This is a genomic window from Peribacillus glennii (genome assembly GCF_003429105.1).
Taxonomy (GTDB): domain Bacteria; phylum Bacillota; class Bacilli; order Bacillales; family DSM-1321; genus Peribacillus; species Peribacillus glennii.
This window is the reverse complement of the sequence record NZ_QVTD01000017.1, coordinates 57,672-109,791: the sequence shown is the minus strand read 5'-3', so window position 1 is coordinate 109,791 and position 52,120 is coordinate 57,672. Positions and strand designations below refer to the sequence as shown.

The following is a 52,120-nucleotide window of genomic DNA, read 5'->3' as shown; positions in this document are numbered from 1 at the left end:
GTTAAACTGCTGGGGGTCAAGCCCCAGTCACGGTGAAGCGTTAAACCGCTGGGGGCCTTCCCCCATTACTTTACAGTGTTAAATCACAGTGGAAGCTGCGATAGGCCAAATGTCATAGTTTTTTTAAAAAATGTATCATTATATGTAAAAAAAAGAGAAATCAGGCAGGAATTTTGGATGATAATTCAGAATATATAGAATTTAAGAAAAGAATGGGTGAGTGTTCATTCATTTTTTTCTTTTACATTACCAATTTCACGAATAGGGGGGAATTTATGAAAGGTCTTGGTTTTCAACCTGGCGGCCTTGGGGACAACAGGAAGGGGTTTCTTATTGCCATCATAGCTGTTTTATTAGTGCCTCTTGTGTATGCATTGGTATTCATTAAGTCCACGTTGGGTCCGACTGACCATCTGGAAAATCTGCCAGTAGCTGTGCTCAACAAGGATACCGGTGCGATGTCTGGCGATAAGCCAATTAATGTCGGAGAAGATTTAGTGGCCGATCTTAAGAAAGGCAATGCCTTGGGATGGGACTTTGTTGATTCTAAAGAGGCAGAAAGAGGATTGAAGAATCTCGATTATTATATGGTAATCGAAATTCCTGAAGATTTCTCGAAAAAAGTAACAACCGTCATGGATGAAAATCCCGAAAAGCCGGAATTGAAATTCATTCAAAATGAGGGCTTGCACTACATGGCGGCCACTGTAACAAGCAGCGCCGTTGAGAAAATTAAGAATCAGTTAGCCGACAAGATTACCGAAACCTATACAAAAACATTATTTGACAGCATGGGAGAGGTTAATACCGGGTTTAAGGACGGTGCTGATGGTGCGTCACAAATAAATGAAGGCGCTGCCAAACTTCATGATGGTACAGGGAAAATCGTATCGTCATTGAAAGAAAAGGCTCCTGATATTAATAGGCTTGCTGAGGGAGCGAAAGAATTGAAAGCGGGTACTAATACGATGCACACTTCCCTGGCCAGCAAACAAGGTGATATTGGCAAGTTGGCTGATGGTGCAAACCAGCTACACGCTGGGACAGGTACTCTTTTACAAAACCTGCAGCAAAAACAAGGTGACATTACCAAACTTGCGAATGGCACACAGCAGTTAACCGATGGATCAGGGTTGCTTCTGAAATCACTTCAGGGTGGTTCGGGGGATATCAGTAAACTGGCAGATGGAGCAAAGCAGCTTGATGACGGTACCAAGAAGGTCGATGAGGGTGCGAACCAGTTATCTGTCGGTACTGCCGGCCTCGAAGCTGGAGCTTCTCAAATCCTCGCTGGGCTGAAAACTGCTGAAGCAGGCAGCAATAGCTTAAACGACGGGATTGAAAAACAACTTGCACCTGGAGCTAAAGCGGTTGCTGATGGTACCGAAGCTGTCGACACTGGGGCCCAAGGCTTGAAAACAGGTACCCAGCAGGTAGCTGATGGTATTGAACAGCTTAGCAAGCATCCTGTCTTAGGACCAATTCTAATGGCAGACCCGAATTTCCAGAAGCTTCGGGATGGAAGTAAGCAGGTTGCAGCCGGAGCAGGACAATTAGCGGCCAGTACCCCTCGATTAAAGGAAGGCGCCAAGAGTGTTTCCAATGGAATCTCCGGGCAGGTCGCACCTGGTGTAAAACAGCTCGCTGGAGGACTTGACCAGCTGCTTGCAGGCCAGACAAATCTAGTAGCCGGGGCCAAAAAGTTGAATAGCGGAGCTAGCACACTAGCCGCCGGAACGAGTGCACTCGCTGAGGGAACAAGTGCGCTCGCTGATGGAAATGCCAAAGTCAAATCTAGTTTTGGCTCGATAACAGATGCTGTTACTACAATTAACGGAGGGCTTCAATCTGTTAATAATGGTAATCAATCGGTTGATGAAGGCTGGAAAACAATGACTGCAGGCGTCACAAAACTTGAGGACGGTGCAGGCCAGGTTGCAGCCGGTAACCAAACGGTTAAATCCGGGTGGGGTGAGCTTACTACAGGCTCAGGCAAAATCAATGATGGCATGACTCAGGTCAGCGACGGTACACAAACTGTCAATACAGGATGGGGTACGCTGACTAATGGAGTAACACAAGTAGACGATGGCATAGCCAAAGTTGAAGACGGAAGTGAGAAACTGGCAACCGGCCTTGCAGGCGGTGCTGAAAAGACCGGTGCAATCAACACAGGCGAGAAGAATGTTTCTCAGTTCGCAGCCCCTGTTGAATTAGCCGGTGAAACAATCAACAAGTTCCCGAAATACCGTTATGCGAACGCTCCATATATCCTGTCACTAGCCTTATTTGTGGGCGTGTTGTTGATTTCGCTGTTATTTGACTTGAAAAAGCCTGCCGTGACAGCGGTTTCACCATTTAAATGGTATCTTGGAAAATTCGGCAACATGGCTGGTTTAGCAATAGCCCAAGCTCTGATTATATCAGTGTTTTCAACATTCTATATTAAATCAGGGGCCGCAAACGGGTTCAATTTAATATGGTACTCTGTGTTTGTAAGTTTGACATTCCTAACCATTGTTTTCTTCCTGGTATTATTGGCAGGAAATATCGGACGTTTTGCAGCATTTGCATTGCTGGTACTGCAGTTACCAACAACAGGCGCTTCACTTCCAGTACACTTGCTGTCAGACGGCTTACAAACAATAAGCAAATTTATGCCGATGACCTATTCAATCGGCGGCTACAAATCAATCATCAGCTTAAATCATTACGGCGCATTCTGGGCAAATATCAGCGCACTATTCGTGTTCCTTGCTATATTTGCAGCGTTAGCATTAGTTACCGTTTTCTTCCGCTCAAGCAGGCGGATCAGCCAGGATGAGGCTGCGGCTTAAGTAATAGAATTGGGAAACGGCAACAGTTCAAAGCTGCTGCCGTTTCTGTTTTTAGCAAAAAAGTGCACTTCCATAGGCAAGCTACAATCTCAACCAATTCATGCGGGTACTGCCCGTAACAAGTTGCGGTGTCCGACTTGACCAAAAAAGCCAATCGGACAGTGTCCAACTGGCTTTAAATCTTCTTTTAGTAATCCGACCTATCAGATTCCGTTTCTTCTTCAACCGGTATTTCCTCTTCTGTTATCTCGCCATCCTGATATTCATCTGGCTAGTCAAAAGCTTAGAAAAAGGTATCAATAAAGTGTATTAGCATTTATATAGATTCTTTTCTGACTGCACAAAAACCGCTGGATATCCAGCGGTCAGTAATGATAGAATCATAACCTTACCTACTTCTACTTTGTCAAAATACCATTAATTTTCTTCATAAATTCTTCAGTGACGGTTTCAAGTTTTTCCCGGGCTTCATCCATAGTGTCTCCCTGGACGCCGAAGTAAAACTTGATTTTCGGCTCCGTTCCTGATGGACGAAGGCACACCCATGTGCCGTCATCGAGGAAGTATTTCAACACATTGGATTTCGGCAATTCAATCGTTTCCTCTTCCTTCGATACGACAGAATACTTCGTGCTGTTCTGATAATCCTCTTGCACAATTACTCTCCGCGATGCAAGCTCTTCAGGCGGATTATCCCTGAAATCATTCAGGATTCCCTGGATCTGCCTGCTGCCTTCAATTCCTTTAAGCGTAAGCGAGCGCAAGCCTTCTAAGTAAAATCCGTACCTTTCAAAAACAGACAGGAGGCCTTCATATAAAGTTTTGCCTTGCTTTTTATAATGCGCGCACACTTCCACTGCCAGAAGGGCAGCCTGGATTGCGTCTTTATCTCTCGCAAATCCTTTGATCAAGTAGCCATAGCTTTCCTCATATCCAAAAACGAATGAATGGCTGCCAGTCCGGTCATATTCATTCATTTGTTCGGCGATGAATTTAAATCCTGTCAAAACATCAATCGTTTCCAAGCCAAACTGGCTGGCAATGGTACGTCCGATCTCTGACGTTACTATTGTTTTCAGGACTGCCCCGTTCGCCGGAATTGTTCCCTTTTCCTTTTTTTGTGTTAAAAGGTAGTCCAATAATAATGCTCCTGTTTGGTTCCCTGTCAATACCACATATTCCCCTGTGTTGTTTTTCACTGCGATGCCGAGGCGGTCAGCATCAGGGTCGGTAGCAATCAGAATGTCTGCTGAAACTTCGTTTCCCAGCTGGATTGCCAGTTCAAAGGCCGCATGCTCCTCCGGATTGGGAGATTTTACGGTTGAAAAATCCGGATCAGGCAGCTCTTGCTCTGTTACAATATGTACATTGTGATACCCAAGTTCCTTCAGGGCTCTGCGGACTGATTTATTGGACGTACCATGAAGTGGTGTGAAGACAATTTGCACATCGACTTCCTGGGAGAGCCCCGGGTTCTCAGATATGGTGAGCAAGTTTCGATTATATTCACCATCGATTTCTGGCCCTATCACTTCGATTAATCCCATTTGCTTTAATTCTTCCTCTTCTTTCACTTCCAGAAGCAGTTCATTTTCAATGGCATTCACATATTCGATTACTTTGTCAGCTGCTTGTGGTGGCAGCTGCCCGCCGTCAGGGCCATATACCTTGTACCCATTATATTCAGGCGGATTGTGGCTTGCGGTGATAACAATTCCTGAAAAGGCGTGAAGGTACCGTACCGCAAAAGATAGTTCAGGAGTCGGCCGCAGTTCATCAAACAGGTATACTTTGATGCCATTGGATGCGAGTGTTTTTGCCGCTTCCATTGCAAACTCGGGGGATTTATGGCGGGAATCATAAGCAATCACTACGCCGCGCTGTTTCGCCTCTTGTCCAGATGCCTCGATATAGCCTGCAAGCCCAGCCGTTGCTTTTCGGACCGTGTATATATTCATGCGGTTGGTGCCGACGCCGATTTCCCCGCGCATGCCGCCCGTTCCGAACTCTAAATTTTTATAGAAAGCATCCTCGAGCCTGCTTTCCTCTCCACTCATTTCTTCGAGAAGCAAACGCAGTTCCCCGTCTAAATTTTGATGATAATTCCATGTTGAATATGTATCTTTCCAGCTCAACTATTTCGCCCCTTTCTCTTAATAAACTAAAATAGAATTTATTTTTCAAAAAAACTGATAAACCAGATTTGGGTTAACCTCTTTATATAACTTCTTCCCCCGGCGCACTATTCCTGCTGCCATTTTTTCCATTTTGGTAATTTCCTGATTTCCTACATACGCCTTATTTAAGAAAAAGATAACGCCAGCTGCGGCATGTTCTTACAAATATTTACTCCCCTCCCTAACGCTTAAATTTGACAGCGTATGAGCGTCGATGAATGCTCTGACCGAATCGGGATTTGTTTTTGAATACTCCCGCAAGGCCCAGCCTATTGCTTTTTGGATGAAGAATTCGTTACTCCCGGCATTGCGTACTATATATTCGTATAAAAGCGCTTCGTTTGTCTTTTCTTTGTATTTAAGCTGAAACAGTATGGCTGTCCTGCGAAGCCAGAGGTTGTCTCCGGCGCTCCAGCCATCGATTTTTTCGGCGATTACTCCGGGATGGTACTCGGCAATGTGCCCGACCGGCTTTTGTGCCAGCATATCGACTGTGTCCCACCAGGATTTCGTCGTAATCAGCCTCTCCATTAGGGAGAAATCTTTCTTTGTCAGCTTCTTAAGTGATCTTCCTATGTAATCCATCGCCGCATATTGGTACTCCCTTTCAGGCTCATTCCAAAGAGAGATGATGAATTCCGTTTGGAAACCGTCCTTTAAAATCCCGCTTTCCCGGTAATATGCCTTCATTATTTCATTTCTTTGCGGCGTCTTGATTCCGAGAAAAGGAAATAAATCCCTCATGTATTTTTGCATCGGGCCAGCCTGTTCCATATTGCGATGGCTTTCGAATTTTCCCTTTAAAGTATCGAGTGTCACCTGAGTTCCTCTCCTTTGTTTCAGTTCTTATCCTACTTTCACTTTAAACGCCTGAAAGGTATAGAAGCAACCGGTTGTTTTTCTATAAAAAAGGGACTGGAGCCTCCTTAAATTTTGTTTATTTGAAAGCAATGCTTACCAGACGATGATGGACCCGTCACATTTCTTTCTTATTGGATGGAGGAAAAATTACAGTTTTAAAGTAAGTATTATAATTTAGTGGTAAAATAGTTTCATAAAATGGATAAATTTTCTTATTTATATAAAACTTTTCAACTAGTTATACGCCCATATTACAAGCATCAGCTTTTTCAGATGAAGGAATCGGAAGGGGTTTTTAGACATATAGTATTGAGAGCTAAAGGAATCTGTTTGTCTACATTTCTATTTAAAAAATATTATATAGATATCAAAGGGGAAATTAATTATGTTGGCCAAAGTTTCAAACGTCAAAAGAATTTCTTTTCTGTTCATTGCTTTTTTTGTTTTTAGTTTGTTAGGCATGGACCATACCCTTGCATATGCTGCCTCCAAACCGGTTGTGCCTCACAAAACGACTAAGGTGGTTTACCTCACATTTGATGACGGCCCATCGGTTTATACCCATCAATTACTGGATATTTTGGCAAAGAACAAGGTGAAGGCGACCTTTTTTATGATAGACGGAAACATGAAGAATTATGCCGGCCAAGTCAAGCGGCTGGTGAAAGACGGGAACTATCCGGGGCTGCATAGCGTAAGCCATGATTCACGGAAATTATATAAAACCAATTCTACCAATTTTGCTAATGAGATGGTGACGACCCAGGCGACACTTAAAAGAATTACCGGTTTCTCCAGCCATATAATCCGCGCGCCATATGGAAGCACATACATGAACAAGGCCATGAGGGATTACACGGTTAAGAAAGGCTTTAAGATGTGGGATTGGACCATCGATTCCCGGGATTGGGCTCTCGCCAATAATCCGCAGCAAATTCTCGTCAATGTAAAAAAGAAATCAGGCAAACCGCAAGAAGTGATTCTCTTGCACGAAAGAAGACAAACAGTGCAGATGCTGCCAGCAATTATTGACCTGTACAAAAAAGAAGACTACGAATTCAGGGTATACGATCCAAAACACCACATCGTCGTAAACTTCGCGAAGGACAAAAGACTATAACGGAGCCTGTCCTCTGTCACATTAACGATGGAAAGGAGTGGGGGGGCTCTCCCCCACCGCTTTAACGCTGGAAATTATCGGGGGGCTATCTCCCGCCGCTTTAATGCTAGAAATTATCCGGGGGGCTATCTCCCGCCGCTTTAACGCACTAAAACATCAGGGAACTGATTCAATACATAATTTCTATACAGTTTAGGGCTGTCAAAGCATGAGAAAATCTTCTCGGTTGAAACTAAAGAATTTATCGGTCCGGATTCATAAACCACGTAACTGCTCCATGGATAATCCGCTGGATGCTTGACCAATTCGGCTTGAACAGGATTTAAATGGATATACCTGCTAACCTCAAGAAAGTACTCCCGCGAGTCAATCATTACTGATCCGTACCGGCCTTGAAATACATGTCCCTCTAATTCATGGCGCTTGTTGAAATAAATCGCATAACGGAAGTTTAACATGTTCATAATTTCCTTTGGCTGGGTTTCAATGGTTTCAATTTGGAGATGGGTATGGTTGGTCATTAAACAATATGCGTGGAGGATATAAGGATGGGCTGAGCGGGTTTTTTCCAGTAATTCGAGGTATTTCGTTCTGTCTTCATCATCAAGGAAAATAGACGAACGGCGGTTTCCCCGGTTGGTAATATGATACATAGCACCGGGGAACCACACCCTGGGCTTTCTTGCCAAATAACAACACCCGTTTCAAGTCATTTTTTCTACCTCAAACTACCATTCTACACTGTTTCTAGTTCTCCTTCTCGAAAAGACAAAAAACGCCAAATATTTTGCAGGTTCAGCCCCCACCCAGTTAACACTTTAAAGCAGCGGGGGACTGACCCCGAAAAAAAGGATTTTTTATGTCGCATCTTGAATTAATTAATATAGAAAGCGGGAATATGTGTGATACTTCAAGGACTTCACCTTCTTGTGTTCATGGTTTTCAAGGCATAGGTTAAGAGGATGACCGGCATTGTTAAGGAAGTAAAAATTGATGATAAGATTCCAAAATCAACATAGTAGCTGCGTTCGATTGGGCGTGTATGACTTCCCCTCACTGCGGCAGTAATCTGTGTAAAGCGGATGAAGGTTCCGAAGAGCTTTTTTACCCATGGATGAACGAGAGATCAAGCACCTTGGACTTGAGAAAGAACAGACCTGCGGCAAACCATTCTTAGAAGTAATGACCTCCGCCAAGGTCCAGCCTGATGATTTGGACTATTTATATGATGGTTATTCGTGGCTGAGTTATGGAGTATGCAAGAGAGTCTTAACAATTCAAACAACTATAAAAACCACATAAAAGCCATAGTATTTAGCGCTTTACACAGCGGGGAACTGACCCCCTTTTGGAGGTGGACATTTGGATATAACCAAGCATTTTTTGTTTAATTTGGCTTTATTATTTATTTTGTTGTTTGTTTGCTTGGTGTGGTCTGAGAGGTCCAGGACAAAGCCGATTTCCAAGCCGAGTGCTATTTTTTACTTCGTATCCTCTTTGTGGGTTTGTTTTGCTTTTTCCTATGAACTGAGTGATGAACTGCGGCTGGATTTACGGAATATTCCTGTTGTTATCGGCGGTCTTTATATGGGTATCGGACCGATGCTTGCCATTGTGACTGTCCTTATCCGTGCAATGTTTGGTGTAGATCTCGGTTTTCTGACAAATTTATTGTTGTATGGATTTTTATTTATATTTTTGTGGCGGATTCATCCCTGGTTTTGGAAACAAACACCGAAGAACCGGATCCTGTATGCGGTCATTTTAACCACACTTATCAGCATTGCAACGCTGATATGTATGTCTATTGTGAGGCCATCTTATTTAAGATGGGATATTGGGGTCGCCTATATGGTAATTCCACCTCTGGGTGTAGGCTTGATCTCTTATTCTATTGAATTTTTGATGAAAAACCTTCTTATCCGCCAACACCTTGTAAAGGCCAAGAAGCTGGAAGCAGTCGAACAAATGGGAGCCGCCATTTCGCATGAAATCCGGAATCCTCTTACTGCTGCGCTGGGCTTTGTTCAATTGCTTCAAGAAAGTGATCTTGATGAAAAAAAACGAGACCTTTATCTGTCGCTTGTTAAAGGTGAACTGGAGTCAGCAGAGCGGGTCATTCAAGACTATTTAACCTTCTCGAAACCTTCCTTTCATACTCTGGAAGAATTAAATGTTTCTGAAGAGCTTGCCCACGTTTTAACTATTTTACAGCCATTGACCAATCAGAATTCTGTGCTTGTTGAAACGAACTTTTCCTTAAACGGGCTTATTAAGGCAGACCGGCAAAAATTTCATCAATGCTTTTTGAATCTTATTAAAAATGCAATTGAATCCATGCCAGATGGCGGTGTCTTGTATATTGAAACGCAATCGACTTCTTCACAGGTAACCATTCAAATTAAAGATTCTGGAGTAGGAATGACCAGAGCGCAAATCGAGCGGCTGGGAGAACCATACTACTCTACAAAAGAGGTAAAAGGCACCGGCCTTGGCATGATGGTGGTCTACAGCATCGTCAGGGCGATGAAAGGAACAATCCGTGTAGATAGCGAACCAGAAAAAGGCACGGTGTTTCAAATTTCTTTCCCTGCCTATTAGCGTGAACCTTCATATAAAGTGGGGTCAGTCCGTCACTGCTTTAATGCACTACCATAATGGGAGACTGACCCCCCGTTGCTTTAACGCACTACCGTGATGGGAGACTGACCCCCGTTGCTTTCATGCACTCCCGTATTGGGAGATGGTTTACTTTACAAAGTCAGTAGTTCCAAAGACTCATTTTCCGGATTATAATTTATGCAGAATGCCATATTTAGAAAGTGTGGGGATAGGTTATGAAAGTAAATGGCAGGATGCATTATCTGGATTACTTGAGGGTGTTTTTGACAGTGCTAGTTATTTTGCATCATACAGCGATTGCATATGGGGCAGGTGGTTCATGGATATATGAGGATGTCGACAAATCAGAATTGACGATTTCGATGATCATCCTAACAATCTTTACCGCAGTCAATCAATCTTTTTTTATGGGGTTGTTCTTTTTCCTGTCCGGGTACTTCATACCTGGCGCATATACGAGGAAAGGTCCGCGGCAGTTTTTTAAAGACCGCTTTATAAGATTAGGTATACCATTGCTGGTTTACATATTTGTTCTGGGTCCGGCTATTACATATTTTGCTCATTTCAGTGATTCCATGTCGCTATTAACCTATTACCAAAGAGAGGTTCTTACTTTTAATACCATTCACATTGGGCCATTATGGTTTGTCGAGGCACTTCTGATTTTTAATATTCTTTATGGACTATGCCGTTCATGTTTTCTGAAAAAATCCGCAGGCCGTAAACTGCCTTTTCCAAATACGAAAAAGTTGATTTTACTAGCTGTCCTATTGGGCATCACTGCCTTTGCCGTCAGATTATTCTATCCGGTGGGCACGGGTCCCCTGGGTCTTCAATTTGGATATTTTCCATCTTATATATTCTTATTCGCTGCAGGAATCATGGCTTTTCACTATAACTGGCTGGATGATATTTCCTTGATTCCGGTAAAAAAATGGCTGCTGGCCGCTGCGTTTACAATCCCCGTGCTCCCGATTGGATTGGTTTTAACAGGTGCCCTGGAAGGAAATATGGCCTTTGAAGGCGGGCTCACACTACAGGCTTTTATTTATGCGATGTGGGAACCGTTTGTTGCGTTTGGCTTGATTATTACATTATTAAACTGGTTTCATGATAAGTACAATAAACCCGATACCTTTGGAATCAGCATGTCCCAGGCGGCCTATACGGTGTACATTATCCATCCTGCCATTATCGTGGGCCTTAGCTTATTTTTCACAGCGTTCCCTATTCATCCTTTTATTAAGTTCTTAATAGTTGGCTCTATAGGTACTATCCTATGTTTTGCCAGTGCGTCGCTCATTATAAAAATCCCTTATGCCAAGAGGGTGCTATAAAAGAGTCGCATCCTCAATCTCTTCTGCAAAAACCATGGGGGTTTGTCCAATTTTTTAAACCCTCCCTAAAAAATAGAAAAATTTGCCGATAATAGAATTGAGATAGTAACATTCCTTGTTCCAAGATAAGGGACAGGCAGTTCTATTTTTATATATTTTTATCGGGGGGAAATCATGAAGAAATTTATCTTGCTACTATTAGTAGGAATGGTATCATGCAGTATATTTGGAACAAATGTAAAAAGAACAGAGGCAGCACAAAAAGTGGTATGTATCGATCCAGGACATCAAAGTAAGCAAAATTCCCAAACAGAGCCCATTGCTCCTGGTTTAAAAACCAAGAAAATGAAAACAACATCCGGTACTCGAGGGGTGGCTACGAAAAAACCCGAATATGTTTTAAACCTGGAAGTTTCCCTCAAGCTTCGGGATGCCTTAAAGAAAAAAGGTTATAAAGTGTATATGACCCGCACAAAACATAATGTAAACATTAGTAATATTCAAAGAGCTACCTACTGTAATAATAAAAAAGCAAACTTAACCGTCCGTATTCATGCTGATGGCAGTACAAGCCGGAATGCCGAAGGAATACAGGTATTATATCCTTCAGCCAAGGCAACACAAAAAATTAACTCTACAAGCAGGAAAGCTGCCGTAAACGTATTAAATGAGATGATAAAAACAACGAAAGCGAAAAAGTCTGCAGGAGACGGGTTAACGCCACGATCTGACCTCACCGGTTTTAACTGGTCAAAGACTCCGACCATACTTGTAGAATTAGGATTCATGACAAATCCTGCCGAAGACAGAAAAATGTCTACAAAGTCCTATCAAGCAAAACTAGTACAAGGCATGACAAATGGGGTTAACAAATATCTGAAATAGGCAGAAAAGAATTTTCCTTTTGTAGAAGAGCTACTGACCAATTGCAAAAACAACAGCCTTACCCATCCAATGGGTAAGGCTGTTTAACGCGTTAAAGCATCGGGGGTCAGTCCCCCTTAATTAATTTTTTGGTCTATGTCGGTGGTGTCTACCTGGTTTCCAAACCATTCTTGCAGTTTTTGTTTTGCATTGAGTTTGGTATCGTCATCTATATACATGGCGACTTGAATCAATGCGAGTCCTAATGCCCCTAAATCATCTGTGTAGCCAATTCCCAGGGCTATATCAGGAATTAAATCTGTTGGGAGGATGAAGTATCCTAATGCCCCAATGATAACGGCTTTTGTTTTGGTGGGCACTTCCGGTTTTTGGAGAGTGTAATATAAAAGCAATACAGAATAAACAACCGAGGATCCGGCTTTTTTAGCATACTTTTTGAGTTTAGCCCAGAACTTCGAGTCAGAATAATGCTTGCCAGCATCATCCACTTGCTCGGTCGCTTCTTGGTCAAGTTGTTGTTCATTTTGATTCGACATTAAAATCCTCCTCTTCGGCCATTGTAATCTCTACTTATTTTAATAGACCTTTTCAGCAAATGTAAACCTCAAGCAGGGATTGGTATTCAGCTCATATTTTCACTAAAATTAAAAAAGCCCTAATTCCCGAAAAGAATTAGGGCCCTATATGCCTGTTTTACCTTGAATTTATTGTCGGTGAACATTGTACTGAAGTGGGGGACAGGCACTCAACGGTTTGAAGCCTCACCACTACAGGGGCTAGACCCCTGAACTTTGTACTAAAGGCAGTATGTTACTTATTTGTCACTGTCAATTGATATGGTTTAATGGTTGCATTGCCGTATGCATCCCGGACCTTAATATGATAGGTACCCTTTTTAAAGGATTTAAAGAGGGTTTCCGTATCTCCTTGTTTATAATAGTCGGCTTTGTTAAGCAGCTTTCCGTTTTGGTACAAGGCAATCACCATATCTGCTTCATTGCCGGATGACAGGTCGATTCTTAGCTTCGCATCCTTTTTCAACGTGAATGTATACCAATCTTCATCACCGAACGGAATGCCTCCGTTCAAATATCCTGTAGCCCGCTGGGTGATGGAATTCACTTTCTTTAATCCGATTGGTTTTGATGGTTTGTTGTTTTTCACGGCAGACCTGGAATCTTCATCTGTGGATCTCGCGGCAGCAACAGTGAAGTGATAGGGATTCAGGCTCAAAAACTGGCCATCCTCTATGAGACCTTGCAAGACTAAGAAATAGCCTTTGCCTTTTACTGCCTTAAAGGAACCGTATGTGCTTCCGCTTTGAATCCCATTTTCAAAAATGGTAAAGCTTTCATAATCTGCTTCATCATATTTCTTATTGTTATTAACATCCTCAATTGCGACGATGGATCCGTATACCGGCGCAAATAGCTCCGGCGGAAGTTTACTAATCAGCTTACTATCCGGTTTTCCCCGTTCCATTAGTGTTGTATAGAGCCCGCTTTTTTCAGGTTTGAAGTAAAAAGCATCCAAATCATTCGGAGCTGCAAAGTTCCCGGTGATTGTTCCGCCATCTGTTATCGGCTTTGACTGATGTTTGAATATATCATTGTCTTCATATTTGTCTGATTGATCATCCATCACGAAATTTGAATGGATCTGGTATTGCTGCAAGGAAAAATCATTTTCGAATATGTTAGGGCTGACCGCCATAAAATACGTTTCACCTTGTTTAAGGACAGTATGGAACGATTCCGTAAGCGCTCCCCAGCCACTCCAATTCACATTGGCCCCTACAGTTTGTATCGCTGGCACGGTCCGGCCGTCATCCAGTTTCTCGCTTGTTAATTGGGCAATTTCAAGCGTGAACCCCTGTCCATTGGATTTTGGGATTTCAAATTTATAGATGCCTGTTTTCTCAGGCGTAAACTTGAATAAATCTAAATCCTCCAGGCCCTGTAAATATCCATCTGCTTTGCTGCCTAATGGATATGGACGCGCATTTTCCTGGTAGAAGTTAATCATTTCTTCCAATTGTTTATAATACTCTTCTTCCGTGGAGTCTCCTCCGTTTTCTTCATTCCCTGCAATGCCTTCCCGGGAGAACACATCCTCATCGGCCGGTATTGTTTTCGAGTCAACTGATAACGTATAAGGCAAAATTGCCGACTCAGTTTCGCTAATTTGTGAACCAAAAATCATCAATAACAAATCGCTAAAAACGTTCATTTCATTCTGGTATTCCGGTTTATTGGAAACCTTGACAATATATTTCACCGCTGGCTCAGCCTTGAAGAATAAGGATTCCCCGTCACTCACTCTCCCCTTGTTGCTAACAGCTTCTGCAGGAGCCTTGCTGCTCTCCAACGCTTCTTTTATGATGGCGCGTTTTTCTTCCTCGGAAAGCGGCGGCTGTCCCTCTTCCTGCGGAGGAACAATCTGGTCCTCCCGATAGACGCTCACCGTGCTGTCCACACCTGGAACACCGGATACATTAAGTTGATAAAGTTTAGCTTCTTCAGGTGTGAATGTAAAATAATCGTTATCAACCTTTTCCCCGCTTGCAAATGTATGTTCATTGTTTGAATAAGGCACTTCTGAAATATCCTGCATATTCTCAACAGTCGATGTATCTTCTGGAAGGGCTTCCTGTTTCATCACCTGAAGTGAATAGGTATCTTTTTGTCCTTTGGAACTATCAAAGCTTCCATTAACGTCCTTGACACCGATCGCAATCGTGCCATCAAACGGTGCCTTCACCAGTTTCCCTTCAGTGCCTCCATTGCGCACGCTGTTTATGTCTGTCTGTTGTTTTTCGTTTTCGGAATAGAAATGGATCATTAATTTATGGTCATATTCCCCTGCGCTATTTAGGGCTGATTGAATATATTCGCCTTCTTTGACGTTAAACTTGATCCAATGCTGTTCGAACGGTTTAGTAAATGACTCATTGATTTCAACCGGCTCGGAGGTTTCAACAGCAGTTGCCTTTGCCAGTATTTCTTTGTCCGTCCAAGCTTCTTTAACAAAAGCTGGAATTTTTTTAATATCATAGGATAGTGCTGCAACCGGGTTCACCAGACCGTTTCCAAATTTCGTATCATACCCTGAAGCTCCTAAATCATTGGCCGTTGTTTCCAGGATATATTCAACTTGCACCGGAGTCAGTCCCGGGTGTTTAGCCAATAAAAGGGAGGCAACGCCTGCTACTACCGGTGAAGCCATTGAGGTGCCGCTCATGGATTCGAATGTTGATTTTTTCTCCATATCATAGACAGTCGAATAAATATTCTCGCCAGGTGCCGCAATATCAACGGTAGGCCCGAAACTTGAATAATAGGATAACTTTTTCTGATTATTTACTGAACCTACGCTAATGACTCCCTCATAGGAAGCTGGATAACTAGGGATATCCATAGCCTCATTACCCGCAGCGGCAACAATGGTGATGCCTTTGGAAATGGCCTTCTGGACAGCTTCTTCCAAAATCGGAGTCGCTCCCAGGGATCCAAGGCTCATATTTATGACTTTTGCCCCTTTTTCAATAGCCTCATAGATTGCTTGGGCTATCGTGTAGTCGTTGGTAAAATTAGAGCGCCCGAAAACATCAATCGACAAGATTTCCGCATTTGGATTGACTCCGTATCCGCCAATGCCATTATTCTTTTCAGCGGCGATGATCCCTCCGACATGGGTGCCATGCTCATCGGGCAGCCCGGGGTTAATCGGATTCAGGACATTATAGCTGGAGATCACTTTGCTCTTCATTTCAGGATGTTTTTGATCAATCCCTCCATCAATAACCGCTACCTTGACTTTTTTGTTGCCTGCGAGCGCCTGTGCCTTACTGATGTTGAGCATGGACTGATGGTACTGCTTGTCCGCTTTCGGATCAGTGTAGCCAAGCTTCTGAAACAATGCAGAAGGGCTTGCTAAAGCGACTTTTGCGTTTTTTGAATAAGTCTTTAATGCTTTCTCCTGCGCCTTTTTATTCTTCACTTTCACGATGACGTATGGAAGGCCTGGCAGCTTCTTTATTATCGTTCCACCGGCCAGTTTGTGTTCTTTCGGTGATAAAGGTTTTTTGTACTTGATAAGGATTTGATCTTCGCTGTAGGCTGGTTTTTGTTCGTTGGCAGATGGCTTGTCCATAAGGCCAAATAGGTGTCCATTTTGGATGCTGGAATTCTGCTCAGTGGAAAAAGCACTTCCGGTGTTTGAAATTGCTTTTGCTTCGTTGATAGGAATGCCAGGCAGCAATAATCCTGTACATACTGCAAGCATGGCCGCTTTCTTTGCAAATCGCTTCATGTGCTTCCCCCTCACGATCCTGTCAAAAAAGACACCCAGAAAGCAAGCAGCCAGTTGGTACTGGCGAGTAACTTGCCTAAGATTGTTGATGGGCCTGGGTGTTCTTCTTTATAAAGATCGCTGTTATTTAGTGTAACAACTATGAGTCTTCATCCATGAATCAGCATGACCAGCTGGTAAAAGACCCAGGTTTTTACAATTTAATAATAACACTTCATTACTGGCATTTCTTGTATTTTTTTCGACAATCCATTATAACGGGATTTTAGTAATATAAAAGTTTGAGGGAATTGTTTTCACTATAGCTGAAAAGTTGGAGGAATGCCCAGGGACTTACCTGCGGCCGCGTATGCAAGTTTTCCCGGGCCTTTTCGCATCCATTTATAATCAGGTTAAGAAATCCAGATTAAAATCGTATTTTGCCAGTTTTCAAATACAGGGGGTTCTCATTGTTAATAATGGTCATGATCTCGATGGAAGGAAGGTCTACCGCGGAGGGCTTCACACGTAACACAATCTTGAAAAGTTGAAAAAATAAGAAACTGGATCATCAAGATTCGGATATTCGACCAGCATTTTATTGAATTTTTCAGTAAGGATCTATTCGCAAATCAAACCCTATTTTGCGTATTGCCTTCCCGGTTGACTACCCAAACTGGTTTAAGCAAATAAGATTGAGTCATAAAAACTTCAGTTTCAAATTCAGTCATTTTGCACAAAATTTTGATAAGCCAGAGAAAGGTTTTGCAAACATTCAAGACTAGTTCTAAATCAATCGTTTGATTAAATTTCCCGACTTCAGTACTAAAGCATACTTGCCCTGCTTTTATTTCTTAATCAATCATTTGATTAGTTTCACACCGGGTGACTGGCGCTGTAATAGCCTCCAATTTCAATAAGTCATACTGATAATGAGCGGAGAATAAAAAGGGGTAATGGTCTTCGGGATTTCATTTCGTTGAGAATTACCGGTTCCATAAGCCAGCCATGTGAATCGCCGCAATAAACGGCCGCAAAAAGAGCCAACAAATTTGCTGGCTCAGTAATTAGGGGTCATTCCTCCTCTGCTGTACTGCTGTACCGCTACGGGAATAATCCCAAAAGGGATCTGCATTACCCAATAGAGTTTATATATTGATCTCTTACAAGCTGCGTAATACCAATTTTGTTGAGATAGGCTACCGGGCATAGGAATGTAATTGTTGCCACTCCTGGGTGTCTGCCAATTTCAATGGACCCTGTAATGGTGGCCCGGTTCATGACTTCCGGAATGGAGATGCCAATAACTTCCGCGGCTCTTTTTAAACCGTTTTCTGTTGCCTCATTTAAATTTGCTCCGGTACCGATAAAGGAAATAGGCAGTGACTCCTCCAACTTTTTAACTTGCCATTGTTCCGCTACTCCCCGTGCGATTTCTTTTTCTTTTTTGGTTATGGGCTTTGCAAGATAAGGCAGGTCTTCTTCGACAGGCAATAGAATTGGTCCATCGATATTCAGTCCTTTAATGACCTTAACCTGCAAATTCACGATACCTGCTACATCGGCTGTATGTCCTGCTATTTCTCCATCGCCTTGCATTGCGTGCATGTCACCAAGATATACGCCGCCACCCGGCACTTTTACAGGACAAATAAGAACAGCACCTTCCCGTACCCGGTTAATATCCATATGCCCGTCAGTCCGGTCCTCTAATTGTTCCTTTGATAGTTTGTAATCGTGCGGGGCTTCAATCAAAAACTGGCCGAAGTCCCCTGCATTGTGGGAGTCAGGAAACGGCCTTGAAGGAGTGGTTCCAAGCTGCCCTAAAAATGGCCGCATTCTTGCAACCGTCCCTACTAAATCATGAGGGGCAATCGTCACGATGGGATTCTGTATCGATTGTTCTGGTGTCGCCATATATGAACGGCCTTCTCTTGCTATTTCCTCAGCCGCCCTTTTGTGCAAGGTAACTCCTATATTGCGGTTAGAATCAAATGCTATAGTATAACCATTCGTAAATAAAAACGGGACTACATCTATGCCGCATTCTGCACAACGAATCGCTTCCTGGCCGATGCCTTCAATAATAGTCTCAGGGTTCACCGTACCGCACTGAGGACATTTACCCGCCACAAACGGATCTCCTAAAAATCTTCCATCTACCGGTGCATCATTCCCTGAAGCAGTTGCGGATGATGTGACTCTAATTGACTTAATTTTGATGGCAATTGCGTCTCCCACTTCCGCTCCTTCTACAAACACAGGCTTTGTTACCTCGTGTCCGCCGCGGATTGCCGGTGTGATCATCGGTCCCCAGCACCCCGGAGCAGTATTCGCTACAATATGCCCGCCATCCTTTACAGGTCCCAGCATTTTGTTGTTAGGGTCTAAAATGCCATTAGTAAACTCATTGACAAATACGGTCTGCTTCGCTTCCATCACTTTTCCCCCATTCCAGTTTCTCATTGTAAGAGATTTTCTTTTCAATATCATTATAGATTATTATCATAGCGCTTTCCAAATAACTGTGCACAAACTAATACTATTGTGAATTTGCCTTTAAACTAATATGGTTTCTACCTGTAAAAAATAGGGACAGACCCCCGTCCGCTTTAGCACTTCACAGCACCGGGGGTCTGTCCCCTACTACTTTACCGTGTTAACGTACCGGGGGACTGACCCCCAATACAATAAAGTGGTAACGCGCGAAGGGAATGACCCCTTATGCCCCCTATTATACTTTGAATCTTCCGATTGCCTGGTGGAGTTCGTCGGCCATGTTGGATAGGGCGCCCGCGGAGGCCGAGATTTCTTCCATTGAAGCGAGTTGTTCCTGGGTTGCAGCAGAGACGTTTTGGGTCCCGGCAGCGGCTAATTCAGCCACTTGTGAAATTCCCATTACCGAATGGACGACCTGCTCGGTTCCGGAAGTGATTTTCTGGACCGCTGATGAGATTTGCTCGATTTCGTGAGCCATTCCGTTTATTGAGGCTTGAATTTGGCTGAATGCACCACCGGCTAAATCGACAATTCCGATTCCTTCATTTACTTCGCTTGTAGCATGTTCCATCGATTCAATCGTCTTGCTTGTTTCTTCCTGAATGCCAACGATCAATTGGGCAATTTGCTGCGAGGAGTCTGATGATTGTTCGGCCAGTTTCCTTACTTCCTCCGCAACTACCGCAAATCCTTTACCATGCTCGCCCGCTCTTGCAGCCTCTATTGCAGCATTCAGTGCCAACAGATTCGTTTGTGATGCAATACTGGTAATCACTTCTATGATTTGGTTAATTTCATTTGAACGGTCTCCCAGCATTTTGATAGAGGCCGAAAGATTTCCAAACGTGTCATTGATTGTGTTCATTTGGTTCACAGCCAATTTGATGCTTCGTTCTCCGCCAGCCGCTTTTTCAGCCGTGTCCTTGGATGCCAAACTTACGCTATCGGCATTGTCTGAAATTCGCTGCACCTCTTGGGCCAAAGAACTGATCTGAATCGAACTTTCCTCTACACTTTCCATTTGTTTATCAGTCCCTGCGGCCACTTCTTGAATGGTTACCGCAATTTGTTCTGTTGCTTTGCTGGTTTGTTCTGCATTCGCGGTTAGTTCTTCAGCAGAGGCCGCCACTTGTTCAGTATTGGTTCCAATTTGCTCAATCAGCTCACGCAGGTTTTTGGTCATTGTATTGAAGCTGTTGCCAAGCTGTCCTAACTCATCGTTAGATTGAACCTGTATTTCTTCCGTTAAATCCCCTTGGCCAATCTTTTCCGAAGCAACCACCAGGGAACGGAGAGGTTTCGTTATGGAAGCAATAATCAAGTATCCGAGTGCTATCCCAAGGATTAAAGCAATACTCAAAACAAGGATGGTTTTATTAAAAATAGGCTGGGCCGCTTTTGTTATTTCTTCATTAAAAAGAGTACCCGCTACCTTCCACCCGGTTAATTCATTGGTGGCAAAAACGATTTTTTTATCTTTATTGTCTATGGTGTATTCAAAATTACCTGTTTTTGTTTGGTAAATTTTATTTACAAAATTCCCTTCTAATGGTTCTGTCGGCTTTGCAGTAGGATGAACAATGACTTTTTTATCTTTATCTGCCAGGAACGCATAGCCTTCATCGCCAACGTGAACTTTGTTGACAATTTCGGAAATGGTTTCAATTTTCACTTCTGCTGCTAAAACGCCTGAACCATCTTTCAAAACTTTCGCAACGCCGAACACAAAGTCCCCTGTCGTTTTGGATTCAAACGGGCTGGTAATGACCACTTTGCCAGTCTGTTTCATGGCCTCCTGGTACCAGGGCCTTTCGCGCGGGTCATAACCTTCAGGCATTTTTTTTGCAGGTGCATTGATAAACATGCCTTCCTTGCTGCCTACATATATCGTCGAAATTTCAGGATGCTTTGAAAGAAAAGGAGCCAGGATGCCCTTCTGTAAAACAGGATTGTCCCCTGTATAGTCTGCTTTTGCTATTTCATCCGACAAGTAATCAATATTCATGATTTCCGGTTCGATGAATCGGTCCAGAACAGAATTTAATAACGTTACGTCCTCTAAGGCAGACATCGTGATTTCGTGTTCAACTGTCCTTTTTGCTGTTGAATACGATGTCCATCCAATAATTAGGCTAGGAATTAGCAGGATCAAAACAAATGAAATAATCAGCCTGCTCCTGATTGATAAATTTAAAAATTTGCGCATCTGGCAATCCCCTTTTTGTCTATTTCTGTTAATATCGGAAATTTCCCTATCATATTTATGCCGTTTTGTAGTGCCGCTAAATAAAAACTCCCAGATCACAGTATTTATATAAAATCGCCTGGTTTTACAGAGCAAAGAAACCTGCATTATCTTCAGGTGATTGGGGCAAAGGCAATTCCGCTATCCCTGTGGGGTCCACGAATCCGCAAGTTCACCCGCGCTTTTCCACCGGTTCTCAAGCTCCGGCGAATCATAAAACGATCCATTGTTGACGAATAATCAGCTCTGGGCACCTAAAGTAATGTTCTCCGCTATGATTCAAAAACGCATTCCACTTTTTCGTTTAAATTGAGAACCTATAAATATATAAAAGGTTAAATATTACATTTTCCTTACATTGGAAAAATAACAGGTTTACATCTCCTTTGCCGGTGCTATAATAATTAAAGTAGACTACTAAAATTAAATCTGGTTCCCGGGATGTTTTGGCCCTACGACAGTTGTTCCCACAATCTTGACTTGCGTTTCATCCTTAATGCCGGTTAATGACGAACAACTGCCCGCCCGCATACTCTTGTGGAGAACTTATTAGCGGAAATAAATGCTCCAACATTTTTTCCGCATTGAAAAAGGGAAATGCCTGCCGGGGCATTTCCCTTTTCTTTGATTATTCAACTATCAGCCCGCCGTTTTCCTATGCAAATACCCATCATCTTTTCGTTCGTTGGGTCGAAGGATTTGACTACCGGGCCCTCCAAAACCCGGAAATCAAGCATATGAAAAACCTTTGCTTATCTGATAGTCATCAGGCCAATCAACAGCCTTTTAAAGAAACGGTGAAAACGAACCCACCAGTGTGTAGAAAAATTCTGTGTCAATTTTGCCCAAACAGGCAAGAACAACGAAAATAACCGTCAGGGCTAATACAAATGCCGCTTTTGCGAAGTTCAACACGCTTTGGCTCAGCAAATGCGCGTTGTTCATGTCCTTCCTCTTGGGTGCCAGCTTTTTAGGTTTGCGATCTGTTTCAGATGATTTGTTTCGCGGGGCTTTAGCAACAGTGGACGTAGTAGACTTAAAATTAAATCGTGGTCTCATCTGTTTGACCCTCCGCTTGTCCAAATTTTTTCGAACGAAAAGACGGAGTATTTAACCCAACTACTACCATTATTTTACCATTCCATCACTATATTAGAATAAGCCAATTGTCCCGAAATAGAGGGAAAATTCAGATAATTTGTTTTTCCATCACCACTTTATGTTTTTATCCTCAATCCTCTATAAAATTTCTCATGTTTAAAATTTAATAACTTTCAATATTGTAGATTTCGGTCTATTAAAATTTGTAAGAATATTGTAGAATATTGTAGATAGAAATGACAAAGGTGGTAATATTTTGAAAAGAATCAAGGTTGGTCTTATTGCTTTGTTTTTTGTGCTGGCGGGTTTCCTTTATGCAGACGGCGCTTCGGCTCAATCGTATATCGTGAATCCAAATAAAACGTATACATACTCAAATATGGTCTCGGACATTACGAAACTGAAAAAAGCGTATCCAGATCTCATCACCGTTAAGACCATCGGAAAGTCGGAGTACGGGCGGAATTTATATGCCGTGTCTCTGGGGAAAGGGTCATCCAAAGTATTCATCAATGGTTCCCATCACGCCAGGGAATGGATGACAACCAATGTCAACATGAATATGATTGACAAGTATGCCTATGCCTATAAGAAAAATCAAAAAATCAAAGGGTATGATGTCAGGAAGATTTTAACGAATACCACGATTTGGTTCGTCCCGATGGTAAACCCTGATGGAGTTACCCTTCAGCAATCCGGATTGAAAGCTTTCCCGAAAAGTACGCATGCAGGCCTTAAGAGAATGAACAGCGGCAGCACCAATTTTAAAAGATGGAAGGCAAACGCAAAGGGCGTTGACCTGAACAGGCAATATAACGCCAATTGGTATAGGCTAGGCGGCGCTTCATCTCCAAGCTATATGAATTATAACGGCAAAGCTCCTCATTCAGCCGCGGAGACAAAAGCAATCGTATCGTTTGTATCGTCTTTCTCTCCTGAAATCGCAGTCTCTTATCATAGCAGCGGCCAGATCATGTATTGGGATTACGGCCAAACAGGGAGCCGCAGAACGAAAGATCTTGCAATCGCCAGAAAATTAAATGGGATGACCGGATATGCTCTGCAAGGCAGAAGCTATGGCGGCGGGTTCAGCGACTGGTACTCCATGATTAAAAAGAAGTCCGCGTTTACACTTGAAATTGCACCTTTTGCGGGTCAAACACACGTGCCTCTTTACAGGTTCCCAACCGTTTGGAACCAAAACATGGGAGTCGGCCTTTACGTTGCCCAGGAAGGCGGGAAAATCTACGACACCCGCAAGCTAGCTGAAAGCCAGGCATTGGAGAAAAAGATCAAGGCTTATAATGCAACCGCAGGCAAACTCCAAACCTACTATACTACTAAAATTAAAACAACAAATAATGTGAAAATCGAAAAAGCGCACCAGGATCTATACAATAAGGTTAGCAGTGAAATTAAGAAAAACGAAGCAGCCATTGCCAAATTACCGAGCAAATTCCGCTCACGCCCTGCAGCTGCTTTGAAAACAGCTAAAACGCATAGGGACCGCTCCGCAGCTTTCATAAATGCTGTAAAAGATGGCGAAAAGCTTCTTGCAAATAATAACACGTTAACCGGCTATTTAGAAAAAGAAAGAATGACTAAAACCTCTGTATCAAGGTACGAGAATTTAGTGAAAATGATTCCTTCCGTTAATAGCAAATTGGCAAAGATGTATGGCACTTCCGCCAGGAAATTAGCCGTCGCAAAATATATCACCCCTGCGATTGTCACCAGGGATAATTTGAAGTTTGAAGTGTTAAGATACGAGCTCATCTTCAAAATGGAAGATCAATTAAATAAGAAACAATATGAATCAGTAAAAGCGAATTTAACGAAGTATGATAAGCTGACCAGTGATTCGGCAGCGTTCAAAAAATCAAAAAAATATAAAACATACACGGCAACAGAAATCTTCTTAAAATCCAAACGGGATAAAATTGAAGGCGGACTGCCACAAGAGCCGGTTGAACAACCAGTTCCACAGCCTGAAACTCCACCAGCAGAAACAACTAATCCTGCCGGCGAAGCAAAATAATAGAAAAAGCGAAGACATTTGTAACGATGTCTTCGCTTTTTTGTCGGAATTTTTTACCGTTATTATTTTATCGTGGCCGTCACACTTTTTCTGTTTTTCGCCGCATCGTATGCGGATATCGTCAATTTCGTCCCCTTTTTGTGGGCGTTGATAGCAATCTTGTAATATCCTCTTGAATCCGCATAAGTTTTTCCTAATAGTTTCGATCCGAGCTTCACTTCCACCAGCGCCCTTCCCTCGGTTTTCCCTGTTATGGTTTTACTTTGGCCGTTCAGCGGGAACACGGACAATATTTTGGGCGGCGTTTTATCCCTAACGAATAATTCAGTAAAGCTGCCTTGATTGCCATCGGGGTCGACCGCACAAACAGCGATAAACGTACGAGCTTTTTGCGGTCTGATTTTCACCGAGAAATCCCCGCCTGGCCCTGCCTGGGTCCCATTATTTACCCAATTGTCCCCAACTTGCACCCAGACGTACGAACCGGGCTCAGCTTTTCCTCTTACAATAGTGTCATTATCATCAACCGGCATGACAGTGGGCTTAGGCGGCGGAGTTTCATCCACTACGGTGACAGTGACAACCCTGCTTTCGCTTCGTGCTTTTTCTTCAGCAATAACCGTGAGTTTCGTACCCCTTTTTTGCTTGGGGATTTTAATAGTAAAGTCTCCACTTATACTTGCATAGCCAGTACCGATCGTGCTGCTGTCGGTCTTAATGGAAATTTTAGCATTCGCTAACGTTTTCCCTTTCAGGAATGTATCTTTGTCGCTTACCTTATTCACAGAAAGGGTCATCGGAATTGGTGGAGCCTCATTGCTTAATGCTTCGGAGGTAAAAAAGGTGTATGAAATATCAGACCCTTTTGCCACCGGCTCTTCAGGCAGAGATCCAACCTGTGTAACAATGGATCCCCCTCCAAATAATCGAGGATTGGAGCCGCCGCTGTAAATTTTCGGCTTAAGTCTACCAAATAAAGGATTCCCTTTAAATCCATAAATGCCCTCGTCTTCATTTACCAATAAGGCACCTCTGAAGCTGGTCAACAGCTGTCCAAAATTCATTGATGGGTCTATGTATTTTTTTGCTGCCTTCTCGACTGCCCTGTAGTCATTATTCGGATCTTCGATGATTTCTTTAAAAATACCATCCCCTTGATTTGATTGAAGCTTGAGATATTGCCCAAACAAATAGGATAAGGCATAGTTAGACAAAACATCCCCGTCATAATCCCAACGCAGCAAGGAATGGCCGTTTTCAATCGATTTGGATTGATTATAATAGTCGATGCGGTCGGTTAATGCTTCCCCTGTATACATATGTTCAGCGGCCATTGCCAAAGCCTCATCCAGCCATACATCCATTCTGTCTCCAGTATTTTCCTCGAAGACATTCCGGTTAAAGTTAACCATATGCTGAAATTCATGCGCCAGCGTTGAATACGCCTGTGTAACATCCTTGTCGGCACCCATGCCCATTAGCGGATAGGTATCGATGTAAAAAACCTCGGCCTTATTCGAATTGCTCACATTATATAGATCCCTTGCATAAAAATACCCGGCAAAAAATCCGCCTTTTCCATCAAATCCATCCTGAATGTCGTAGCATAAAATATCTACTTTTCCGTTGCTGTCCACATCGGATTCCGATCCAAAATTTTCGGCGATCAGCCCATGGATGTTATTATCAAATTCCCTGCCCATTTGCTCTGCCTCTTGTTGCGTGATCTGTTTGTCATGGACCCAGACATTAGTTTTCGACCCCCTATAGCTCAATTCTGCAGTTATCGAATAATCGCGTTCTGTTGTGAAGTCAGTCACCCAAAAAGGCTTTGTGCTTCCCACTTTATAAACGGATTTCACGGAAGCCTGCTTTACACTCTTTCTTAATGCCGGCTTGATTAGATAAGGCCGGTTTATGTCCATTTTATAAGCTTGGGGTTTCAAACTTTTGTTCATGGTAATGTCTTTATTGTCAGGTGCAAAATTCCCTATTTCTTGCATATTCTCTGCCATCGCAGATTCATTGCTGATCAATAGATAGTTTTGCGCACCGGCACTTTCTACAACTCTCACATTCTTTGCCATTTGTTCATCACCATAAACATCAACCGGAAAACCAACTAACACGGAGACCGTTGCCAATACAACCATACGTTTAAGCATTCCCACTTAAGACTCCCCCTGATGAGTAAAATCTATTGATATTTAGTTTATCGCCGAAAAAAATAATTTTTTTACAAGATTAATTGACAATTTTTTTCGATTTTTTTAGGGGTCAGTCCCCCGGCATGGTAAAGCGTTAATGCAGTGGGGGACTGACCCCAAATGCGCTAATGCGTTAATGCAGCGGGGGACTGACCCCGTCTTATACTTTTTGGATGCGATTAAACTCTCATTTGATTTATAATGTCATAGAGGAAATTGAGCGGGAGAGAAATCTATGAAGAAACGAAAACGGAAGAGAAAGAAGTCGAAGGCCCTTTTTATGCTTCTGACTTTTTGTTTTGCTTTTATCGTCTTGCTGCAGGTGGTCCGGATACCGTTGCAGCAAGATTCATCGTCAATCGTGAAAAGGGAAAGCGGCGATCCGTTTGAAGACGCCAAAAAGTATACTTCCCTCATTCACAGCGAATTAGAAAAATACCATCTTGAAGAATATACAATGGTCCTTGTGGCATTAATGCAGCAGGAAAGCCGCGGAAAAGGCGGGGATCCAATGCAGGCTTCAGAATCGGCCGGGCTTGCGCCAAACACAATCAAAGACCCGAAGCAAAGCATTCGCCAAGGCGTTAGACATTTCCATGAGGCAGTTGCTTACGGAAAACGCAAAAAAGTAGATTTTCCGACAATTATCCAAGCCTACAACATGGGCATAGGCTATATCGACTATACCGCGAAGCATGGCGGCAAACATACTGAGGAATTAGCAAAGAAGTTTTCCATGCTCCAGGTAAATAAAAAGCCGAACGTTTATAACTGCGGCGGGGACAGAAGCAATTTTCGATATCCATACTGTTACGGGGATTTCACATACAGCACAAAAGTAGCGAAAAAAATAGATTCACTTTCTGAAAGTGTTCCTGCTAGCGCTGGCACTTCAACCTATGAATCTTTCTAATCCATTTTGGCCCAACGCACCTTCAACAACCAAAAAAGTTCTTTTTCCCCTGAAAGTGGAACAGTGCTTCTGACATAAAAGCGAAAAAGGTAGTGAAGGTGCTTCTCATTTCTCAAAAACATAAATCTTCGCGTTAGCAGGCCTCCCGAACTTCGGACCAGTATAGCCCCTCTTCAATAACTCCTTCCTCATGTACACCATAATTCCGCCATGGCCAACGATCAGTACATCTTCCTGATCGGTCAGTATCTTATCTAATGTTGCATTTATTTGTTTAATGAGGCCACGTAGTCTGTGACTGCGATTTATGGTTAAACAGCCATGCTATCCTTATTAAGAAAATGTGTAAAATGAGCGGAAGCTTGATTGGCGAATGAAAAAGGGTGACAGCTTTATTTCCCGTAATTCTTCCAAATACACAATATCCCCATGAAAGGCTCGTTTTGCTATTATTTCCGCCCTCGATATCGCTTGAAAAATATTTCTTCCATTCTTTACCACCCAAATTGATTTGGGTTTCCATCACTTCCGAAGCATCATATACTCTTCCATCCATTTCATCAATTCTTCGGTTGTCACGATTGCATTTGGATATCCTCTCTTCACCTTGAAATGGCGAATTAACCCAACCTTCATCGTTTCTTTCCTCCTGACAAAAAATTTCGTTCTTTCTAAATCTCCGTTGATTATGTTTAAGCAAAAAAATAAACCAGAAATCATTTAATCAAAACATTGATTAAATAGATATGCTGGTTTTTTTGGTGTATATTTTACCATTATAGAAAAAATGTTAAAAACATATTATTTTCTCAAAATGGATTAACCTGTCTTTTTAATATGGGTGATAAACTGAATAAGCGCCTTGACGTCTTCAGGCTGAAGCTGATGGTCCTCAAACATATTTATCACTGCTTTCCACTTGTTCAGCAATTGGTTTTCCGCACTGAAATAATTTGAGAAATCCATTCCCAGCGCATCCTCAATTCCTTCTAAATGCTTTTGGCTAAGAGGTGTAGAACCGGTCTCAATTTTACAAATGAAGGTGCTGGAAACGCCAAGCTTCTCAGCAAGCTGATTTTGGGTCATTTTCAGTTCCTTTCGCCTTCGCATAATCACATTTCCGATAATCCTCATTTTATCCCCTACCCCTGTTATCTTTATAGTTTAAATAATTATACATTAATATAAATATTTATTCAAATTTGAATGTTCAGTTTTTTAAAAATCATTTCAGGTTCTGTTAATCTATTTAGAACAGATTCTTATAAGCAATTCCCCCCCCGTTTTGGCGGCACCCACTGAGCACTCTTTACAGTGGAATCGAGACATCAGGATATTTGCATAAAAAAACGGGAAAACATCCGTCCCCCATTTGTTTCTTCATTATAAATTACCCTGAAACTTTTCTCTGGTCCCTCTGTGTTTGGACAATCGGCAGGATAATCGAAAAGGAGGTCCCTTTCCCTAACTCGCTTGATACATTTATGCTGCCGCCCATTGCTTTAATAATGCTGAACGAAACCATCATCCCAAGTCCCGTGCCTTTTGCCTTCGTTGTAAAATATGGTTCACCCAGGCGCGTAATCTGCTCTTGTGTCATACCGGATCCTTCATCTTGAATATCGATTTGGATAGTGGTATTGGTGTTGGTTAGCCGAATCTGTAATTGTCCATTATCTGTCATTGATTCAATGCCATTTTTCATTAAATTGATCAAACATTGTTGGAATTTTTTTCTTTCTCCATTCACAAAAAACTCTTCATCTTCTAATTCAATGACATGCTTCACTTCTACGCCATTCATATTCGCTAACGGAGTAATCACCTTAATCGCATGTAAGATTTGTTCAGGCAAATGTATGAGTTCTTTCTGGTCAGGTACAGGTTTCGCAAATGTAAGATAATCATTGATAACTTCAGTGGCGCGGTCAAGTTCCTCTAATGCAATGTCTACATACTTCTTTCTTGTCTGGGGAGGTATATCCCCTGAAAGCATTTGGATAAATCCCCTGCTTACAGTCAGCGGATTTCGTACCTCATGGGAAATGCTTGCGGCAAGATGGCTGACCACTTCTAATTTTTCCGCCTTGATTAGCTTTTGCAGCACTTCAAAGTTTGCTTTGATTACTTCCCAAAACAGTGTCGTGAGCAACATGCAGATTGTATTGATGACGATATATTGCAGCCACATACCTATTCCATGGTTTGTATGAAACAGTAGCTCTGAAGTAATGAATGTAATGAGGAGCGTTGAAAAACTGAGTGAGCAGCTTACGATCACTTTGTTTTTTATTGACATTTTCTGATAGGGCTTTGATAAAATGCTTGTCACAACCGCTAATATTGTAAAAGATATAAGTGTTAGATAAAAACCAGTGCCGCCTATCATATAGCGGATAGCAAGAATCATAAACAATAACAGAAAACCCAATCGGTACCCGCCATATAGTATTCCTAATATAAAAGGGATCCTCCGCAGGTCCCAGCTGAATCCTCCGCCTACCGCAACCGGGAATAACATACAAAGTATAATAGTAGCAAAGGGAAATACAACAAATATCCCTTCTTTTAATTTCTCAGATCGGTATGTATATTTAAGCAGGTAAAACATTTGGACAAGAAATAGAGGGAGAAGGATAAATAGAAAGTTTACAAGTAAATCCTTCGTAATAAAATCCATAACATCACCTAACTTTTTGTAATATTATGAATAGTCAAATGTTGTTAATTAATCATAACAAATGCGTGTATTAATTACTAGAAAAATCGGGGAACCGATTAGTGTTTCCATGAAAAGTAGTGAAGGGCATAAAAAAGCGCCTACCCCACAGGATAGGCGCTTTTTGATTAATTTACTTCTTTAAGCAAGCTGACTTTCATTAACTTAACAGATTCGAACGCTTTCCCAAGCTTTTCTTCGGCTTGAGACAAGGTCTCGTTTGCTGAATCGAGTGAGGGCGCATCCTTTTTTAACTCGTCTGCCTTGACCTGGTAAGAATCAGTTACATCCTTCAAGGCCGCTTCAATATCAGCTTTTTGGTCTTTTAATTCAACCGGGATTTCAACGGTTTTTACCGCTTCGGCAACAGCTGCCGCTGATTCGCCTGCTTTTGTTTTCATATCAGGAGTTGGCTTTTCTTCTGCCAATTCATAAGCATTAAGGTCCGCGTCCTTCTCATTAATGGTTTTTGTAAGATCTCCGTAGAAACGAACCATTGAACCCTTGAGATCCTTTTCAGAAGCCGCTGTTTCTTTCTCTGCCGATTCTCCCTCCGTCTTGTCGGAACAAGCCGCCAATCCTAAGGCCAGAGTGAATGCTGATCCCAATAACCACAACTTTTTCATTTGTAATACCCCCACTATCCTGTTTATGTATATATTGTTAGATGGAGCAGCCATTAAAAACAGGCGTTCACATTTCCACATACTGCAGTATGTAAATCCAACTACTAGATTATAAAATAGATGCAACACTTTATCAACACATTTTCACATTGGGGGTCACTCCCCCACTGCTTTAACGCATTACACTATAAGAGGCCAGTCCCCCGGTACGTTAACGCTTCACCGTGTCGGGGGACTGACCCCATTCCTTCATTGCTTCAATTATTTTAAGAATTCTTGTAATGCCCTTCGGTTTTCATCTATATCCATTTCCAGGACACTTCCAGCGTGTGGATAGCTTCTATTTTGGAATGAATTGTCGACTGGGATTCGTAATGTTTTGATTTCATTCCCATTTTGTTTTAGGAAGTAAGTGGATATAATGGACAAAGTGGTGGTTTTTTTCATGTTTGTTGAGATGTACGGCTGGATCGTGCCGAGCATGCCTGGAATCTTGACTACCCCCTGAACGCTGAGCACTTCATCCGCTATGCTCTTTATAACCTCCTGCTGTCGTTCCACCCTGCCAAAATCACTTTGCGCATCCTGCCTAAATCTTACATATCCCAATAATTCTTTGCCATGAAGTTTCTGCCTTCCCGGATTCAGGGTTACATCGATGCCTTCAGACATTCTCTTCGGTACATCTACGGTAATGCCTTCCGGAAATGCTGTATCTACCATTTTAGCAAAGCCCCGGAAATCGATAAGGGCATAGTATTGTAAATTAACATCGAAGTTTTCTTTTATCGTCTGCCGTAACAATTCCGTTCCACCAAATGCATAGGCTGCGTTAATTTTATTTTTATCGTGCTGTGGAATATCGACATAAGAGTCCCTCATGATTGACACAAGCTTTGATTCCTTTGAATCCGGGTCATACTGGGCGATCATGATCGTATCTGTCCGTGAAACTTCTTCGCCCCTGGAATCAACACCCAGCAGCAATATATTTACCTTACCGTTTTTATCCTCCACTCCATTAAACTCTATTTCCTGTTTTTGCAGGTTTGCTTCACCGAGGGAATTCTCCATGCCCTTTTTATATTCATAATAAAAATAAGCTGCCAGGCCTAAAAAGACTAAAAGCAACACCCAAAACAGCATGGAAACCCTTTTCTTTTTCTTTTTGCGATTACGTATTCTGCTGCTCCGTTCCGAATTCGCCATAAAAATACGCACCTTTACGTTTATTGTTTACTCCTTAAATTTACCAAATCGAGTTTAGGAATACAATTATTGTAATATGTCGCTGGAGGTCGGTCCCCTAACGGTTTAACACTTCACCGCGCTGGGGGACTGACCACCTTTTACCGTTTATGCTTCACCGCGCCGGGGGGCTGACTCCCTTTGAACCCTTTTTTCCTTTTGTCCTTTTCCTCTCTTAATAAATGCGATGATTAGCAAGAAAAGAGGGAGAATGATTTGGAAAGGGAGGTGTAAGATTAAAGGTACCAATTTTAATCCTTCCTCAAGGTGTTCGGAAAAATTGCTTGCGATGGTGACGGATAAAAATAAAATGATAATGCCAATGGGATAAGCCAGTTGTGACGGCTGTTTCACATTGAATAAATTGGCGGTTCCTGTTACTGCGGCATAGAAATATACACTGATCTTAAGGAAAATCCCAATGATGGAACCAATCATAAAATAAACATCCAAGCGTTCCAGGAAACTGGCTATTTGGATGGACTGTATCGTGGAAAGAAGCGGAAATTGCGAGCGTGAAACAAGATCAACACCGAGAACACTGATGTTAATAGCCATGGCGAGTGCCAATCCTGTACCGCCTAAGCCGAGAGCTAGTAAACCAGCAACCTTCACTTTTTTTGGATGGTTTAAATATGGAAATATCATCGCGAATGCAACCACTTCCCCAAAAGGGAAAAACACCGTTTGCGTTAAAGCAACTTTTATAACAGGCTTTAACCCTTCCTCTAACATCGGTTTTAAGTTATTAAGATCGATTAACCCGGAAAAAACAACCAACAAAAGACCGCTGAAAGCAAGCAAAATCATCAAGGTAAAGAGCAATTCCCCCGTCCTTGCCAATACCTCGATTCCTTTCCGGACCGTATACATAACCACAAACATCAATAAGGCATTAGCAATGAACAAAGGTGTTTCCGGATAGGCAAACGACAGGAGCATTTCCCCAAAGTCCCGCAAAACCCTTGCTGAAAGATATGATAAATAGAGGATATAAAGAAGGGAAATCGCCCGTCCAAACATTTTCCCAACGATTCGTTCTGTATATTGTGTTGGCAAGATGTCGGGATAATATTGATAAAGACTGTAATAGATAAAAAATGGAACCACACCTACTATCATCCCTACCAGAATGGCGAGCCAGGCATCCTGTTTTGCCTCTATCGCGAGAGGAATCAATATGGCGCTGCCCAGCTGGAACAAATACATCAAAACAAACAATTGGTATGCGCTGATCCTCGCCTTCTCCATGAACTTGCCACCTCCTTTCTTGGTCACCGGGTCAGTCCCCTGCGCTTTAACGCATTACCCTCTTGGGGTACTGAACCCCACTGCTTTAACGCGTTGCCCTACCGGGGGACCGACCCTTAAATGACCCCCAAAATGCATTGGTTTGCTTCTTAGGCCGGTACGTCGGATGTATGCATCTACGTTGACTTTTACTTTCAGTTTGGGGAAGTGTTCATCATTCCAGTTTTTTTCCATCCTTTTCCACGATTCCGGTTCGGAACGGTGCATCGCTTCACCGAACCCGAAAATATCAGTTTTATGTTGGCTGGCGTGTTGGATGGATTTATGTATTTCTTTTTCGATTTCTTTACCCAATGCCTTTTCTATCCTTAACAATACACGGGGATCAGCCAAATTGACCGGCACATTTGCCTCATCAATATCGCCTTCCGCTTGCACATTAATGGAGATCTGCGGCTGGCCGTTTTTCATGGTAGCTGTAACCTTTGTCTTTTGGCGCACCACTTGATAGGCGATGGCCTCCTGTTTGTCCTGCCAGTCAATAGATATACCCGTACTTTTGATTTTATCAAGGACCCACAAGGTACCCCTTGCTGTCTCCCCAGTAAGCCAATCAACTAGTTTATCATCTTTAAAGACCGCAATGGCATCTGCCTGCAGAATTGCATCCAGAGCAGATTCCTGGACATTTTCCATCTTTTCTCCCTTTTTGGCATTCCCAATCATGCGAAACCCCGTAAGGATGGGTTCTTTACCAGGAGACACGAGATCTTTCGTCACTTCCTGAATGTTTGTCTTCACATGCTCCCCCCATCTTTTTTCCGTCAGCTCCATCGTTTTAATCACTTTGTTAGCCGGAATTTTATCAACAGCAGTCAAGGTTTTCACAATGTCTGCCGCGCTTGACTCACGGGCTATGACAACCCTCGCTGTTGTCCTAAACTCGGGATGCCTGTCAAAGGCATCCATGATAGCTGCAAGGCCCTCCTTCTCCGCAAGCTCATCACTGACGACTACCAGGTTGGTGTGGGCGTAATAAAGCCTTCGGGATATCTTTGTTGATGCACGGCGGCTTACTTCAACTATATTGTTCCCGGTCGTGGAATAAACGGAAACAGATGGGCCTTGCCCGGCCCCGCCACCCTGCATGCCTCCCGCAACGTTGCCTGGATTAATGATCTGAAAGGTTCCTACATATCTGCCCTTTTCATCTATATCAATCCCAAGGGCAGATACCAGTGCAACATCGGTTAACTCTTTTTTACTCCAGCATCCTGAAACCAAACTGATACAGGCCAGCATCAAGAAAAGAAATGCCCATTTACGATTCATTCCCATCACCTTTTCCAGTATTGGCAGTCACCATTCCACTATTTTCAGGAGGTTGCGATTTCATAGTCTCCCCTTGCCCAATATTATCTTTTTGGCTAATCAATTTAGGCCTTGTGCCCAAGTCCAGCCACGGAAACCGGACAATTGTATCCCCGACATTAGCCAGAATAAATGGTGCGAGCGGTGTCATGTAAGGAACACTAAAAGAACGGAGGCTGCATAGATGGGCAAGCAGCATAATGAACGCAAGAATAATGCCATAAAAACCGAAGGTGGCAGCACTTATCATAATAAAAAACCGGATCAATCGTGCAGAAATCGCCATCGAAAACGAAGGAGTTGCAAAACTGGCTATCGCGGTGATCGATACGATAATAACCATAGCCGGAGAAACAATTCCAGCCTGTACCGCAGCCTGTCCGATAACAAGAGCACCCACGATTGACACTGCTGAACCAACAGCTCTCGGTAAGCGGATTCCGGCTTCCCTCAAAATTTCGAACGTTACTTCCATAATCAACGCTTCGACAAACGCTGGAAAAGGTACCGCCTCCCGCTGTGCCGCAACAGTAATCACCAGCTGGGTAGGAATCATCTCCTGATGGAAGGTTGTCACAGCAACATATGCAGCTGGGGCAATAAGAGAGATGATGAAAATTAAGATACGCAACAAGCGCAATGCGGTAGCCATATCGAAACGGGCGTAATAATCATCCGTGGACTGAAAAAACTGTACAAATACAGCGGGTGCCAGCAGGACAAACGGGGTTCCATCTATAAAAATCGCAATCCTTCCTTCAAGGAGATTCCCCGCAACGATATCCGGCCTCTCTGTGTTGTAAAGGGTGGGAAATGGCGTAAATGTCTGGTCCTCAATAAGCTGTTCAATATATCCCGATTCAAGGATGCTGTCGACTTCCAGCTTGTTCAAACGGCTTCGTACTTCCTCGACGATTTCCTGTTTGGCAATGCCATTTATATACATGATGGCAACATCTGTTTTCGTTACTTTGCCGATTTTCATGGATTCCAGCCATAAATCCGGACTCTTAATAATGCGGCGAACTAAGGCTGTATTTGTCCCGAGCGATTCCACAAAACCCGCCCTTGAACCCCGGACAGACACCTGCGCGCCCGGTTCCTCAATGGCGCGTTTTTCTCCGCCTTCTGTACTGACGCTGAGCGCTTTGTCCAATCCATCAATGAGAATAATGGTATCTCCAGACATCAAAGATAATAACAATTGGTTCCATTCCGATATCTGCATTACACTGCTGAGTGCAACCAAGTCATCAACGATGATTTCCGCGGCATTTTCCAGATTCAAGTCTTCCTGTAAAAAATGATCCTTCATCAACGATTCAATCAAAAAATCGTGGATAAATTGTTCATTGACAATACCGGCAACATACACAACAACAGTTTTCAATCCATAGTTTGGCCCGATTTTCACATGCCGGGTAATAATATCTGTGCTGTTTCCAGTTCGCTGTTTAATAATGTCAAGGTTGACAGACAACGAAAAACCAATCGACCCTGGCTTTTTTTCAGGAGACTGTTCTTTATTTCCACTTTTTTGATTGTACCTCGTCTTCGTTACATTCTTGCGTTTAAAAAATGAAGGCATAGCAAAATACCCTTCTTTACTTTTACCTTTATACTTTCCAGGGCCATGCCGTTGTATTCAATCTTTACCACTATATGCATATAAAGGATAACAGGAAGAAAAACTAGCCATGGAGAGTGATGGGAAAATGAAAATCCTTGGGATTGCTATATTGATACTTGGACTATTAACGGGCTTTTCTCTGGGCCTTGACATTCTTATGGGGTTTGAAGCCAGGAAGGCCGTGCATAATGCTTTTAACCCGTTCCAAGTCATGGAGGCTGCGGAATTAGCTGTACTTTATTTTTTTATTTTGCTATTTATTGTTGAATCCTTGCGTCCCTACTATCAAAAAAAGAGAAAGAAATAAGCCCTGCATTCGATTCCAAATAACATATAACTTTTTAACCATACGGTACCTTTAGCCAAGACCCGGTACCCATACCCCGCGTTAAAAAAGAAGCCAAAAGAGGGTATAAATTGTAAATTTATTACTGTTAAAACACAATTTTACATAAAATAATGGTGGGAAATTTATCCCCCAGGTTGTAAAATATAGCCATACCCTCATGAAAAAATTGGCGGTTTTTCTTAAAAAATCCCGACATATTACATAAGGGTTAAGAAAATGGTGTTTTTTATTAAATTTGTTTCAATTTAGTTAAATAATCAGTGCATTAACAGAGCCGATATCATATAATTGGAAATATCGAGCAGATGTATCGTGTTCTGGCCGGGTATAGAGATAAAGAGAAATATAGTTTGATAGATAGTTATGCAGGTTGGATTTGGGGAAATTTGAGGTACGGGTGTGAGCGGATTGAAAAAAGGGATTTTACTGTTAATGTCGGGTGCAGTGGCTGGCGGATTGGTTTTATGGGGCACTATTGGAGGAGCAGCTGCCGGCTCGGAAGAAGATGGAAATCAAGGAATCAAGCATTATAAAAAAGAACTTTCACTTTCGGCGAAGGAATTTAACGAGCCGGATCTCACCTTGATCGATTCAAGAAATGGCAAACAGCTGCAAAAAATTAAGGCATCTTCTATTAAAACTACAGAGGATGCACAAAAAATAGCTGAAGAGTTGGAATCAAAGTATGACCGGCCATTGATCCCCGCCAAGCTGGTCGGCGGTGGCCAACTGAGGCCGGGCCAGTCCCGGATCGTTGTGAATACCGAGGCGCTTACGAAAAATCTTGAAAACGTAAATGCTTTCCAACGATCACTCGAAGTTCCGATTAGTGAAGAAGCGCCCAACGTTTCTGCTAAAACCGCAGCAAATGTGGACCAGGCTACATTGGGGAGTTTTACAACTACGTTCGATTCTTCAGTGTCCGGAAGAAGCACGAATATCGCACTTTCCGTACAGGCAATCAACAACATTGTTCTGGGTCCCGGGGACAGATTTTATTACAATCTGGTAGTCGGTGAGAGAACAGCTGCAAGAGGGTATCAAAAGGCCAAGGAAATTGTGAACAAGGAATTAGTTGAAGGCATAGGAGGGGGCATTTGCCAGACTTCCACCACATTATATAATGCTGTTGAAAAGGCGGGATTAGGGATCATTGAACTCCACCACCATTCAAAATCGGTAGGATACGTCCCGGAAAACCGGGATGCCACGGTTTCTTGGGGCGGTAAAGACTTCAAGTTCCAGAATGATAAAAATCATCCTGTGATCATCAAGGCAAAGGTTAATGGCGGCAGCCTTACCGTTCAAATAAGAGCAGCTGCCAAGCATGTGACCAGTCGTTAAAAAAGGCGGAAATTCCGTCTTTTTTTTTGTAGTAAAAAGGAGTCCATCGAAAGGGAATTCACTCTATCTTTAGCCTCTTTCCCCTTCAATGACCCGTACATAACGCAAAAAAGATGTGCCATTTTTTTTCTCTGTATTCCATGTTTCAATATCGCTCAACTGTAGTAAGCTATGTAAAATCTCCTGTCTAACGTCTTCCGGGTTAGTATCTGTTTTCTTACGAATTTCCACAAATCTAATTTCTGAATCATACGTGTAACATACACGAAATTCTTTCAAGCCATTACTTCCCCCTTCCTCGAGGCTGTCATCCCAAAAATACTAATAGAAATATATAAATCTATTACGGCAAAGAAAGCAAATAATTTAATAATAGAATGCTCTTTTGCAAAAACGCCGCGTAACCTCCCTGTCACGATGATGTTACTTTTGCAATTGAAATATTACCTGGTTGTTCAATATGTCGTCATTTTTCGTGCTATGATGAGAAGCATTACGGCAAGACAAGGAGGATTTACACGATGAAAAAGGCAATATTTTCATTCATTGCGACAGCTCTTCTATTAGGATTGACCGGTAATGCTACTTACGCAAAAACAATTACCGTAAAAACAGGTGATACTCTTTGGGAAATTTCAGATGCCCATAAAGTTTCAGTAGAACAAGTAAAACAATGGAATCAATTAAACTCAGATACAATCTTTCCTAATCAACAATTGAAAGTTTCACCAAAGGCAAAAAAATACATAGTAAAACAAGGTGACACCCTTTGGAAGATTGCTAATAAGAAGGGTGTGACGGTGAAAAACATAAAAGATTGGAACCATTTGCAGTCAGAAGTAATATTCCCGGGCCAAAAGTTAGCGTTTAACTCTACAGAAGGATCCATTGAATCCCTCGAACGGCAAAAGCAAAGGATGGGCAAAACAATTACCGTAAAGGCAACGGCTTATACGGCTTACTGTGAGGGTTGCTCCGGAATTACAAAAACCGGCGTGGACCTAAGGAATAATCCTGGCGAAAAGGTGATCGCGGTCGATCCGAATGTGATTCCGCTTGGCTCAAAAGTTCATGTTGAAGGCTATGGTTATGCCACTGCCGCAGACATCGGCGGCGCCATCGAAGGCAACGAAATCGACATCTTCTACCCTGAAGAACAAACAGCCCTCAACTATGGCGTCAAAAACATAAAAGTTACCATCATCAACTAACAATTAAGCAAGATCACGATGCTTTAACGCATTACAGCTCCCTTTTAGGAGGGTAACTATTTTCAATGGAAAAAGAAATTAGTGAAACTGTTAAATACGTACTGGACCGATTTATGGAAGGGAAAATTGAGCCGGATCAAATACTTGCTTTGTCCAGAACCATGAAAGCCGCTTTTGGAGCAGACACGGAAAAAGAAGCAGAAGAAATGGCAAGGCAGTATTTAACAGAGAATGGCTACATGCGAAAAGGTACCTTTCCCGCTTCGACTACTTTTCCTTAAACCAGCTTCAAGGAGTATGATAATTCCATACTAAAAAAAGGCCAGTCCCAGCATCAAGCAATGGGAGCTGGCCTTTTTTACAATCACATATTAATCAAACGTTTGATTAAATTCCCAAGAAAAGTGAATATAAAAAGTCGGAACATTATGTATTATTTCAATTCCCCACTTTTTGTATTAGTTTTTAACACTAGTGTTACTTAACTAAAATGGATTTGTAATTTTAAGCTGGTAGTATTTGGGGTAAGAAAAAACTTTGGGGGAAAAAAGAAAAGTGAAAAAATTAGTAACATCCGTCGTGATGGCAGGTACTTTACTTGTCAGCAGTCCGTTGGTCAGCAGCGCAGCCTTGGGAGATAAGACATTGAAAAGTGGCATGACTCACAGTGATGTTAAGCAATTGCAAGAGGTTCTTAAGAAAAAGGGTTACTTTAAGAACAGTAAAACAACGACTTATTTTGGATCGGTTACTAAAAATGCTGTAGTAAATTTCCAAAAGAAACACCGTCTATCAGCTGATGGGATTGCTGGAAAGAATACATACAAGGCTTTAGGGATTTCCAAAGGTTCTTCTTCTGCAGTCAGGAGCACTACATTTGGAAATCGAACTTTAAAAAGCGGTATGACAAGCAGCGATGTAAAAAAATTACAAGAAACCTTAAAGAAAAAAGGATATTTTAAAAGCAGTAAAACAACCAACTATTTCGGCTCTATAACCAAAAGAGCTGTGATCAATTTTCAAAAAAAGCATGGCCTGACACCCGACGGGATTGTGGGCAAAAATACATTTAGAGCATTGGGAGTTTCAAAGAGCGGCAGCAATTCTGTGGTTAAAGCTGCATCAACTTCCTCCAAATCTGCCAGCTTAGTTGCAACAGCAAAAAAGTATATGAACGTTCCGTACGTTTGGGGCGGCAGTACGCCGAAAGGCTTTGATTGCAGCGGCTTCATCAATTATGTTTTCGATAAAAGTGCCAATGTCAACTTGCCTAGAACGGTAGCAGATATCTATAAAAAGGGCGTCCGCGTCTCCACTCCTCAAGTTGGGGATCTCGTATTTTTCGAAACCTATAAACCAGGTGCTTCCCACGCCGGCATCTATATCGGCAACAGGCAATTCATCCATAGCTCCTCTTCAAATGGAGTAAGCATCAGCTCTTTGAACAACAGCTACTGGTCCCCAAGATATCTTGGAGCCAAAAGAATATAAAATTCCCTGTAAGCTACTTAAAGGCAGATCTCCCAGAGATCTGCCTTTTGTGCTTTAAAGCACTGGGGGTCTGACCCCCACAGACACAATTAAGAAATCCTATTGCTAAAGTAATTAAGGTTCTGATTATTTAAAACGTTCTTTCTTAGTCGATATACGAGAAGAGGGTTTGTTGACATCATTACCTAAAGGGGTTGCTTAACTTGGAACAGAAATTGGAACAATTTCTGGCTAATTTGGAGATTATCCAAAGTACATTTCCGGAAGATTGCTGTCTTGTAATTGCCGATACGGAAAAGGTCATAGGGTATTTACCTTGTGAAACGATTGATATCAAGATTCCTATAGGTGCTTCAATTCAAAGGGACACTAACTTACGAAGCTTTCGAGACCGGTAATATACTGAAGGAAGAAAGAGATGCGCAGCGATTCGGTGTTGCGTATATATCCACCGCGACGCCGATTAAGGAAAACGGGGAAATTATCGGGGTCATCAGTTCCATCGTTTCGAACCATAAACTGGATTTATTGCGATCCGGTGCAGAAGAACTGACAGCTGTAAGTGAACAACTGTCCGCAACTTCCGAACAGATGTCCAAAGTATCCGAAATTGTTGCGAAAGACCTCCAGGAACTTGCTGAAGCATCATTACTGCTGAGAGATGAAATCAAAAATATTGAGCGCATTTTATCGATGATAAAAGATACTGCCGTGAGGTCCCGTATCTTAGGATTAAATGCTTCCATCGAAGCTGCACGTTCCGGAGAACATGGCAGAGGCTTTGCCGTTGTTGCAAATGAGATAAAAAAGATGGCTGACAGCAGTAAAGAATCTGTGGAAACTGTTGAGCCGCAGCTAAAAGAAATGATGGAAAACCTAGAAAAAATAATCTCCACTTTAGCAAGTATTTCTTCCCACTCCCAAGAACAGTCCGCCATGATTGAAGAATTCCATTCATCTTTTGAACATATCGTTAATACGGCTTCCGAATTAAGCAGCAAGGCCACTGTTTAAGATTAGTGTGCGCTTTAAAGCGGGTTTCCTTAGGGGACTGTACCCCATCACATTAACGCTTTAAAACATTGGGGGACTGACCCCCATCGCTTTAACGCTCTAAAACATCGGGGGACTGACCCCCATCGCTTTAACGCTTTAAAACATCGAGGGACTGACCCCCATCGCTTTAACGCTTTAAAACATTGGGAGACTGACCCCCATCGCTTTAACGCTTTAAAACATCGAGGGACTGACCCCCATCGCTTTAACGCTTTAAAACATTGGGAGACTGACCCCGCCGCTTGGATTTCCCACATTCTCTAAACTTAATCAATCGTTTGATTAAAAAACGGAGAACCGGGAAAGGCACCGGGGATGTAAGAAAACGGTCCCCGGTGAGAAACCATGAGAACCAGCCAAGCTAGAGTAAAGCTTGATCCTTCCTCAATTTTTTCAATGCAGATTGCCGCCATGATTTTACCGCCGATACAGTAACACCTAATTGACTCGCAATTTCCGGCAGTGATTTTTGCTCTTGAAACGTAAGCAACAGCCAGTCTGCCTGGTTTTTCGTTAATCCCTCGCAATACGTTTTCAGGGTTTCCAATTGCAGGGGCTCATCAAAGGTCACAGCTTTTTGCACAAAATCCTGCGATTCCATTTCCAGTGGTGTATTCCTCGTTTCAAATAAACTTTCCTTCGTAAACTCATTCAATATCTTTCCTTTTACAGTTGTATAAGCATACGTTAAAAACTTCCCCTTATCCGGGTCAAATTTGGACTTTGCTTCCCACAATCCGATCAACCCGATTTGAACGAAATCCTCCTTGTTTTTATAAATAGCCAATGACTTAATGATGTGATGGATCATCGGTGTGTATTGCTCGGCCAGCTTCGAAAACTCATTCATTCTATAACACCTTTTGGAAAAGCGCGCTTTTCAGTGATTCCCGGGTGCCTCAAATGTAGCTGAATTTTCTTATGGCCGCGAAAGGAACAAATGTGCATTTGCTGCATGAAATTTAATTTTTCAAGGAAAAAGAGTGCCAAAAAGATGTTACTTATAGGTAAAAACATAATTTTAAAGCTTTTTTTAGATTAAAAAAACAGAACCCAGGGACATCATCCCCTGGGTTCCGTTTAGCTTTCATTTTTTTGAGATTCACGCCACGGTGCATGAATCCAATAGATTTCCTTCTAACTTGCTTACAACTACTATTGGGGAGGCAGCAATCTGCCTTCTCTTGTCCAGAAGACAACAAAATAACCGCTTAGCTTGTCATTTGCATGTTTTGCTGCTGTATTGCCTCAATTTCTTCCAAATTGTTCAGCAGCCCCGCCGGGTTGAGTAACGTGACAAATCCTTGATCTGTTTTTACGACTCCTGAAAGGTAAGCTGCATTTTGAATGAGCATTCCATTCATTTCTTTTATATCTTCAATAAGCACGTCCAGTATCTCTTTTGCTTCCTCTACAAGTACTCCCATAGTTGCCCCATTGAGATTCACTAACATTATCCTATTTTGGCCAGTGCTCTTAAACCGCCGGTTAAATAGAATTTGAACGGTATCCAAGACTGGCACGACCATGTCCCGCAAATTTGTTATGCCCAAAATATAATTTGGCATCTGTGGCAATTCGGTTATAGCCTGCATTTTTTCTATTGATATTACACTGGAAACCGGTATACCAAAATCTTCTTTTCCCGCCTTAAACACTATATATTTAGCAGTCTCCATGCTCCAAACCTCCTGGGAAAATCCTTGCCAAGTACCTCGTGAATCTTGCACCGGCGAATCACTTTGTACGTGGATGGTTTTTTGTAATTACAGTTTAAACTGGGAGATAACCTCTTCCAGCTCCACTGCCATCTTCGCCAACTCCTGGGCAACATAGGATACATCTTCCATTGATGCAGTCATTTGCTGGGAAGAAGCCGCAACATTTTGTGAGTGGACATTTACATCTACCGACGTTCCTGAAACGTTTTCAATATGGCTAACGACTTGAGCAATACGGTTCCGCATGTTATCCATTGCTGCTCCCACTTCAGATATATTGGCCGAAACAGTTAACACTGAATTTTTAATGTCCCCGAAGGCCTTTCCGCTTTCATTAACAAGGAGCAGTCCTTCCTTGGCAGAGCTCGACCCTTTTTCCACGAGGTTCATTGAATCTTTGATTCCATCTTTAATGTCAATAATAATATCATTGATTTGCGATGCTGATTTACTGGATTGCTCGGCCAGCTTTCGAACTTCATCGGCTACCACCGCAAAGCCCTTGCCATGCTCCCCTGCTCTTGCGGCTTCTATGGCTGCATTCAATGCCAATAGGTTCGTCTGTTCCGAGATGGATTGTATCATTAAACTGATTTGGCTTATTTCGTTTGATTTCTCACTTAATTCACCAATTTTTTTAGCGGAAGATGTTACATTTTCATCTATTTCACTCATTTGTTTTACTGTCTGGTTTACCACATCGCTGCCTTGTTGGGCTGATTCTGTAGAAAGATTGATCGAGCTGCTGACATTGTTCATGCTTATGGAAACATCATCGACATGCCTTGATACTTCATTAATGATCTGTACTGCATCTTCCATCGCGGCATTCTGCTCATCGGTTCCAGCGGCGACACTCTGAATGGATTCAGATATTTGATTTGATGCTTTTTGATTTTCTACAGAACCTGCGGCAAGTTCCTCAGATGTAGCCGACAGCTGCTGAGAGCCATCAGAAATTTTCGTCATGACCTCTTTTAAGCTATCAGCCATAACATTGTAATTGCGGCCCATTTCACCAATTTCATCATTCGCCTTCAGCATTACCCGTTGCGTTAGATCACCCTGTGACATCGCCAATGACAAATCACTGATTTTTTTAATATTACGAGTTATGCGCAAGCTCATGAAAACGGAAGCCGCAACGGCAGCGGCCGCCACAATGGCGCCTAATAGGACAAGACCCCCGCGAATATCATCTGCTGTTGCACTCAATTCACTTTTCTCGATGACAGTAATATACTTCCAGCCTTCATTATGGGAACTCACTATATTTAATACATATTCTTTTTCTTCAATTTTGGCCTCAAACGAACCATCTTTGCTTAAATTCTTCAGTTGGGGCACATTCAGCTTGGTGATTGGCTTGAAATTCAATTTGGGGTTATGGGGATCCGCAAGAATAGTGCCATCACTTTGAGTCAATATCACATATCCATTTTTTCCGATCTTAATATCCTTGATAATGCTGGTTAAGCCTTCAAGACTAACATCTAACCCTAACACGCCTTTTTGTTTGCCATCCTGTTCAATGGTGACCACGTTGCTTACTATGATGCCATCCTGGCCCGTCGCAGCATAAGCACTTGTAAGTTTCACCCTCCCTGGTTCTTCCATTGCTGTAGTATACCAAGGCCGCTCTCTCGGATCGAATCCGGGAGTTGTGGGTCCCTCGGGATATTGGATATACCCCCCATCTACAGTGCCCATATAGACATATGCGGCATTGGGATGAGTTTTCCCAAATTGGGAAAAGACCTCAAAAACCTCTTTTTCCTTCTTCCCATTCCGGGAAGGAGTCATGTCAATCGAATCCCCGCCTGTTGCATTTTTATAGGAAGTTACACCTTTATCAGCATTTAAAACGGCCGGGTTCGTTGCCAGTAACTGTGCATTTTCCCTGATAGATTCAAAGTACATTGAAATGGCATTATCAACCTGATTGATTTCTCTTTCACTGGATTTTATATATTCCTTCTCCGTTGTTTCAGTGATACTTTTATTAAGGAAGAATCCGATAAATAGCATCGGTATGAGGGAAAGAAGTAAAGAGTAAATCAACAATTTTGTTTTAAATGAAAACCTTGTATTTTTCATTATTTTTACCTGCCTCCAGCAGGAAAAGGCAGAGTACAGCCTTCCTGCTTATTCCTGTTTCTATTTTAGTAGTTCCTGTACCTGCGTTCCGACCAGGTAACGGTCGTATTTCGCCGAGTGTTTTCCCCCTTTTACAAAGCAAACAAAAAAAGGCTGCTCCTGAAAAACTGGAATAGCCATCCTGAAATTCCGGACTATTCGGCAACCTGGCAATCATGGTTCTGTTTTTCCAGAACGTTAGACCCAAGGCTTTGCGTCCTTACCTTTCGATAAGTTTGCCTTTATCATTTTCGTAGGTATATCATCCTGAGCAATATGAACTAGATGCAATGTTTTCTATTTTATATAATATCTTCTAGACTTTCAAGCATTCTATTTTTCACAAAATATTCTGGATAATTTTTAAAAAAGCTAGGATTAATCTTGAAAATTCGCACCCTTATGGAAATTTTAGAGGAATATAGGATTAGATATAGTGAGGAGCGAAAGAATGTATTCAACAGTTGGACGCTTATTGCGGATTAATGGGAATGGATTTTTCTGCTTGACCAAATTGTTGTTCCGTATTCACATAGTTTTATCACGAATATGTCAGGATGGGGCGGACCTATTTTCCTTCCCCGGATCATTTCTAAAAAGATTTCTATTATTTCAGAAATAAAAAAGGACTAAAAAGCCCTTTTTTATCCTTTACCTCACAATCGGGGTTATTTATATTTCGGAATCTCCAATGTCATCTTATAGGAATCCAATAGACTATATAAATTATAGATTTGCTTAACTTGCTTTGATGCCCAGCCGATATCAGTGGCATATTGATGGGTTGCATATCCATTGGCAGCCGCTCCAAGCGGATTCCATCTCATTTTATACAGATTATCCTGTCCCGCGTTGATGTACCCACGTGCGATGAATTGGGCACCGCCGATTATTGCTGCTTCCGGTGTAAACCATCCGGCCTCATAGGCATATTTTGCTCCGCTGCTTACTGCAGTATCATCATACGCCCCGATTCCATACATGTTATAAACGGTTTTTCCATTTATCTCCACCCCTGTGGCGAGCTCTGAAGCCCCGTTCCCAGTTTCCAATAATGCATGGGAAATCAAGTAGATTTCATTCACTCCATAAGTTTCCCCTGCTTCAATGAATGTTGCCGCCTTTCCTGATAAAATCCCCTTGCCTGCCAAGATTTTTTCATTTACTTCCGCGACATTCAGATTAGTAGTTTGTGATAATTTTAAAAACTGGAAAGACTCCATCGGATGGTTAGCAAAATTATCAGGATTTACATAGTATGCAACGTCAGTTGGACTGGCATTGACCCATGTTTTTTCAAAGTCCACTTCATACCATTTGTAGCCATCCGAACCTTCTACTGTTGAAATGATATCTAACGTTTCGTTCTCATCTACTGTACCCACTACCCAGTAATTCGTGCCGGCACCGCCCCTGAGCCTCCACGTACTTCCGATTACAGTCCCTTTTGTTGGGCTGGTCAACGCCAGGCCATCTTCACGGATAAAGGTTTGATAGTTTTTATCCGTTTGGGCTTTGGCCGCCATTTGGATATTGGTCATCTCATTTAGTGTCAAATCATAATCCTGGTACACCCTGTCTACCGTACCAGCTGGGTTTCCCGGGCTTTCCGGCGCTTTCTCACCTAGAAAATCAGAGCTGACATATCCTGTCTTGCCATCAGCAGACACTTTTGCCCAACCGTTTGTATCGGAATATACCTTGACTTCCGTCCCCCTGGAAAGCTTTGCTACGATTGAAGCGGTAGGTAAAGCAGCCGAGCGCATATTCAGAGTGGAACCGGTGTTGACATTTACATATTTGGTGATAACGACTTGTTGTTCGCCTGTGTTTCCGCTGGCCGGCTTCGTTGCAGAAAGGTATTCGGAACTTACATATCCTTCCTTTCCGTTTGCCTTTATTTTGGACCAGCCATCGGATTCGGAATAAACGGTTACCTGCACGCCTCTGGAAAGACTCGTTACAATAGGTGCATTTGCAGATGCGGTTTTACGAACGCTCAATGTTCCGGAACTTACATTGACATACTTTGTTGTGATGTTAGGAGCGGTTGTAGGTTTGGCAGCTCCCGGCTTAGATGGAGAAAGGTATTTCGAGCTCACATACCCTACTTTCCCATTAGCCTTTATTTTGGACCAGCCTTTTGATTCAGAATACACCGTTACCTTTGTTCCTTTGGAAAGCCTTGCAACGATGCCCGCTTTGGAAGATGCACTCTTTCTCATATTGAGAGAACCGGAACTAACGTTTATATATTTTGTGGTTGTTTTCACCGTGGCTGCGGGATTGGCTGTACTGGAAGATCCAGGCTTCGCCGCAGAAAGATACTTTGAACTTACGTAGCCATTTTTGCCGTTCGCGCTGATTTTTGCCCATCCATTGGATATTAAATATACGGTAACCCGCGTACCCTTTGATAATTTTGCAACAAGAGATGACTTTGCTGAAGCGGTTTTGCGTAAATTCAAGGACCCGGAACTTACGTTTACATATTTCGTGGTTGTTTTCACCACGGCTGCGGGCTTTAGCGTACTGGAAGATCCAGGCTTTGCCACAGAAAGATACTTTGAACTTACGTAGCCATTTTTGCCGTTCGCGCTGATTTTTGCCCATCCATTGGACACGGAATATACAGATACCTGGGTACCCCTGGACAGCTTCGCAATGACAGATGCTTTTGCAGAAGCACTCTTACGTAAATTCAAAGAACCAGATTTAATATTTACATATTTTTTGGTCACGGCAGATTTGGACGAGCCGCTGCTTGAACCCGGTTTTGTTGAAGTCAGGTATTTAGAACTGACATATCCGTCTTTCCCGTTTGCCTTTACCCTTGACCAGCCATTTGAATCTGAATACACAGTGACTTGTGTTCCTTTTGATAGTTTCCCAATAACTGCAGCCCGATCGGAGGCGCTCTTGCGGAGATTTAAAGTGGAACCCTGGCTCACATTCACATACTTTACGCTTGTTTTCTCACTCACTTGCTTTGCGGGTGAAGCTGCTACGAAAACGCCCTGTTCAAACGCCCCAGTTGACAAAACAGCAAAACAAAGACCCGGAATAATAAATTTTTTCATCTCAAACTCCCTGCTAAAAAATAGTTTTTTCTCAAAAAGCAACAACTGCGACGTGGAAGCAACATAAATAAGTATAGTAAAATACCTATTTCAACTTTTTGACTATAACATAATTGTTTTTCCTGATTAGGAAGCTTATGGGAGTTGTTATCAGAATGTAAATAAATTAACGCAACTGACATTATTCTGCAATAATCGATATATTTTTTACGCTATGATATTTTTTAATAAAAGCCCATATTTGTAGTTGTATTTAATAGATATAAACAAAAATCAATAGATTTTAAATCGGCTTAAATGTAGGTATAAATGCAAAAAGGACCAATTATCCTCACTGGGGAATTTGACCCTCTTTTCGTTTCCCTGACTCCTTCGTGCTTAAAGCAATATAAATCTGTTTACCTATAACTTTTTTCCTATATTTTCCTATCAACCCAACTTTTTACCATTGCCAGTATTTGAAATAGTAAGTATATTTTACTGGTAAATACTTTCCACTATAGGAAAATAAATAGATAACAGGGGGATTCTTCTTACTTATGAAGAAAAAGAGATTTGCTGCTATGGCTTTGGCCACAGCGATTGCTTCATCGACACTTTTCGGAGCCCAGATAGAAGCTTCGACATACAAAGTCAAGTCCAATGATACATTATGGAAAATTTCCATGAACAAAAAGGTTACAGTTGCCCAACTGAAACAATGGAATAAGCTCAAAACGGATCAAATCCGTGTAGGCCAAGTACTGAAAGTAACACCTCCAACCTCAGCCTCAAAATTGAAGCAGACGAACACTAACAGGCCAACATATATTGTAAAATCAGGCGACACATTGTTTCTCATTGCAAAGAAAAACAAGACAACTGTCAGCGCCATTAAAACTTTGAATAAATTAAAATCCGACAAAATATTAGTAGGCCAAAGGCTGCTCCTGCCTAATTCAGTAAAAGGCATCAGTTCAACCAACACACCATCTTATCTAGCCTATGCGAGTTTCCCTTTACCTAAAGGTTCCTTTCAACCCTTTGGAGACACATGGGGGGCTTCACGCCAATACGGCGGGGACAGAGTCCATGAAGGAACAGATATAATGGCTCCTAAAGGAACACCTGTTTATTCTGCAACAGATGGAGTCATAGTGAGTTACGGTTGGAACCAGCTTGGGGGATGGCGACTCTCTATTAGAACCAACGAAGGCTACAATTTGTATTACGCGCATCTGAGCAAGTATGCAGCTGGAATGAAAAAGGGAGCTGTAGTCAAACAAGGACAGGTTATTGGATTCGTAGGCAATACAGGTTACGGGCCAGCTGGAACATCGGGTAAATTTGTTTCCCATTTGCATTTTGGGATGTATGACAGCAACTGGAAAGCAATAAATCCTTATTCACATTTAAAATATTGGGCTTCTAAGTAAGTAGATTCATATAAAGAAGTGTTAGATGTTTTTGTCCCTGATAGCTGGCAAAAAGACAGGCCGCCCGCTGTCAGGGGTTTTTTCCTGGCCAAATGCTACTGTAATGACTTATTTAGTGCTGCCTGTTTTGGTATTTTAGTAGTTTAATCAAACGATTGATTAAACTTTAACACTTTAAAGCACCGGGGGTCAGACCCCCAAACGCATCATAAGCTTGATCTATTTTTAGTGCATTGATATAAAAGCTTAATAAATAATAGATGAATTTATCGCCTTTTTCAGTGGGCGGTTTTATTTTGGCCGAATAGCATCAAAAAATCAAAATAGAACAAGTCAGCAAAAAAGAAAAGCTGAACAGGAATTCTCATTACACTTAGTTCTTAATAAAGAAAAAAATGTTCGTTAAATCATTTACATCCTAAATACATGGTGTTAGAATTATCTGGTAAATCAATATGAAATTGACCTAGGAGGAATGTAATGAAAAAGAAAACGCTTTTTACCAGTTTACTTGCGTTAGCCCTCTCTGCCCAAATAGCGCTGCCTTCTGGAAGCGCCCAGTCCCCAAAAGGAACACAAGAGATTTCGGTAGTAATAAACGGCGTGAAAGTACATGGAGATGGAACCCGCTGGGCCTCAGGCACTGGCTGGGTAGATGCAAAAGGTTATTCCGAGCTGTTAGGTCTGAAATACTCTTTTAAAGAAAAGAAAAAGGAATTTAAAGTCAATGGCAAGACTTTGGCTGCCAGGATTTACAATGGCAGGCCTGCCGTAAAAGCCAGGGATATCGCCAAAGCTACCGGTGCTGAAAACGTGTTATTAGATAGAAGTAAAAAAGTATGGGAATATTACGTCCTGGATTTGCCTAATGGCTCCATTAGTTTGGAAGGTACAAAAGATGTAATGGCACCAGGTGTTCCAGGTATGGGACAGCATTGGGGAAGCCCCGCTGAATTGCCGCTCGGACCTATATACGGAGTTGAAAAAGGGAAGCTGGTTTTCATTGAGCAAATGATTAGCCAGGAAGACTTTGCAAACGGAAAGAACTATGTAAATATTCCCGGAATGAAAGGCCTGCCTTCGCCTGCGATCGTGCATTCAGATGTGGAATTTGTTCCTCATGGCCACCCGGGCTTTGAAGTGCCGCATTTCGATATTCACCATTATTTTGTAACTCACAAAGAACATTTAAAATTCAGTATGCCGCCAGGCGGAACCACACCACCTGGTCATCAACATTAAATCTATTTGGTGATTCGATTAACAATAGCCCTGGATCCTTTTTAGTGGGATCCAGGGCTTTATGACTTTAAAGCATTGGGGGACTGACCCCAAGATTCGTTTAATGGCTTACGGTTATTTTTTTTACTTTACTAGTGTTTTTCGCCTGATCGGCAGCTGTTATGAGTAATACCGTTCCTGCTTTTTGTTTTGCAATTTTAATTGTGAAATTGCCGGACTTATTTGATGTCCCCTTGTATACCTTTTTTCCTGCCTTTATAACCACAGATGCTCCTGGTTCCGCTTTTCCTTTGACCGCCGTGTGCCGCTCAGTCACGGGATTCACTATTGGAGATGCAGGGGCTGTTTTATCCTGTACGGTAACACCCGCAGGTTTACTTTCATTTCCTTCATCATCAGCCGCTGTTATAACCAATACTGTTCCGGCTTTTTGTTTTTCTATTATGATGCTGAATTTTCCATCCTGATTTGCTATTCCATATCCAATTGTATCTTTTCCTCGTCTTACATGGACGGTTGCATTTGGTTCAGTTAATCCTGTTATCTCATTTGATTTGTCGCTTATCGGATTTATTCTTGGAGTTTTCGGCAGCTTCTGTCCGATTGCTGTTAAACCATCAGGACCATATACATATAATGTTTGATCTTTACCAATCGCGACATCCCCAGAATATCCTTTCATTTTCCACTTTAAGCTGCCATTTTTATTGAAAGCATATAAAGTGCTAATATACGTTTCCATGTTTATAGCAGTTATATAAATAATTCCATTTGCATCGATGATCGCACTCTGGTTCCATCCATCCGTGTTAGTGCTCCACGACTTCATAAAGGTATTAGAATGGAAGATGTGCTGATCACATTGACTAACCATTCCCATACTGCGAACTTCTTCGGGATTTATTGCAACGAACTTGCCGTCCTCGCCTCCAATGTAAATGGTTCCATTATCTGCAATTGCAGGTGTCGCAGAAATCCTCGGTCCAAACCTGGCACACCAATTATCCTCCGCACTTAAATATGACTCGTCCAACGTTAGTTCCCATTTGGAATCTCCATTTGGCGCTTGTGCGATTACCGAACCAACATAAGTCGCAT

Annotated in this window: 41 protein-coding genes and 1 riboswitch (1 of these 42 running past the window's edge); of the genes, 18 read left to right on the top strand and 23 right to left on the bottom strand. The window is 42.2% G+C overall.

The features are described from left to right. Window positions 1-275: 275 nt before the first annotated feature. A complete protein-coding gene (locus tag D0466_RS19465) occupies window positions 276-2,837 on the top strand; it encodes a YhgE/Pip domain-containing protein (RefSeq protein WP_158555965.1) in 2,562 nt (853 codons plus the stop codon). A 398-nt stretch (window positions 2,838-3,235) separates the two neighbouring features. Here the strand turns inward: D0466_RS19465 and D0466_RS19460 are convergent, their stop codons facing one another. Continuing rightward, entirely contained in the window at window positions 3,236-4,972 is a 1,737-nt protein-coding gene (locus D0466_RS19460) for a phospho-sugar mutase (RefSeq protein ID WP_117324192.1), read from the bottom strand. Between the two features lie 201 nt (window positions 4,973-5,173). After that, on the bottom strand, window positions 5,174-5,833 hold the full coding sequence (locus tag D0466_RS19455; RefSeq protein WP_117324191.1) for a DNA alkylation repair protein: 660 nt from the start codon (window positions 5,831-5,833) through the stop codon (window positions 5,174-5,176). 427 nt (window positions 5,834-6,260) lie between these two features. On the opposite strand from D0466_RS19455, the gene D0466_RS19450 reads away from it, so the two are divergent. Beyond that, window positions 6,261-6,995 carry a polysaccharide deacetylase family protein gene (locus tag D0466_RS19450; RefSeq protein WP_117324190.1) on the top strand — a complete coding sequence of 245 codons (735 nt, stop codon included), beginning with the start codon at window positions 6,261-6,263 and terminating at the stop codon, window positions 6,993-6,995. A 140-nt stretch (window positions 6,996-7,135) separates the two neighbouring features. On the opposite strand, the gene D0466_RS19445 is transcribed toward D0466_RS19450, so the two are convergent. Continuing rightward, window positions 7,136-7,684, bottom strand: a complete 549-nt coding sequence (locus D0466_RS19445) for an REP-associated tyrosine transposase (protein ID WP_117324189.1) — start codon at window positions 7,682-7,684, stop codon at window positions 7,136-7,138. Window positions 7,685-8,105: 421 nt separating this feature from the next. Here D0466_RS19445 and D0466_RS19440 point away from each other — a divergent pair, with 421 nt between their 5' ends. The 4 genes from D0466_RS19440 to D0466_RS19425 all read left to right on the top strand — a co-directional run bounded on the left by D0466_RS19440 (window position 8,106) and on the right by D0466_RS19425 (window position 11,839). After that, window positions 8,106-8,297 (top strand): hypothetical protein, encoded by a 192-nt coding sequence (locus D0466_RS19440; protein WP_117324188.1) that lies wholly within the window; start codon window positions 8,106-8,108, stop codon window positions 8,295-8,297. A 60-nt stretch (window positions 8,298-8,357) separates the two neighbouring features. After that, window positions 8,358-9,596 (top strand): sensor histidine kinase, encoded by a 1,239-nt coding sequence (locus D0466_RS19435; RefSeq protein ID WP_117324187.1) that lies wholly within the window; start codon window positions 8,358-8,360, stop codon window positions 9,594-9,596. 236 nt (window positions 9,597-9,832) lie between these two features. After that, window positions 9,833-10,954 (top strand): acyltransferase family protein, encoded by a 1,122-nt coding sequence (locus D0466_RS19430; RefSeq protein ID WP_117324186.1) that lies wholly within the window; start codon window positions 9,833-9,835, stop codon window positions 10,952-10,954. Window positions 10,955-11,128: 174 nt separating this feature from the next. Continuing rightward, entirely contained in the window at window positions 11,129-11,839 is a 711-nt protein-coding gene (locus tag D0466_RS19425) for an N-acetylmuramoyl-L-alanine amidase (protein WP_117324185.1), read from the top strand. Window positions 11,840-11,955: 116 nt separating this feature from the next. On the opposite strand, the gene D0466_RS19420 is transcribed toward D0466_RS19425, so the two are convergent. The 5 genes from D0466_RS19420 to D0466_RS19400 all read right to left on the bottom strand — a co-directional run bounded on the left by D0466_RS19420 (window position 11,956) and on the right by D0466_RS19400 (window position 21,932). Further along, window positions 11,956-12,375: a YkvA family protein gene (locus tag D0466_RS19420; RefSeq protein WP_117324184.1), complete on the bottom strand. Its 420-nt coding sequence runs from the start codon at window positions 12,373-12,375 to the stop codon at window positions 11,956-11,958. A 274-nt stretch (window positions 12,376-12,649) separates the two neighbouring features. Next, window positions 12,650-16,150 (bottom strand): S8 family serine peptidase, encoded by a 3,501-nt coding sequence (locus tag D0466_RS19415; protein WP_117324183.1) that lies wholly within the window; start codon window positions 16,148-16,150, stop codon window positions 12,650-12,652. 1,113 nt (window positions 16,151-17,263) lie between these two features. Next, complete coding sequence (locus D0466_RS19410) at window positions 17,264-18,568, bottom strand: acetamidase/formamidase family protein (RefSeq protein WP_117324182.1); 1,305 nt, start codon at window positions 18,566-18,568, stop codon at window positions 17,264-17,266. 295 nt (window positions 18,569-18,863) lie between these two features. Further along, window positions 18,864-20,834, bottom strand: coding sequence for a methyl-accepting chemotaxis protein (locus D0466_RS19405; protein WP_117324181.1), 1,971 nt, complete (start codon window positions 20,832-20,834; stop codon window positions 18,864-18,866). Between the two features lie 825 nt (window positions 20,835-21,659). After that, a complete protein-coding gene (locus tag D0466_RS19400; RefSeq protein WP_117324180.1) occupies window positions 21,660-21,932 on the bottom strand; it encodes a hypothetical protein in 273 nt (90 codons plus the stop codon). A 298-nt stretch (window positions 21,933-22,230) separates the two neighbouring features. On the opposite strand from D0466_RS19400, the gene D0466_RS19395 reads away from it, so the two are divergent. Continuing rightward, window positions 22,231-24,012 carry a M14 family zinc carboxypeptidase gene (locus D0466_RS19395; RefSeq protein WP_117324179.1) on the top strand — a complete coding sequence of 594 codons (1,782 nt, stop codon included), beginning with the start codon at window positions 22,231-22,233 and terminating at the stop codon, window positions 24,010-24,012. Window positions 24,013-24,074: 62 nt separating this feature from the next. On the opposite strand, the gene D0466_RS19390 is transcribed toward D0466_RS19395, so the two are convergent. Continuing rightward, window positions 24,075-26,177, bottom strand: a complete 2,103-nt coding sequence (locus tag D0466_RS19390; protein WP_233522730.1) for an Ig-like domain-containing protein — start codon at window positions 26,175-26,177, stop codon at window positions 24,075-24,077. A gap of 277 nt (window positions 26,178-26,454) precedes the next feature. On the opposite strand from D0466_RS19390, the gene D0466_RS19385 reads away from it, so the two are divergent. After that, entirely contained in the window at window positions 26,455-27,132 is a 678-nt protein-coding gene (locus D0466_RS19385) for a lysozyme family protein (protein ID WP_117324177.1), read from the top strand. 274 nt (window positions 27,133-27,406) lie between these two features. On the opposite strand, the gene D0466_RS23115 is transcribed toward D0466_RS19385, so the two are convergent. From D0466_RS23115 to D0466_RS19345, 8 genes are all read right to left on the bottom strand, one after another. Then, window positions 27,407-27,658: a hypothetical protein gene (locus D0466_RS23115; protein ID WP_233522729.1), complete on the bottom strand. Its 252-nt coding sequence runs from the start codon at window positions 27,656-27,658 to the stop codon at window positions 27,407-27,409. Window positions 27,659-27,951: 293 nt separating this feature from the next. Continuing rightward, a complete protein-coding gene (locus tag D0466_RS19375) occupies window positions 27,952-28,266 on the bottom strand; it encodes a helix-turn-helix domain-containing protein (protein ID WP_117324176.1) in 315 nt (104 codons plus the stop codon). 256 nt (window positions 28,267-28,522) lie between these two features. After that, window positions 28,523-29,812: an ATP-binding protein gene (locus D0466_RS19370; protein ID WP_117324175.1), complete on the bottom strand. Its 1,290-nt coding sequence runs from the start codon at window positions 29,810-29,812 to the stop codon at window positions 28,523-28,525. Between the two features lie 167 nt (window positions 29,813-29,979). Next, complete coding sequence (locus D0466_RS19365) at window positions 29,980-30,477, bottom strand: hypothetical protein (RefSeq protein ID WP_117324174.1); 498 nt, start codon at window positions 30,475-30,477, stop codon at window positions 29,980-29,982. 261 nt (window positions 30,478-30,738) lie between these two features. Further along, entirely contained in the window at window positions 30,739-31,686 is a 948-nt protein-coding gene (locus D0466_RS19360) for an LCP family protein (RefSeq protein WP_117324173.1), read from the bottom strand. 147 nt (window positions 31,687-31,833) lie between these two features. Continuing rightward, complete coding sequence (locus D0466_RS19355; RefSeq protein ID WP_117324172.1) at window positions 31,834-32,976, bottom strand: GerAB/ArcD/ProY family transporter; 1,143 nt, start codon at window positions 32,974-32,976, stop codon at window positions 31,834-31,836. A gap of 54 nt (window positions 32,977-33,030) precedes the next feature. Then, a complete protein-coding gene (locus D0466_RS19350; protein WP_117324171.1) occupies window positions 33,031-34,308 on the bottom strand; it encodes a Ger(x)C family spore germination protein in 1,278 nt (425 codons plus the stop codon). Continuing rightward, a complete protein-coding gene (locus tag D0466_RS19345; RefSeq protein WP_117324170.1) occupies window positions 34,298-35,935 on the bottom strand; it encodes a spore germination protein in 1,638 nt (545 codons plus the stop codon). Before D0466_RS19345 ends, D0466_RS19350 begins: the two co-directional genes overlap by 11 nt. Before the next feature lie 109 nt (window positions 35,936-36,044). On the opposite strand from D0466_RS19345, the gene D0466_RS19340 reads away from it, so the two are divergent. Together D0466_RS19340 and D0466_RS19335 are read left to right on the top strand one after the other, a co-directional pair. Further along, window positions 36,045-36,284 (top strand): hypothetical protein, encoded by a 240-nt coding sequence (locus tag D0466_RS19340; RefSeq protein ID WP_233522728.1) that lies wholly within the window; start codon window positions 36,045-36,047, stop codon window positions 36,282-36,284. A 441-nt stretch (window positions 36,285-36,725) separates the two neighbouring features. Further along, window positions 36,726-37,670 (top strand): VanW family protein, encoded by a 945-nt coding sequence (locus D0466_RS19335; protein WP_233522726.1) that lies wholly within the window; start codon window positions 36,726-36,728, stop codon window positions 37,668-37,670. 69 nt (window positions 37,671-37,739) lie between these two features. Here the strand turns inward: D0466_RS19335 and D0466_RS19330 are convergent, their stop codons facing one another. Beyond that, window positions 37,740-37,949 (bottom strand): hypothetical protein, encoded by a 210-nt coding sequence (locus tag D0466_RS19330; protein ID WP_117324169.1) that lies wholly within the window; start codon window positions 37,947-37,949, stop codon window positions 37,740-37,742. 242 nt (window positions 37,950-38,191) lie between these two features. On the opposite strand from D0466_RS19330, the gene D0466_RS19325 reads away from it, so the two are divergent. The 5 genes from D0466_RS19325 to D0466_RS19310 all read left to right on the top strand — a co-directional run bounded on the left by D0466_RS19325 (window position 38,192) and on the right by D0466_RS19310 (window position 41,386). Then, the gene (locus D0466_RS19325; protein ID WP_117324168.1) at window positions 38,192-38,881 is read left to right on the top strand and encodes a LysM peptidoglycan-binding and 3D domain-containing protein; all 690 of its coding nucleotides are present in this window, start codon (window positions 38,192-38,194) and stop codon (window positions 38,879-38,881) included. A gap of 65 nt (window positions 38,882-38,946) precedes the next feature. Continuing rightward, entirely contained in the window at window positions 38,947-39,162 is a 216-nt protein-coding gene (locus tag D0466_RS19320; RefSeq protein ID WP_117324167.1) for a hypothetical protein, read from the top strand. A gap of 274 nt (window positions 39,163-39,436) precedes the next feature. Beyond that, window positions 39,437-40,372, top strand: a complete 936-nt coding sequence (locus D0466_RS19315) for a C40 family peptidase (protein ID WP_117324198.1) — start codon at window positions 39,437-39,439, stop codon at window positions 40,370-40,372. A 203-nt stretch (window positions 40,373-40,575) separates the two neighbouring features. Continuing rightward, complete coding sequence (locus tag D0466_RS22360) at window positions 40,576-40,770, top strand: hypothetical protein (protein WP_158555964.1); 195 nt, start codon at window positions 40,576-40,578, stop codon at window positions 40,768-40,770. Next, on the top strand, window positions 40,721-41,386 hold the full coding sequence (locus tag D0466_RS19310) for a methyl-accepting chemotaxis protein (protein WP_117324166.1): 666 nt from the start codon (window positions 40,721-40,723) through the stop codon (window positions 41,384-41,386). The genes D0466_RS22360 and D0466_RS19310 overlap by 50 nt, the downstream gene beginning before the upstream one ends. Window positions 41,387-41,789: 403 nt before the next feature. Here the strand turns inward: D0466_RS19310 and D0466_RS19305 are convergent, their stop codons facing one another. The 3 genes from D0466_RS19305 to D0466_RS19295 all read right to left on the bottom strand — a co-directional run bounded on the left by D0466_RS19305 (window position 41,790) and on the right by D0466_RS19295 (window position 45,246). After that, a complete protein-coding gene (locus D0466_RS19305; protein WP_117324165.1) occupies window positions 41,790-42,278 on the bottom strand; it encodes a sigma-70 family RNA polymerase sigma factor in 489 nt (162 codons plus the stop codon). 361 nt (window positions 42,279-42,639) lie between these two features. After that, window positions 42,640-43,107 carry a chemotaxis protein CheW gene (locus D0466_RS19300; RefSeq protein ID WP_117324164.1) on the bottom strand — a complete coding sequence of 156 codons (468 nt, stop codon included), beginning with the start codon at window positions 43,105-43,107 and terminating at the stop codon, window positions 42,640-42,642. 87 nt (window positions 43,108-43,194) lie between these two features. Further along, a complete protein-coding gene (locus D0466_RS19295) occupies window positions 43,195-45,246 on the bottom strand; it encodes a methyl-accepting chemotaxis protein (protein ID WP_117324163.1) in 2,052 nt (683 codons plus the stop codon). Here D0466_RS19295 and D0466_RS21960 point away from each other — a divergent pair. After that, window positions 45,225-45,422 carry a hypothetical protein gene (locus D0466_RS21960; RefSeq protein ID WP_142919953.1) on the top strand — a complete coding sequence of 66 codons (198 nt, stop codon included), beginning with the start codon at window positions 45,225-45,227 and terminating at the stop codon, window positions 45,420-45,422. The two genes, D0466_RS19295 and D0466_RS21960, sit on opposite strands and share 22 nt — an antisense overlap. 21 nt (window positions 45,423-45,443) lie before the next feature. Continuing rightward, window positions 45,444-45,536: riboswitch (cyclic di-GMP riboswitch) on the bottom strand. A gap of 417 nt (window positions 45,537-45,953) precedes the next feature. On the opposite strand, the gene D0466_RS19285 is transcribed toward D0466_RS21960, so the two are convergent. After that, complete coding sequence (locus D0466_RS19285; RefSeq protein ID WP_117324161.1) at window positions 45,954-48,365, bottom strand: SH3 domain-containing protein; 2,412 nt, start codon at window positions 48,363-48,365, stop codon at window positions 45,954-45,956. 539 nt (window positions 48,366-48,904) lie between these two features. On the opposite strand from D0466_RS19285, the gene D0466_RS19280 reads away from it, so the two are divergent. Both D0466_RS19280 and D0466_RS19275 read left to right on the top strand, forming a co-directional pair. Further along, window positions 48,905-49,780, top strand: a complete 876-nt coding sequence (locus tag D0466_RS19280; protein WP_117324160.1) for a LysM peptidoglycan-binding domain-containing protein — start codon at window positions 48,905-48,907, stop codon at window positions 49,778-49,780. A 480-nt stretch (window positions 49,781-50,260) separates the two neighbouring features. Beyond that, on the top strand, window positions 50,261-51,022 hold the full coding sequence (locus D0466_RS19275) for a hypothetical protein (protein ID WP_117324159.1): 762 nt from the start codon (window positions 50,261-50,263) through the stop codon (window positions 51,020-51,022). Window positions 51,023-51,122: 100 nt separating this feature from the next. Here D0466_RS19275 and D0466_RS19270 read toward each other — a convergent pair whose 3' ends face one another. Further along, on the bottom strand, window positions 51,123-52,120 hold the 3' portion of the coding sequence (locus D0466_RS19270; protein ID WP_117324158.1) for an Ig-like domain-containing protein. The gene runs 832 nt beyond the window's last position; only the last 998 of its 1,830 coding nucleotides appear in the window; the start codon falls outside the window, past its right edge — the gene reads right to left on this strand; its stop codon occupies window positions 51,123-51,125.

Coding starts and splice junctions, on each gene's coding strand:
- D0466_RS19375 (WP_117324176.1), bottom strand. CDS start 28,266: ATGAGGATTATCGGAAATGTGATTATGCGAAGGCGAAAGGAACTGAAA.
- D0466_RS19405 (WP_117324181.1), bottom strand. CDS start 20,834: ATGCGCAAATTTTTAAATTTATCAATCAGGAGCAGGCTGATTATTTCA.
- D0466_RS19450 (WP_117324190.1), top strand. CDS start 6,261: ATGTTGGCCAAAGTTTCAAACGTCAAAAGAATTTCTTTTCTGTTCATT.
- D0466_RS19340 (WP_233522728.1), top strand. CDS start 36,045: ATGGAGAGTGATGGGAAAATGAAAATCCTTGGGATTGCTATATTGATA.
- D0466_RS19385 (WP_117324177.1), top strand. CDS start 26,455: ATGAAGAAACGAAAACGGAAGAGAAAGAAGTCGAAGGCCCTTTTTATG.
- D0466_RS19280 (WP_117324160.1), top strand. CDS start 48,905: ATGAAGAAAAAGAGATTTGCTGCTATGGCTTTGGCCACAGCGATTGCT.
- D0466_RS19285 (WP_117324161.1), bottom strand. CDS start 48,365: ATGAAAAAATTTATTATTCCGGGTCTTTGTTTTGCTGTTTTGTCAACT.
- D0466_RS19305 (WP_117324165.1), bottom strand. CDS start 42,278: ATGAATGAGTTTTCGAAGCTGGCCGAGCAATACACACCGATGATCCAT.
- D0466_RS19345 (WP_117324170.1), bottom strand. CDS start 35,935: ATGCCTTCATTTTTTAAACGCAAGAATGTAACGAAGACGAGGTACAAT.
- D0466_RS19300 (WP_117324164.1), bottom strand. CDS start 43,107: ATGGAGACTGCTAAATATATAGTGTTTAAGGCGGGAAAAGAAGATTTT.
- D0466_RS19390 (WP_233522730.1), bottom strand. CDS start 26,177: ATGCTTAAACGTATGGTTGTATTGGCAACGGTCTCCGTGTTAGTTGGT.
- D0466_RS19295 (WP_117324163.1), bottom strand. CDS start 45,246: ATGAAAAATACAAGGTTTTCATTTAAAACAAAATTGTTGATTTACTCT.
- D0466_RS19425 (WP_117324185.1), top strand. CDS start 11,129: ATGAAGAAATTTATCTTGCTACTATTAGTAGGAATGGTATCATGCAGT.
- D0466_RS19410 (WP_117324182.1), bottom strand. CDS start 18,568: ATGGAAGCGAAGCAGACCGTATTTGTCAATGAGTTTACTAATGGCATT.
- D0466_RS19400 (WP_117324180.1), bottom strand. CDS start 21,932: ATGAGACCACGATTTAATTTTAAGTCTACTACGTCCACTGTTGCTAAA.
- D0466_RS19465 (WP_158555965.1), top strand. CDS start 276: ATGAAAGGTCTTGGTTTTCAACCTGGCGGCCTTGGGGACAACAGGAAG.
- D0466_RS19370 (WP_117324175.1), bottom strand. CDS start 29,812: ATGGATTTTATTACGAAGGATTTACTTGTAAACTTTCTATTTATCCTT.
- D0466_RS19430 (WP_117324186.1), top strand. CDS start 9,833: ATGAAAGTAAATGGCAGGATGCATTATCTGGATTACTTGAGGGTGTTT.
- D0466_RS19415 (WP_117324183.1), bottom strand. CDS start 16,150: ATGAAGCGATTTGCAAAGAAAGCGGCCATGCTTGCAGTATGTACAGGA.
- D0466_RS19355 (WP_117324172.1), bottom strand. CDS start 32,976: ATGGAGAAGGCGAGGATCAGCGCATACCAATTGTTTGTTTTGATGTAT.
- D0466_RS21960 (WP_142919953.1), top strand. CDS start 45,225: ATGAAAACCTTGTATTTTTCATTATTTTTACCTGCCTCCAGCAGGAAA.
- D0466_RS19420 (WP_117324184.1), bottom strand. CDS start 12,375: ATGTCGAATCAAAATGAACAACAACTTGACCAAGAAGCGACCGAGCAA.
- D0466_RS19440 (WP_117324188.1), top strand. CDS start 8,106: ATGGATGAACGAGAGATCAAGCACCTTGGACTTGAGAAAGAACAGACC.
- D0466_RS19360 (WP_117324173.1), bottom strand. CDS start 31,686: ATGGCGAATTCGGAACGGAGCAGCAGAATACGTAATCGCAAAAAGAAA.
- D0466_RS19275 (WP_117324159.1), top strand. CDS start 50,261: ATGAAAAAGAAAACGCTTTTTACCAGTTTACTTGCGTTAGCCCTCTCT.
- D0466_RS19325 (WP_117324168.1), top strand. CDS start 38,192: ATGAAAAAGGCAATATTTTCATTCATTGCGACAGCTCTTCTATTAGGA.
- D0466_RS19320 (WP_117324167.1), top strand. CDS start 38,947: ATGGAAAAAGAAATTAGTGAAACTGTTAAATACGTACTGGACCGATTT.
- D0466_RS19365 (WP_117324174.1), bottom strand. CDS start 30,477: ATGAAAAAGTTGTGGTTATTGGGATCAGCATTCACTCTGGCCTTAGGA.
- D0466_RS19350 (WP_117324171.1), bottom strand. CDS start 34,308: ATGAATCGTAAATGGGCATTTCTTTTCTTGATGCTGGCCTGTATCAGT.